This is a genomic window from Billgrantia bachuensis (assembly GCF_011742165.1).
In the GTDB taxonomy this organism is placed as follows: domain Bacteria; phylum Pseudomonadota; class Gammaproteobacteria; order Pseudomonadales; family Halomonadaceae; genus Halomonas; species Halomonas bachuensis.
In genome coordinates this window covers 1-51,869 of the sequence record NZ_JAAQTO010000022.1, presented here as the reverse complement: position 1 = coordinate 51,869, position 51,869 = coordinate 1, and the positions used below count along the sequence as shown (strand labels likewise).

At 63.6% G+C, this 51,869-nt stretch carries 47 protein-coding genes; 33 read left to right on the top strand and 14 right to left on the bottom strand.

Features of this window, described 5'->3' with window-relative positions; all coding sequences use genetic code 11:
* A partial coding sequence (locus HBJ55_RS08925; protein ID WP_167113191.1) for an FCD domain-containing protein occupies window positions 1-492 on the top strand: 492 nt, incomplete at its 5' end.
* A gap of 3 nt (window positions 493-495) precedes the next feature.
* On the opposite strand, the gene HBJ55_RS08920 is transcribed toward HBJ55_RS08925, so the two are convergent.
* Complete coding sequence (locus tag HBJ55_RS08920) at window positions 496-1,179, bottom strand: GntR family transcriptional regulator (protein ID WP_167113189.1); 684 nt, start codon at window positions 1,177-1,179, stop codon at window positions 496-498.
* A 177-nt stretch (window positions 1,180-1,356) separates the two neighbouring features.
* Here HBJ55_RS08920 and HBJ55_RS08915 point away from each other — a divergent pair, with 177 nt between their 5' ends.
* The 9 genes from HBJ55_RS08915 (at window position 1,357) to HBJ55_RS08875 (ending at window position 11,892) form a co-directional block, all read left to right on the top strand.
* Window positions 1,357-1,818: a GlcG/HbpS family heme-binding protein gene (locus tag HBJ55_RS08915; protein WP_167113186.1), complete on the top strand. Its 462-nt coding sequence runs from the start codon at window positions 1,357-1,359 to the stop codon at window positions 1,816-1,818.
* Between the two features lie 244 nt (window positions 1,819-2,062).
* Window positions 2,063-3,049, top strand: coding sequence for a TRAP transporter substrate-binding protein (locus tag HBJ55_RS08910; RefSeq protein WP_167113184.1), 987 nt, complete (start codon window positions 2,063-2,065; stop codon window positions 3,047-3,049).
* 69 nt (window positions 3,050-3,118) lie between these two features.
* Complete coding sequence (locus tag HBJ55_RS08905) at window positions 3,119-3,637, top strand: TRAP transporter small permease (protein ID WP_206022423.1); 519 nt, start codon at window positions 3,119-3,121, stop codon at window positions 3,635-3,637.
* Window positions 3,634-4,914: a TRAP transporter large permease gene (locus tag HBJ55_RS08900; RefSeq protein ID WP_167113182.1), complete on the top strand. Its 1,281-nt coding sequence runs from the start codon at window positions 3,634-3,636 to the stop codon at window positions 4,912-4,914. The genes HBJ55_RS08905 and HBJ55_RS08900 overlap by 4 nt, the downstream gene beginning before the upstream one ends.
* A 37-nt stretch (window positions 4,915-4,951) precedes the next feature.
* Window positions 4,952-5,734, top strand: a complete 783-nt coding sequence (locus tag HBJ55_RS08895) for an enoyl-CoA hydratase (protein WP_167113180.1) — start codon at window positions 4,952-4,954, stop codon at window positions 5,732-5,734.
* Window positions 5,735-5,784: 50 nt separating this feature from the next.
* Window positions 5,785-6,972, top strand: a complete 1,188-nt coding sequence (locus HBJ55_RS08890; RefSeq protein WP_167113178.1) for a CaiB/BaiF CoA transferase family protein — start codon at window positions 5,785-5,787, stop codon at window positions 6,970-6,972.
* 56 nt (window positions 6,973-7,028) lie between these two features.
* Window positions 7,029-8,237, top strand: a complete 1,209-nt coding sequence (locus HBJ55_RS08885; protein ID WP_167113176.1) for a pyridoxal-phosphate-dependent aminotransferase family protein — start codon at window positions 7,029-7,031, stop codon at window positions 8,235-8,237.
* A gap of 35 nt (window positions 8,238-8,272) precedes the next feature.
* Window positions 8,273-11,269, top strand: coding sequence for an FAD-binding and (Fe-S)-binding domain-containing protein (locus tag HBJ55_RS08880; protein ID WP_167113174.1), 2,997 nt, complete (start codon window positions 8,273-8,275; stop codon window positions 11,267-11,269).
* A 98-nt stretch (window positions 11,270-11,367) separates the two neighbouring features.
* Window positions 11,368-11,892: a gamma carbonic anhydrase family protein gene (locus HBJ55_RS08875; RefSeq protein ID WP_167113172.1), complete on the top strand. Its 525-nt coding sequence runs from the start codon at window positions 11,368-11,370 to the stop codon at window positions 11,890-11,892.
* A gap of 66 nt (window positions 11,893-11,958) precedes the next feature.
* Here the strand turns inward: HBJ55_RS08875 and HBJ55_RS08870 are convergent, their stop codons facing one another.
* Window positions 11,959-13,662: an L-lactate permease gene (locus HBJ55_RS08870; protein ID WP_167113170.1), complete on the bottom strand. Its 1,704-nt coding sequence runs from the start codon at window positions 13,660-13,662 to the stop codon at window positions 11,959-11,961.
* Between the two features lie 357 nt (window positions 13,663-14,019).
* Between HBJ55_RS08870 and HBJ55_RS08865 the strand changes: the two genes are divergently transcribed.
* Together HBJ55_RS08865 and HBJ55_RS08860 are read left to right on the top strand one after the other, a co-directional pair.
* The gene (locus tag HBJ55_RS08865; RefSeq protein ID WP_167113168.1) at window positions 14,020-14,727 is read left to right on the top strand and encodes a glutathione S-transferase N-terminal domain-containing protein; all 708 of its coding nucleotides are present in this window, start codon (window positions 14,020-14,022) and stop codon (window positions 14,725-14,727) included.
* A gap of 140 nt (window positions 14,728-14,867) precedes the next feature.
* Window positions 14,868-15,221, top strand: a complete 354-nt coding sequence (locus tag HBJ55_RS08860) for a phasin family protein (protein ID WP_167113166.1) — start codon at window positions 14,868-14,870, stop codon at window positions 15,219-15,221.
* Window positions 15,222-15,295: 74 nt separating this feature from the next.
* Here the strand turns inward: HBJ55_RS08860 and HBJ55_RS08855 are convergent, their stop codons facing one another.
* Window positions 15,296-15,907: a phosphoribosyltransferase gene (locus HBJ55_RS08855; protein WP_167113164.1), complete on the bottom strand. Its 612-nt coding sequence runs from the start codon at window positions 15,905-15,907 to the stop codon at window positions 15,296-15,298.
* A 316-nt stretch (window positions 15,908-16,223) separates the two neighbouring features.
* Between HBJ55_RS08855 and HBJ55_RS08850 the strand changes: the two genes are divergently transcribed.
* Window positions 16,224-17,675 (top strand): uracil-xanthine permease family protein, encoded by a 1,452-nt coding sequence (locus tag HBJ55_RS08850; RefSeq protein ID WP_167113162.1) that lies wholly within the window; start codon window positions 16,224-16,226, stop codon window positions 17,673-17,675.
* A gap of 109 nt (window positions 17,676-17,784) precedes the next feature.
* Window positions 17,785-18,636: an outer membrane protein OmpK gene (locus tag HBJ55_RS08845; protein ID WP_167113160.1), complete on the top strand. Its 852-nt coding sequence runs from the start codon at window positions 17,785-17,787 to the stop codon at window positions 18,634-18,636.
* 175 nt (window positions 18,637-18,811) lie between these two features.
* On the opposite strand, the gene HBJ55_RS08840 is transcribed toward HBJ55_RS08845, so the two are convergent.
* Window positions 18,812-20,203 (bottom strand): uracil-xanthine permease family protein, encoded by a 1,392-nt coding sequence (locus HBJ55_RS08840; RefSeq protein ID WP_167113157.1) that lies wholly within the window; start codon window positions 20,201-20,203, stop codon window positions 18,812-18,814.
* Between the two features lie 423 nt (window positions 20,204-20,626).
* On the opposite strand from HBJ55_RS08840, the gene HBJ55_RS08835 reads away from it, so the two are divergent.
* Entirely contained in the window at window positions 20,627-22,291 is a 1,665-nt protein-coding gene (locus HBJ55_RS08835) for a methyl-accepting chemotaxis protein (RefSeq protein WP_167113155.1), read from the top strand.
* Between the two features lie 147 nt (window positions 22,292-22,438).
* On the opposite strand, the gene uraD is transcribed toward HBJ55_RS08835, so the two are convergent.
* A complete protein-coding gene (gene uraD / locus HBJ55_RS08830) occupies window positions 22,439-22,966 on the bottom strand; it encodes a 2-oxo-4-hydroxy-4-carboxy-5-ureidoimidazoline decarboxylase (protein ID WP_167113153.1) in 528 nt (175 codons plus the stop codon).
* 192 nt (window positions 22,967-23,158) lie between these two features.
* Between uraD and uraH the strand changes: the two genes are divergently transcribed.
* The 3 genes from uraH to HBJ55_RS08815 all read left to right on the top strand — a co-directional run bounded on the left by uraH (window position 23,159) and on the right by HBJ55_RS08815 (window position 25,807).
* Entirely contained in the window at window positions 23,159-23,512 is a 354-nt protein-coding gene (gene uraH, locus HBJ55_RS08825; protein WP_167113151.1) for a hydroxyisourate hydrolase, read from the top strand.
* Window positions 23,513-23,735: 223 nt separating this feature from the next.
* Entirely contained in the window at window positions 23,736-24,938 is a 1,203-nt protein-coding gene (locus HBJ55_RS08820) for a urate hydroxylase PuuD (protein WP_167113149.1), read from the top strand.
* A gap of 122 nt (window positions 24,939-25,060) precedes the next feature.
* A complete protein-coding gene (locus tag HBJ55_RS08815) occupies window positions 25,061-25,807 on the top strand; it encodes a GntR family transcriptional regulator (RefSeq protein ID WP_206022420.1) in 747 nt (248 codons plus the stop codon).
* A 68-nt stretch (window positions 25,808-25,875) separates the two neighbouring features.
* Here HBJ55_RS08815 and HBJ55_RS08810 read toward each other — a convergent pair whose 3' ends face one another.
* From HBJ55_RS08810 to HBJ55_RS08800, 3 genes are all read right to left on the bottom strand, one after another.
* Complete coding sequence (locus HBJ55_RS08810) at window positions 25,876-27,333, bottom strand: NCS1 family nucleobase:cation symporter-1 (protein WP_167113147.1); 1,458 nt, start codon at window positions 27,331-27,333, stop codon at window positions 25,876-25,878.
* A gap of 75 nt (window positions 27,334-27,408) precedes the next feature.
* Window positions 27,409-28,785 (bottom strand): NCS1 family transporter, encoded by a 1,377-nt coding sequence (locus HBJ55_RS08805; RefSeq protein WP_206022418.1) that lies wholly within the window; start codon window positions 28,783-28,785, stop codon window positions 27,409-27,411.
* A 119-nt stretch (window positions 28,786-28,904) separates the two neighbouring features.
* The gene (locus HBJ55_RS08800; protein WP_167113145.1) at window positions 28,905-29,651 is read right to left on the bottom strand and encodes an aspartate/glutamate racemase family protein; all 747 of its coding nucleotides are present in this window, start codon (window positions 29,649-29,651) and stop codon (window positions 28,905-28,907) included.
* A gap of 577 nt (window positions 29,652-30,228) precedes the next feature.
* Between HBJ55_RS08800 and puuE the strand changes: the two genes are divergently transcribed.
* The gene (puuE, locus tag HBJ55_RS08795; RefSeq protein ID WP_167113143.1) at window positions 30,229-31,161 is read left to right on the top strand and encodes an allantoinase PuuE; all 933 of its coding nucleotides are present in this window, start codon (window positions 30,229-30,231) and stop codon (window positions 31,159-31,161) included.
* Between the two features lie 94 nt (window positions 31,162-31,255).
* Here puuE and HBJ55_RS08790 read toward each other — a convergent pair whose 3' ends face one another.
* The gene (locus tag HBJ55_RS08790) at window positions 31,256-32,704 is read right to left on the bottom strand and encodes a YfcC family protein (protein ID WP_167113141.1); all 1,449 of its coding nucleotides are present in this window, start codon (window positions 32,702-32,704) and stop codon (window positions 31,256-31,258) included.
* A gap of 227 nt (window positions 32,705-32,931) precedes the next feature.
* Between HBJ55_RS08790 and HBJ55_RS08785 the strand changes: the two genes are divergently transcribed.
* From HBJ55_RS08785 to HBJ55_RS08775, 3 genes are all read left to right on the top strand, one after another.
* A complete protein-coding gene (locus tag HBJ55_RS08785) occupies window positions 32,932-33,795 on the top strand; it encodes a MurR/RpiR family transcriptional regulator (RefSeq protein WP_277345619.1) in 864 nt (287 codons plus the stop codon).
* Between the two features lie 194 nt (window positions 33,796-33,989).
* Entirely contained in the window at window positions 33,990-34,823 is an 834-nt protein-coding gene (locus HBJ55_RS08780) for a bifunctional allantoicase/(S)-ureidoglycine aminohydrolase (protein ID WP_167113139.1), read from the top strand.
* A gap of 184 nt (window positions 34,824-35,007) precedes the next feature.
* Window positions 35,008-35,496, top strand: a complete 489-nt coding sequence (locus HBJ55_RS08775; RefSeq protein WP_167113137.1) for an ureidoglycolate lyase — start codon at window positions 35,008-35,010, stop codon at window positions 35,494-35,496.
* A gap of 68 nt (window positions 35,497-35,564) precedes the next feature.
* Here the strand turns inward: HBJ55_RS08775 and HBJ55_RS08770 are convergent, their stop codons facing one another.
* The 5 genes from HBJ55_RS08770 to HBJ55_RS08750 all read right to left on the bottom strand — a co-directional run bounded on the left by HBJ55_RS08770 (window position 35,565) and on the right by HBJ55_RS08750 (window position 39,951).
* Window positions 35,565-36,251: a GntR family transcriptional regulator gene (locus HBJ55_RS08770; RefSeq protein ID WP_240936042.1), complete on the bottom strand. Its 687-nt coding sequence runs from the start codon at window positions 36,249-36,251 to the stop codon at window positions 35,565-35,567.
* Between the two features lie 64 nt (window positions 36,252-36,315).
* Complete coding sequence (locus HBJ55_RS08765) at window positions 36,316-37,086, bottom strand: aspartate/glutamate racemase family protein (protein ID WP_167113135.1); 771 nt, start codon at window positions 37,084-37,086, stop codon at window positions 36,316-36,318.
* A gap of 38 nt (window positions 37,087-37,124) precedes the next feature.
* A complete protein-coding gene (locus tag HBJ55_RS08760; protein WP_149327750.1) occupies window positions 37,125-38,405 on the bottom strand; it encodes a TRAP transporter large permease in 1,281 nt (426 codons plus the stop codon).
* Window positions 38,402-38,956, bottom strand: a complete 555-nt coding sequence (locus HBJ55_RS08755) for a TRAP transporter small permease (protein ID WP_167113133.1) — start codon at window positions 38,954-38,956, stop codon at window positions 38,402-38,404. The genes HBJ55_RS08760 and HBJ55_RS08755 overlap by 4 nt, the downstream gene beginning before the upstream one ends.
* Complete coding sequence (locus HBJ55_RS08750) at window positions 38,953-39,951, bottom strand: TRAP transporter substrate-binding protein (protein WP_167113131.1); 999 nt, start codon at window positions 39,949-39,951, stop codon at window positions 38,953-38,955. The genes HBJ55_RS08755 and HBJ55_RS08750 overlap by 4 nt, the downstream gene beginning before the upstream one ends.
* Before the next feature lie 266 nt (window positions 39,952-40,217).
* Here HBJ55_RS08750 and HBJ55_RS08745 point away from each other — a divergent pair, with 266 nt between their 5' ends.
* The 11 genes from HBJ55_RS08745 to HBJ55_RS08695 all read left to right on the top strand — a co-directional run.
* On the top strand, window positions 40,218-40,955 hold the full coding sequence (locus HBJ55_RS08745) for a maleate cis-trans isomerase family protein (protein WP_167113129.1): 738 nt from the start codon (window positions 40,218-40,220) through the stop codon (window positions 40,953-40,955).
* A 102-nt stretch (window positions 40,956-41,057) separates the two neighbouring features.
* Window positions 41,058-42,113 (top strand): TRAP transporter substrate-binding protein, encoded by a 1,056-nt coding sequence (locus HBJ55_RS08740; RefSeq protein WP_167113127.1) that lies wholly within the window; start codon window positions 41,058-41,060, stop codon window positions 42,111-42,113.
* A gap of 55 nt (window positions 42,114-42,168) precedes the next feature.
* Window positions 42,169-42,780, top strand: a complete 612-nt coding sequence (locus HBJ55_RS08735) for a TRAP transporter small permease subunit (RefSeq protein ID WP_149327745.1) — start codon at window positions 42,169-42,171, stop codon at window positions 42,778-42,780.
* Window positions 42,777-44,078 carry a TRAP transporter large permease gene (locus HBJ55_RS08730; protein ID WP_149327744.1) on the top strand — a complete coding sequence of 434 codons (1,302 nt, stop codon included), beginning with the start codon at window positions 42,777-42,779 and terminating at the stop codon, window positions 44,076-44,078. Before HBJ55_RS08735 ends, HBJ55_RS08730 begins: the two co-directional genes overlap by 4 nt.
* Window positions 44,079-44,106: 28 nt before the next feature.
* On the top strand, window positions 44,107-45,537 hold the full coding sequence (gene hydA, locus HBJ55_RS08725; protein WP_167113125.1) for a dihydropyrimidinase: 1,431 nt from the start codon (window positions 44,107-44,109) through the stop codon (window positions 45,535-45,537).
* A gap of 3 nt (window positions 45,538-45,540) precedes the next feature.
* A complete protein-coding gene (locus HBJ55_RS08720) occupies window positions 45,541-46,296 on the top strand; it encodes a 2-keto-4-pentenoate hydratase (RefSeq protein WP_167113122.1) in 756 nt (251 codons plus the stop codon).
* Window positions 46,297-46,485: 189 nt separating this feature from the next.
* The gene (gene gcl, locus HBJ55_RS08715) at window positions 46,486-48,261 is read left to right on the top strand and encodes a glyoxylate carboligase (RefSeq protein WP_167113120.1); all 1,776 of its coding nucleotides are present in this window, start codon (window positions 46,486-46,488) and stop codon (window positions 48,259-48,261) included.
* A 77-nt stretch (window positions 48,262-48,338) separates the two neighbouring features.
* A complete protein-coding gene (gene hyi / locus HBJ55_RS08710) occupies window positions 48,339-49,109 on the top strand; it encodes a hydroxypyruvate isomerase (protein WP_167113118.1) in 771 nt (256 codons plus the stop codon).
* A gap of 171 nt (window positions 49,110-49,280) precedes the next feature.
* Complete coding sequence (locus HBJ55_RS08705) at window positions 49,281-50,165, top strand: 2-hydroxy-3-oxopropionate reductase (protein ID WP_167113116.1); 885 nt, start codon at window positions 49,281-49,283, stop codon at window positions 50,163-50,165.
* A 225-nt stretch (window positions 50,166-50,390) separates the two neighbouring features.
* The gene (locus HBJ55_RS08700) at window positions 50,391-51,695 is read left to right on the top strand and encodes a glycerate kinase type-2 family protein (RefSeq protein ID WP_167113114.1); all 1,305 of its coding nucleotides are present in this window, start codon (window positions 50,391-50,393) and stop codon (window positions 51,693-51,695) included.
* Window positions 51,692-51,869, top strand: a 178-nt coding sequence (locus tag HBJ55_RS08695; protein WP_240936043.1) for a pyruvate kinase, incomplete at its 3' end; no start/stop codon positions are given. The genes HBJ55_RS08700 and HBJ55_RS08695, both read left to right, overlap by 4 nt.

Genomic DNA, 51,869 nt, shown 5'->3' with positions numbered 1-51,869 from the left:
CATCCCCGAACCCTGTTCGATCTGCTCGAGGTACGCTCGCTGCTCGAGGGCGAATCGGCCAGCCTGGCTGCGGAGCGCGCCACGCCGGCCGATCGCGTGCTGATTCAGCGTCGTTACGAAGCCATGGCCGAGTACGTCGAGCGAGGCGAGATCGAGGTGGAGCAGTTGGCGCACCTCGATCACGCCTTCCACCTGGCGATCTGCCAGGCTTCGCACAACCCGGTGCTGGTTCATACGCTGCAGTCGCTGACCGATCTGCTGCTGAGCTCGGTGTTCGCCTCGGTGAAGAACCTCTATCACCGCGAGGCGCCGAGGCAGATGATCAACCGCCAGCATGCCCGGCTCTACCGGGCGGTGATGGAGGGCAAGCCGCAGGCCGCACGGCGTGCGGCGGTGGAGCACCTCAGCGGTATCGGCGAGCAGTTGCGCGAGATCGAGGCGGAGGATCAGCGCCTGGAGCGCTCGGCAATGCGGCTGAAGGAGTGGGAGTGAGACTCAGGCGTTGGCGGCATTGAGAGTTCGTTCTTCTTCAATCACGCCTGCGAGTGAGGCGACTTCGAGTTTATTGCAAAGGTGATCGCGTAGTATCTGCCCCAGGCGTTTTCCATCCCGCGCCTCGAGGGCAATGATCAAGTGCTCGTGGTCCTGCACGGCCCTGCGCCAGAAATCGTCGGTCATTTTCTTGGAGTAGCGGACCCGCTTCACACGTTGGCTGAGGTTACTGTACATCTCCTGCAGTACCTCGTTCGCCGAGGCGGCCAGGATCCCCTCGTGAATCTTCTGGTTGACCTGGAAGTAGTCCGGCAGGTTGCGGTCGTGGTAGTGCCGAAGCATCTCGTCATGCAACGCACGAATGGCCTTGATGCCCTCGTCGCTGATGTTCTGGCAGGCGAGTTCGCCGGACAGCCCCTCGAGAGCCCCCATTAGATCGTAGGTATCCTTCACCATCTTCAGCGTCAGGCGCATGACCCTGGCGCCGCGATTGGGCAGCAGCTCGATCAGGCCCTCGGAGGCAAGAACCTTCAGCGCTTCTCGTAGCGGCGTGCGGGACACTCCGAAGCGCTCGCAGAGCTGCTTTTCCGATATTCGCTCGCCAGGAGCGAGATCCCCCTGCTCGATGAGTTCCCGGACGCGGTCGGCCACTTCCAGATAAAGGCTGCGATGCTGGATTTTACTCATGGCATGAATTCCTAGAGGCGATAGCGTCCCGATAGTCCCAGTCGGCGTTCCCGTCGTGTCGCCGGGCCTGTCGATGCATCTCGGCGGAAACGGTCCGGCTGGCATTCTTTCACAGAAGATATTATGAATTCAAAATTCAACTAATATCTACTACCTGACCATCATAAGGAGTCTCCCATGACCGGCAAAGTCTTCCGCAGTCAGTTTCAGCTTGGCCGTTCCCGGGCCAGAGCCATCCTCGACGGGGCTTTCGCCAAGGCGCGCGATGCCTCGATGGAGCCTCTTACCGTAGTGGTGATCGATGGTGGCGGTCACGTCGTCGCTGCCGAGCGCGAGGACGGCTGTGCCCCGCTGCGCTTCCCCGTGGCTCAGGGCAAGGCTTTCGCCGCTCTGGGCAATGGCGCCTCGAGCGGCGTGGTCGGTGCCCGCAATGCGGAGCGACCGGCCTTCCTCGCCAGCGTAGCTGCCGTCTCGAATGGCCACTTCGTTCCGGTCCCGGGAGGCGTGCTGATCCTGGACGGCGATTCCCGTGTCATCGGCGCCGTGGGAGCCAGCGGCGCATCCTCGGCTGAGGACGAGGCCGCCGCCATCGCCGGTATCGAGGCGGCGGGACTGGTCTGGGGATTGGAGCCCGCTTGAGCCGGCGAAGTCAGTGGTCGGCAGCTATCGGTCGACCAAAGTTTAATACCGAATAATGAATTTTGAATTCAAATTGAATTCGTAACGGTCGGGCTCACCGAGCCGTTGGATGGCCGAGGATGCTCGGACCGTGGGTATGCTTCCCGCGGTTCTGCGAGAGCCGCCATGGCCTGGAGACTGCCCTCGAGAGGATGCCACGCCCGGGCAGCACGCCTACAACAACAAGTCAGCACTGGAGTATCCGATGAAGACGATCAAGACGGCATTCGTGACCACCGCCCTGGCGCTGAGCCTTACCCCAGGGTTGGGTATGGCTCAAACCGAATTGCAGTTCGGTCACGTGGGAAATCCCGGTTCGCTGTTCGATGCTTCCGCCAATGAGTTCGCCGAGCGGGCCAATGAGCGGCTGGGCGATGACTATAGGGTAGAGGTCTATGGATCGAGCCAGCTCGGTGGCGACGACTCCATGATGCAGAAGCTCAAGCTCGGCCAGCTCACCTTCACACTGCCTTCCACCGTAATGTCCTCGGTGGTCGATGAATTTGGCCTGTTCGAGATGCCCTACCTGATCAAGGATCGGGAGCACATGAAGCGGGTCATCGAGGAGGTCATCGAACCCGATCTCTATCCGCTGGTGGAGGAGGAGGGCTACAAGATTCTCGCCGTGTGGGAGAACGGTTTTCGCCAGATCACCAACAACGAGCGACCCATCGAGACGCCCGAGGACCTGAAGGGCCTGAAACTGCGCACGCCGAAGGGCGCCTGGCGGGTGCGCATGTTCGAGGAGTACGGCGCCAACCCCTCGCCCATGGCGCTCTCAGAGGTCTTCACGGCGTTGCAGACCGGCACCATGGACGGCCAGGAGAATCCTCTGGTGCAGATTCATTCCCAGAAGTTTCAGGAAGTCCAGGACTACCTGTCCATGACCAACCACGTCTACACGCCCGCGTATGTGGTGGTTTCCAAGCGCCATTGGGAGGATCTCCCGGAGGACGTTCGCAATATCCTCGAGGAGACGGCGCGTGAGGTTCAGGATTTCGTTTATGAGACGGCCGCCGAACAGGACGAGCAACTCCTCGGCGAAATGGAAGAGGCCGGCATGGAGGTCAACGAGGCCGACCAGCAGGCCTTCATCGACGCCAGTGGCCCCATCTACGAGCGTTTCGACGAGGAAGTGGAAGGCGGCGGCGAACTGGTCGACCGCGTCCTGGCGCTCGGTGAGCAAGACTGAGCCTCACTGAGTGAATCCACGGCCGCCCCATTCGGGGCGGTCCTTCTCCTGCTCGACGGAGTGGTTTGCATGTCCCTCGTGAAACTGCGATCCGGCTTCGAGTGGCTGCTCGAAGTTATCACCATGCTGTTGGTGGTTTCCCTGACTGTGGTCGTGCTGCTCGGCGTCACCTTCCGCTTCAGCGGCAACTCGCTGGGGTGGTATGACGAGGTTGCCGCCGTGATGTTGGCCTGGGTGACCTATTACGGCGCCGCTCTGGCTGCCCTCAAGCGCGCCCATATCAGCGTCCCGGGATTCGTCTACTCGCAACCCCGTGCCGTTCGCGTGACGCTGGTGGCGCTGGGTGAAGCCATCATCATCGCCTTCTTCGTGCTGCTCGCCGTCTATGGCGTCTACGTCATCGGCGTCCTCAGCGGCTCGACCCTGGTCAGCGTACCGATTCCGATCGCTGTCACCCAGTCGACCATTCCGATCGGTGCGGCACTCTATGTCATCGCCGAGCTGCTCAACCTCCCGGCCATCCTGCGTGAGGCCTGGGAAGGCAAGCGGCCGCCCTCGGAGCAGGACATCGTGGAGGAGCTGCAATGACGACGGCACTGATCCTGCTGGCCGGGCTGGCCATGATTTTCATCAATATCCCCATCGCCGTGGCCCTGGGCGCGATATCCATCGTTGCCATGCTGTGGATTCAAGGCACCAACAGCCTGCTCGGCTTCCCGCTGGTGATGTTCGAGGGCTCGACCAAGTTTCCGCTGATCGCCATCCCGCTGTTCATCCTGGCTGGCGCCATCATGAACACCGGCGGTATCTCTCGGCGGCTGATCGACTTCGCTTCGGCGCTGCTCGGTTTCATCCGCGGCGGGCTGGCCATGGTCAACGTCGGCACCTCGCTGTTCTTCGCCGAGATTTCCGGTTCTGCCGTGGCCGACGTGGCCGCCCTCGGTTCCATCCTGATGCCGGAGATGAAGCGCAAGGGCTATCCTGCCCCGTTCGCCGCCGCCATTACCTCCTCTTCGGCTTCGCTGGCGATCATCATTCCGCCCTCCATTCCCATGATTCTGTATGCCGCCATGGCCGACACCTCGGTGGTGCAGCTGTTCGTCGCCGGCATCGTGCCCGGTCTGGTCGGTGGGGTCTTGATGATGGTGCTCGCCTGGTATTTCGCGGTCCGCTACAACTGGCCCGTGGAGCATACTTTTCAACTGAAGCGAGTGTGGACCACCTTCAAGGCGGCGGGCCTGGCCTTCCTGCTGCCGCTGGTCATCCTTGGCGGAATCTTCGGCGGCTTCATGACCGCTACCGAAGGGGCAGCCCTGGCGGTGCTGGCTGCGCTGCTGATCAGCTTCCGCTACGGCGAGCTGCGCTGGGCGAAGCTGCGCGCAGCCATGGTCGAAGGCGGCGTGCAGACCGCCGTGGTCATGCTGCTGGTGGCGAGCTCGGCCTTGCTCGGGGATTTCCTCACCCGCGCCCAGCTGCCGCAGATGCTGGCGATGATGATCAGCGACTTCACCGACAACAAATTCGCCGTCCTGGCGCTGCTGAACATCTTCCTGCTGCTGATCGGCATGATCCTGCATTCGGCCGCGGCGATCATCCTCACCGTACCCATCGTCATGCCGCTGGTGATGATGGTCGGCATCGACCCCGTCCACTTCGGCATGATCGTCACCCTCAACCTGGCGATCGGCCAGCAGACCCCCCCGGTGGCCAGCGTGCTGATGACGGCCTGCTCTGTGGCCAAGGCGGACATCTGGCAGGTGTCGAAGGCCAACGTACCGTTCGTCGTTCTCTTGTTCATCCTGCTGATGCTGGTGACTTACGTGCCGATCTTCCCGATGGGGCTGGTGGAGCTGTTCTACCGGTGAGCGCGAAACCACTGACGACCCCGAAAGGAGAATCCAGATGTCTGACGCCTTGATCTTCCGGCGCGAGGGCAACCTCGCCTGGATCGGCTTCAACCGACCCGAGAGCCGCAACGCCATGACCTGGGAGATGTATGACGCGCTCGAGGCCTGCTGCGACCGGCTGAACGAGGACGACGACGTCCAGGCGGTGGTGCTGCATGGTGTCGGCGGCGAGGCCTTCGTCGCCGGCACCGATATCTCCCAATTTGCCCACTTCAACACCCCCGACGACGCCATCGGCTATGAGCGGCGAATCGACCGGGTGGTGGGCAAGCTTGAGCGCTTGGCCAAGCCCACCATCGCCCTGATCGAGGGCGCCTGCGTGGGCGGCGGGGCAGCCCTGGCGCTGGTTTGCGACTTCCGCTACTGCACGCCTTCGATGAAGTTCGGCGTACCCATCGCCAGGACGCTGGGCAACACACTATCGATGACCAACGTCTCGCGAATGGTCGACATGATCGGCGTGGCTCGCACCAAGGAGGCGCTGATGATGGCCAAGCTGTTCGATGCCGAGGAGGCGCGGCAGACGGGGCTGGTCAACGGCGTCTTCGCTCCCGAAACGATCGTCGAGGAGGTGACCGCCATCGCGGCCGAATTCGGCCGGCGCGCGCCGCTCACCGTCCAGGCCAGCAAGGCGCTGGTGGGGCGGGTCCTGGAAGCGCGCAGGGCTGCTGCGGACGCCGGTGACGACTGGGTCACCACCTGCTACATGAGCGACGATTTCCAGGCGGCGGTGAACAAGTTCCTGCACAAGACACCCTTCGAGTGGACCGGCCGCTGACATTGGCGCGTTGCGGCAACCACGCGAACCACACAAGCGAGGTGAAGCCCATGCTTCCCCTGGAAAGACTCAAGGTACTGGACGTCTCCCAGATCATGGCCGGCCCCTACTGCACCATGGTGCTGGCCGACATGGGGGCCGAGGTGATCAAGGTCGAGAAGCTCAACGGCGGCGACGACAGCCGCCAGATGGGGCCCTACGTCAACGACGAGTCGACCTGCTTCTCGCAGATCAACCGCAACAAGAAGAGCATCTCGCTCAATCTCAAGGATGAGCGTGCCCGGGAGATATTCTACCGCCTGGCCAGGGACGCCGACGTCATCGTCGAGAACTATCGCACCGGGGTGACACGGTCGCTTGCCATCGACTACGACACCATCAAGGCGATCAATCCCGGCATCATCTACTGCTCGATTTCCGGCTACGGCCAGACCGGGCCTTATAGTCACCGCGGCGGCTTCGATCTGGTGGCCCAGGGCATGACCGGCCTGATGTCGATGACCGGCGAACCGGGGCGACGTCCGCTGAAGACCGGCATCGCGGTCTACGACATCGGAGCGGGGATAACGGCCGTCTACTCGATCCTGGCCGCGTACATTCACAGGATCAACACCGGCGAGGGGCAGCACATCGATATCGCCATCACCGAATGTGGCCTGCCCTGGTTCACCTGGGAGGCGGCCGCCTATTTTGCCGAGGGCAGAGTTCCCGAGCCCACCGGCTGGCGGCATCGTGTGTCGGCGCCCTATCAGGCGATCAAGGCCAGCGACGGCTACATCATGCTGGGCTGCGCCAATCAGCGTACCTGGGAGCGCTTCTGCCGGGACGTGCTGGGGCGCGAGGATCTGATGGCCGAGCCGCGCTTCCTGACCAACCACGATCGTGGCCAGCACGTCGAGGAGCTCGAAGCGGTGCTGGAGGAGATCATGGTCGAGCGGGAAATGCACCACTGGCTGGATCTCTGCGACAAGGCCGGTGTGCCGGCCGGGCCGATCAATGACTTCGCCCAGGCCATGCAGGACGAACACTATCAGGCCCGCGGCATGGTGCAGGAGATGGAACACCCCGTCATCGGCAAGATGAAGACCATCGGCTTTCCCAGCAAGTTCTCACGCACGCCGTCACAGATCAGAAGCCCGGCGCCGCTGTTCGGCCAGCATACCGACGAGGTATTGGCGGAGCTTGGCCTCTCTGCGGAGCAACTCGAGGCGCTGCGTAAGGAGGGCTGCATCAAGTAGCTTTTTTGTTCTACAGAATTGCATTCATTATCAAAAATACAAACGGAGATAGACGCATGTTGAATCTCGATTTCCATCCATCCGGTCGTCACTTCCTGCAGATCCCCGGCCCCTCGCCGGTGCCGGACCGCATCCTGCGCGCCATGAGCCTGCCGACCATCGACCACCGCGGCCCGGAATTCGGTGCCCTGGGGCTCACGCTGCTGGACAAGATCAAGAAAGTCTTCAAGACCGAGAACCCGGTGATCATCTACCCCGCCTCGGGTACCGGTGCCTGGGAAGCGGCGCTCTCCAACGCCCTGTCCCCGGGGGACCGGGTGTTGATGTTCGAGACCGGCCATTTCGCCACTCTATGGCAGAAAATGGCCCTGCGACTGGGGCTGGAGCCCGAGTTCATCGGTCTGCCCGGTTACGATGGCTGGCGCCAAGGAGTCCAGGCCGACATGATCGAGACGCGTCTGAGAGAGGATCACGATCAGCGTATCAAGGCCGTCTGCGTGGTCCATAACGAGACCTCCACCGGGGTCACCAGCGACATCGCCGCGGTGCGTCGCGCCATCGATGCCGCGAGCCACCCGGCGCTGCTGCTGGTCGATACCATTTCGGGCCTGGCCTGCGCCGACTATCGCCACGACGAATGGGGCGTGGACGTGACCATCTCCGGCTCCCAGAAAGGCCTGATGCTGCCGCCGGGGATAAGCTTCAACGCGCTTTCCGACAAGGCGATCGAGGCGAGTCGTCACAGCACCATGCCAAAGAGCTTCTGGGCCTGGGACGAGATCCTTGAGGCCAACCAGAACGGCTACTGGCCCTATACCCCCAGCACCAATCTGCTCTATGGCCTCAACGAGGCGCTGGACATGCTGCTTGAGGAAGGCCTGGACCATGTGCTGGCGCGACACGAACGCTGGGCCGCGGGCGTGCGCCGGGCGGTCGAGGCCTGGGGTCTTGAGATCCAGTGCCAGGATCCTGCCGTTTATTCGCCGGTGCTGACCGGCGTGGTAGTGCCCGAAGGGGTCGACGCCGACGAGGTGCGCAAGCTCATCTACGAGCGCTTCGATCTGTCGCTGGGCACCGGTCTGGGCAAGGCCAAGGGCAAGATGTTCCGTATCGGCCACCTGGGCGACTGCAACGACCTGACGCTGATCGCGACTCTGGGCGGCTGCGAGGCGGGTATGGAGCTCGCCGGTGTGCCGCTGGCGGGCAGCGGCGTGACCGCCGCGCTCGACTACTTCGCCCACCATCCGCTGCATGACTACCGCTGACATCGGCTTCGATCAGCACGGCTAGGAGCGAAAGAATGACGTCCCTGAAGGATAACGCCCGGTCACGGGATGCCAAGGTCAAGCCGGTCAGCGAGCTGGCTTCCCGGCTGTCCCGCGAATTGAAGGGCGAGGTGCTGTTCGACCACGCCTCGCGGGGCCGCTACTCGACGGATGCCTCGATCTACCAGGTAATGCCGATCGGGGTGGTGATCCCATGCGACCAGGAGGACCTCAAGCTGGCGCTCGACATCGCCCGCGATACCCGGGTACCGGTGCTGGCGCGGGGCGCCGGCACCAGCCAGTGCGGCCAGACGGTGGGCGAGGCGGTGGTAGTCGACACTTCCCGCTGGCTCAACCAGATCACCGAGTTCGACGCCGAGGCGCGTACCGTGGTGGTCGAGCCCGGCATCGTCCTGGACCACCTCAACGCCTGGCTCAAGCCTCATGGCCTGTGGTACCCGGTGGACGTTTCCACCAGCGCCCAGTGCACCATCGGCGGCATGGCCGGCAACAACTCCTGCGGGTCGCGCTCGATCCGCTACGGCAACATGGTGCACAACGTACTGGGCATCAATGCCTGGCTCGCCGATGGTGACGAGGCAAACTTCGGCTTCATCGACGAGCTCGACGGCAATCGCAAGGTGCGCCTGTTGGCCGAGCGAATGCAGGCGATCGCCGAGCGCGTCGACCCGGAGATTCGCGAGCGTTTTCCCAAGATGCTGCGACGGGTGGGCGGCTACAACCTCGACCTCTTCAACTGCCAGAACCCCAAGCCCTACGACCCGGACGGGCGCGCCAACCTGGCGCACCTGCTGGTGGGCTCCGAGGGCACCCTGGCGGTCAGCCGTCGCATCAAGCTCAGGCTCTCGCCGCTGCCCGAGCACAAGGTGCTCGGCGTGGTGAACTTCCCGACCTTCTACCAGGCGATGGACTTCACCCAGCACATCGTCACCCTCGATCCCACCGCGGTGGAGCTGGTCGACCGCACGATGATCGAGCTGTCGCTGGAAAACCCGTCATTCCGCCCGGTGATCGAGAGGGCGCTGATCGGCAAGCCGGAGGCGATCCTGTTGGTGGAGTTCGCCGGCGCCGACCGCGACGCCCAACTGGCATCTCTGGCACGCCTCAATGAATTGCTGGCCGACCTGGGGCTGCCGGGGTGCGTGGTCGACATGCCGGAGCCGGTTGAGCAGAAGGCGCTGTGGGACGTGCGCAAGGCGGGGCTCAACATCATGATGAGCATGAAGGGCGACGGCAAGCCGGTCTCCTTCATCGAGGACTGCGCGGTGCCGCTCGAGCATCTGGCCGAGTACACCGACAAGCTGACCGAAGTGTTCCATCGCCACGGCACCGAGGGCACCTGGTACGCCCATGCCAGCGTCGGCACCCTGCATGTGAGGCCGATTCTCGACATGCGTCGCGATGGCGCTGAGAAGATGCGCGAGATCGCCGAGCAGGCCTCGGCACTGGTTCGCGAGTACAAGGGGGCCTATTCCGGTGAGCACGGCGACGGGCTGTGTCGCGGCGAATGGGTCGCCTGGCAGTTCGGTGGCACCGTCAACAACGCTTTCAAGGAGGTGAAGCGACTCTTCGATCCCGACAACCTCTTCAATCCGGGCAAGATCGTCGATACCCCGAGGATGGACGACGAGCGCTACTTCCGCTTCTCGCCCTCCTACCGCTCTATTCCGCTGACCCCGGTATTCGACTGGTCGTCATGGGACGTCAAACGCGACCCGCTGACCGGCGAGCAGAGCGCACCCGGCACCGGCGGCGATGCCACGCACGGCCTCGCCATGGCGGTGGAGATGTGCAACAACAACGGCCACTGCCGCAAGTTCGATGCCGGCACCATGTGCCCCAGTTTTCGCATTACTCGTGACGAGCAACACCTGACGCGTGGACGGGCCAATACCCTGCGCCTGGTGCTGTCCGGCCAGCTCGGTGACGATGGACTGGCCAGCGACGACGTCAAGGAGGCGCTGGACCTGTGCGTGTCGTGCAAGGGCTGCCGGCGCGACTGCCCCACGGGTGTCGACATGGCCAAGTTCAAGATCGAGGCGCGCGCCGCTCGGGCCAAGGTCAGGGGGCTCTCGCTGCGCGATCGTCTTGTCGGCGAGATGCCGCGCTACGCACCCTGGGCGAGCCGAGTCTCGGGCCTGCTGGACGCCGCCGAGCGGATGCCCTTCGTCGCGCGACGCGTCAAGCAGGCGCTGGGGCTGGCCGAGCAGCGTGACTTTCCCCGATTCCGTGGCAATTTCCTGGCCGAAGACCACGGTCGACCGGCGCAGGGAACCCGAGAGGTGCTCTTGTTCGTCGATACCTTCAACAACTACATGGAGAGCGAGAACGCCCGCGCCGCCAAGCGGGTGCTGGAGAAGGCCGGTTATGGCGTGCATCTCAACGTCACCCCGGGCGAACGTCCCCTATGCTGCGGGCGCACCTACCTTTCCTCCGGCCAGTTCGACAAGGCCAGGGCCGAGGCGAAACGCTCCCTCGACCACCTGATGCCCTTCGTCGAGCGCGGCGTGCCGATCGTTGGGCTCGAGCCCTCTTGCCTGCTCAGCATGCGCGACGAGTTCCTGCAGTATGACTTCGGGGACGCGGCGCGACGACTTGCCGAGTCGGCCCTGCTGTTCGAGGAGTTCCTGGTCAGGGCACACGATGCGGGTGAGTTGGCGCTCGAACTCAAGCCGGTCGACTATTCGAAAGCGATGCTGCATGGCCATTGCCACCAGAAGGCCTTCGATGCGCTGCGTCCGATCGAGCGGGTGCTCGCCTGGATACCGGGGCTTGAGGTCGAGACGATCGTATCCTCGTGCTGCGGCATGGCGGGCAGCTTCGGCTACGAGGCGGAGCATTACGAGGCCTCGATGAAAATGGCCGAACTGTCACTGCTGCCGGCGATTCGCCAGGCAGACGTCGATGCCGTGCTGGTTGCCGATGGCACGAGCTGTCGTCACCAGATTCACGACGGTAGCGGGCGAGAAGCGGTACACGTGGCGCGCCTGTTGGAGAAGGCGCTGGCTTGAGAATAGGCCTGGCACGAGGAGAACACTCTTTTGCAGGATTGTTTCGTCATGTGCGCCGTCTAGTATGGCGATAGCACAAACTGGAGTGAGGGAAAGCAATGGCAATCTACCAGTATGGCGAGCATCGGCCGCAGATAGGCGAGGAAGTCTACGTGGCAGAAACCGCCGACGTGATCGGTCAGGTGACGCTCGGGCAGCAGGCCAGCGTCTGGTACCAGGCGGTGCTGCGCGGCGACACCGACCACCTCGAAGTCGGCGAACGCAGCAATATCCAGGACGGCGCGGTGCTTCACGCCGATCCCGGTTTTCCGCTCAAGGTGGGCAATGACGTGACCGTGGGACACCAGGCGATGCTGCACGGTTGCACCGTCGGTGACGGCAGCTTGATCGGCATCCAGGCGGTGATCCTCAACGGCGCCGTCATCGGCAGAAACTGCCTCGTGGCCGCCGGGGCGGTCGTCAAAGAAGGGGCAACCTTTCCCGACAACTCGCTGATCGTCGGTGCGCCGGCCAAAGTGATCCGCGAGCTTTCGGCCGAGGCGGTCGAAGGGCTGGCGAAGAATGCGGCGAGCTACGTCGAGCGCGGTAGCCGGCATGCCCGCGAGCTCAAGCGCATCGATTGAGCCTGGTAGAACACGAAAAAGCCCCGCATCCATGAGGACGCGGGGCTCGTGTTTGTGACGTGTTTGTCAGCCGCCGACCTGCATCAGCGGATCCGATACCCCAAGCACATAGAAGGCGATCAGGCCGATCAGACCGGTGAAGATCAGGTAGTAAAGCGTCGGCAGGATCGTCTTGCGGATGGTCTCGCCTTCGCGGCCGAGCAGGCCGACGGTGGCAGATGCCGCGACCACGTTGTGGATGGCGATCATGTTGCCCGCGGCGGCACCGACGGCTTGAAGCGCCACCATCATCGCCGTGGAGACGCCGAGTGCGCCGGCCACGTTGAACTGGAATTCAGCCAGCATCAGGTTCGACACGGTGTTCGAACCGGCAATGAAGGCACCCAACGCGCCCACGGCGGGAGCGAAGAAGGGGTAGACGTCGCCCACGCTGTTGGCGACGAACTGTGCCATTGCCACCGGCATCGACACCAGGTCGGCGGCATTGACGCCGGAGTTGATCAGGATCCGCACCATGGGAATGGTGAAGATCAGCACGAAGCCCGCCCCGAGCAGGGTGCGCGAGGATTCGCTGAAGGCCGCCTTGAGTTCGCCGACACGCATGCGATGCAGCACGGCAGTCACCAGCACCACCATCAGCAGGATGCCTCCCGGCAGGTAGAGCGGTGCGATGCTGCCGGAGACGCCTGCCTCGCCGAGAATGTTGCTCCAGCCGAAGGCGAAGGCGTTGAGCGCCTCGCGCAGCGGGTCGATCACGCGCGAGGCCACCAGGAATAGTGCCAGCAGCACGTAGGGCAGCCAGCCCATCCAGGTGGAGAGGGGCGTCTTGCCGGCGATGTCGTCGATCTTGATCTCGATCTTGCCGATCCAGCCGGCCGGCCAGGCGCTACGCTCGGGGAAGTCCCAGCTGTCCTTGGGCAGCAGGAAGCCGCGGCGTGCCGCCGGCACGACAATGGCCAGGCCGACCATGGCGCCGATCATCGACGGGAACTCCGGCCCCAGCAGCACGCCGGCCAGCATGTAGGGAACCACGAAGCTGATGCCGGTGAAGATGGCGAAGGGCGCGATGGAGAGACCTTCCTTCCAGGAGCGGTTGGCGCCAAAGAAGCGCACCATGATCACCACCATGATCAGCGGCATCAGGATACCCACGATGCCGTGCACGATGGCGACTTCCGCCGCGATCAGGCGGAAGTACTCGAGCCAGGTGTGGCCGCCGGCCTCAAGCTGCTCGGTGATGGCGCCGGCGTTGACGCCGCCGGTGACGCCGACCACGATCGGCGTGCCCACGGCGCCGAAGGAGACCGGCGTGGACTGGATCATCATGCCCACCACTACGGCGGAGAGAGCCGGAAAGCCGAGTGCGACCATCAGCGGTGCGGCCACGGCGGCGGGCGTGCCGAAGCCCGAGGCACCTTCGATGAAGCAGCCGAAGAGCCAGGCCACGATCAGCGCCTGCACGCGACGATCGGGGCTGATGCCGGAGAAGCCGTTGCGGATGGCCGCGATGCCACCGGAGTGCTTCAACGTATTCAGCAGCAGGATGGCGCCGAAGATGATCCACAGGATCGAGACGGTCAGGATAAGGCCCTGGAGCGTAGAGGCGAGCACCCGATTGACACTCATCTCCCAGGCGAACAGCCCGATCAGGGCGGTTACCACGAAGACGATCGGCATGGCGGTGCGAGCGGCCATGCGAAAACCGATGAGCAGTACGCCGGCCAGTAACAGCGGCGTGAAGGCGAGTAGAGCTAGGGTCGTATCCGACATGGACGTTTCCTCGATTCTCCTTGTTGATTACCCAACGCGACTGTCGCGGCTGGACGTCCCGGCGCGTGCGGTCGGCGGGAAAGCAAAGATACGAAGTGAAAATGTAAGTTGCTATCTTGGATAATTGGTCTGACCAATATTCCTCCAAGGCCATTGTCCGCAAAAATTTCAATTTTTCTTTTCTATTCAAAAGGGTGACTGCCGTCACGAAAGGTTTGACGATGCTGAGTCGCCATTCGTTATTAGACTAATGGACAGTAGGTCGGCCACGTCGTCGCCAGACTCGGCATGGTTGGCATCCTGCCGGCAAGGCTGGCACTATCCACTGACGACAAACGACTTTCGCCAGGAGGCGTCATGACAAGGGTGCTCTACGATCTCTGCGGTTGCGACGAGGGGCTGCGCTTTTCACCCTACTGCTGGCGGGTGCGCTACGCGCTGGCGCACAAGGGGCTCGATTTCAACACGCGCGCCTGGCACTTCACCGACAAGGAGGCGCTGGCCTTTGCCGACTACGACAAGGTTCCAGTGCTGGTCGACGGCGAGACGACCGTGACCGACAGCTACGAGATCCTGCGCTATCTCGACCGTGCCTATCCGGAATCGCCGCTGATCGGCGACGGCCTGGCCGCGGCGCGGGCGCGCTTCTTCAAGCACTACGCCGAGCGCGCGCTGGCGCCGGCGATGATGCGCACCATCGTCATGGATCTCTACAATGCCATCGCTCCCCGCGATCGCGATTACTTCCGCGAGACGCGGGAGAAGCGCTTCGGTCGCACCTTGGAAGAGTTTCACTCACCGGCCAAGGGGCTGGCCCAGTTGGATGCGGCTCTGGCTCCGCTGCGCGGTCAGTTGGAGGATGGCGACTTCATCGACGGCGAAGCGCCCGCCGCAGCCGACTACCTGGTATTCGGCAGTTTCATGTGGGCGCGGGTAGTGTCGACCGCCGATCTGGTCTCCAACGCCGATCCGGTATACGGCTGGCTCGAGCGTATGCTCGACCTGCACGACGGCACGGGACGCAATGCCGTACGCATCACCGACATCGAAGGCGCCTATCGCTGACGCGCTTGAGTCAGTCTTTCCGAAGCGCTGAGCCGAATGCTGCATTGCAACAAAAATGTTGCATCGCACAAGTCGAGCTGCTATGTTGCATTGCAACAAGGCTCCTTCCTGCCTTGGCAACGCAACGATGGAGGTGTCTCATGAGCAAGACTCAAGAGAAAGCGACTCAGCAGTTCGAAACTCTGTTCTTCGGCCCGGCGCGTGCCTATGGCTCGCTGACACTGGAATACTACGAGAAGCTGCTCTCGGCTCAGCTGGAAGCCTTCCGTAGCTACTCCGACCTGAGCCTGGCCCAGGCCCGTGCCTGGACCGACGTCAAGGACTCCGAGGGCCTCAAGCAGGTCTTCGAGACCCAGCAAAAGGCCGCCAAGGAACTTGGCGAGCGCCTGCAGGGCGACACCAAGAAGGTGGTCGACCTGAGCCAGGAGTTCCTGCAGAAGGGCCAGCAGCTGGCCGAGCAGAACGTCAAGGCAGCCAGCGCCGCGACCAAGTAAGTCGCAGAGCGCTTCGGCACCGAAGGCCGCTACCCGCAAGGGGGCGGCCTTTTCTCATGCTTGACGCGCAGGCATCACTCTTCGAGCAGCTCCATCACTTCCTCTTCCTCGACCTGACCGAAGTCGGCGTAGAACTGCCCGACCGCCATGAATCGCTGGGGCGCATCCAGGCAAACGACCTCGTCGGCGATCGCCTCCAGGCGGGCGACGGCGCTGGGCGAGGCCACGCCCAGTGCGGCGACCAGGCGTTCGGCGCGTCCCTGCAGGGTTTTCAGTGCGGCTTCCATGGTGGCGCCGGTGGCGCTGCCGTCGTCGACGATCACTACCACACGCCCCTCGGGGGGGATTGGTGGGCGGACCGGGCTATAACGTTGTCGTCTCTCCTCGAGCAGCTTGCGCTGCTGCTCCGCTTCGCGCTCCACCGCCTCCTGGGGGAAGTGTGAGGCTGCCGCGTCCAGCTTCATGGTGCCGTCCTCGCTGATGGCGCCGATGGCGAACTCGGGGCTCCCCGGGGCGCGTATCTTGCGCACCAGCACCACATCGAGTTCCCCCTCGAGGGCATCGGCCAGATAGCGCCCCATGGGCACTCCACCGCGGGGTATCGCCAGTACCAGCGGATTAGTGTCTTTCAAGTGCTCCAGGCGTTGTGCCAGCTGTTCGGCCGCGTCCAGTCGATCACGAAACATGTCGGTCTCCTTCTCCTCCACTTAAGAGTTTCCTTCCAGTGTAGCTGGGCCTCTTCCACGAGAGAGGCGGTGCCAGACGCCTAGACGGAAGGAGAGCAAGAAAGGGGTGGAAATAATTTCTGTATACAATAAATTAAGATACTGTCGCCTTCTGGTTGGTCTTTTGGAATACATTTATTGACCGATTGGACAGGAAAACGAGTCGCGGCGTGCGCTGTCAGGCTTGGCGTGTGTCCGGAAAGACCTTGCCGCAATTCGAACAATCAGCGGTGGGTGGCTTCCGTATACAGAAACACAACAACGACTGGATGGATCCATGCGAAAGATTCAGAACACTTCGATTTTCGACTTCCATGGCCGGCCCTCGCTGGCAAAGGCTTTGCCCTTGTCGCTACAGCATGTGCTGGCCATGATTACCGGTGTCATAACGCCACCGATCATCATCGCGGGCGTGGTAGGCGCCACGCCGGAAGAAAAGCTTTTACTGATACAAGTCGCCGTGCTGGCCTCGGGGGTTTGTACGCTGTTCCATCTTTATGGGGTCTGGAAATTCGGCGCACGGCTGCCGGCGATTTTCGGCGTGGGATTTGCCTACGTGCCGACGTTGATCGCCGTGGGTGCGCAATATGGCATCGAAGGGATCCTTGGTGCCCAGTTGATCGGCGGTCTCACCATGATGGTGGTGGGCTACTTCATCCAGTACGTTCGCCACCTCTTTCCGCCGGTGGTGGCGGGTACGGTGGTGCTGGTCATCGGCCTGTCGCTCTACGATATCGCGGTGCGCTACATGGCCGGCAGTGGCAACTCCAGCGCCCCCGACTTCGGCGCCCCGCAGAATTGGATCGTGGGCTTGGTGACGCTGGCCACCGTGCTTGTCGCCTCACAGTTCGGCAAGGGCGTCATCAAACTCTCGGCGATCATCGTCGGCATCCTCGTCGGCTACGGGTTGTCGCTGACACTGGGGATGGTCGATTTTGCTTCGGTAGCCCAGGCCAGTTGGGTGGCGGTGCCTCAGGTCATGCCCTTCGCCATGGAGTTCCATGCTTCGGCGATCGCCGCCATGGTGGTTATCTGCGTGATCAATTCGGTACAGACCATCGGCGACCTTTCGGCGACCACCGTGGGCGGCATGAATCGCGAGCTGAGGACGCCGGAGCTGACCGGCGGCCTGTTGGGCAACGGCCTGACCACGACGGCGAGTGCCTTCTTCGGCGCCCTGCCCACCTCCACGTTCAGCCAGAACGTGGGCATCGTGGCGATGACAAAGGTGATCAGCCGCTTCGTGCTGGCGCTCGCTGGCGGCTTCATGCTGCTGGCGGGGTTCAGTCCCAAGTTCGGCGCGATCATGACCACCATCCCCTATCCGGTGCTCGGCGGGGCCACCATCACGGTGTTCGGCATGATCACCATGACCGGCATTAAGCTGCTGATCAAGGACGAGCTTTCCGCCCGCAACATGACCATCGTAGGCCTGGCGCTGGCGCTCAGCCTGGGTATCGCCGAGGTACCGGCGGCGATCGAGCGTTTCCCGGAATGGCTGCAGAACCTGGTCGGCGGTGCGCCCATCGTGGTGGCCGCCATTACCGCCTTCGTGCTCAACCTGCTGCTGCCGAATACCACTCTGGCCGACGAAGCCCGCGAGCGCGAGGCGATGGCAAGCGATGGTAGTGGCGAGTCCGGCTGCTCGGATCGGCAGGCGCCACGCCACTCAGCGCCTTCGCGCTTCGATGATGCACACGTTACCCCTAGCAGAGCGTCGCGCGGCTAGGCTCCCGTTGATTTTTTTGGAAATATTTTCCGAATATATTAATGTATCCAAGTTGATGCGATAAATGTATCCAGTTATCGCATCACAATCACAACAAAAGGATACTCTTATGCATGATCGAACGACTCGGCAATTTGCCACCGGCGTTGCGTTGCTGGCCGGCCTGGCGGCGGGTACGGCTCAGGCCGCTACCTGGAGCGATACATTCCTCGGCTATCGATACGGCACCCAGTTCACCGAACCCGGCAATCCGAACGATGTCGAGAAGCACGTCCTCCAGTTCACCCACGTGAGCGGCTACTCCCTGGGCCAGAACTTCCTGAACCTGGACGTGCTGCAGTCGAACGACGCCGATCCAGCCAGCGGTAGCGAGAGCGGAGCCACCGAGGCCTACCTCACCTACCGCCATCAGCTCCACTTCGGCAAGCTGTTAGACGAGCCACTGGCCTTCGGCCCGGTCAAGGACGTGGGGCTGACCGGTGGGTTCGACCTCAATACCAAGAACACCGAGTTCGCCCCGCGCAAGCGCATGCTGGTGATGGGGCCTACCTTGAAATTCGACGTTCCCCAGGGCTTTCTCGATCTCAGCCTTTTCTATGCCCACGAGTGGAATCACTGCGGTGCCGGGTTTTGTGAGGTGAACGAGATCGAGTTCGACCCCTATTACCAGATCAATCTGGCCTGGGGGCTGCCGTTCGAGTTGGGGCCGCTGCCGATGAAGTTCCAGGGCTTCTACAACTACAACCACGAGAAGGGCGAGGACTACCAGGGCAACGCCACCGAGTCCGAGCAACTGCTGCGCACTGCGCTGATGCTCGACGTGGGACGGCTGGCATGGGGCGAGGAAAACCAGCTATGGGCCGGGGTCGGCTATGAGTACTGGCGCAACAAGTTCGGCAACCATGACAAGCCGGGTGTCGACACCGATGCGCCCACCCTGCAAGTGGAGTGGCATTTCTGAATCACTCTTTCGCCGTCAAGGAACGGGGCCGCCCAAGGGCGGCCCCGTTTTTTCTCGCGGCACCCGGGCACTGTCAGGGATGGATGGCAAGGCGTCGTGCCGGACGGAAGGGAAGGGCAGAGACGGGGACGCGCCGCCGGATAGCCGGCAGCGCGTCGTCATGGCAAAGAGGCGATCAAGCTTTGGCGCTGGTCTTCTCCGCTTCGCCGGCGGAAGGCTCCTCGCCGCCGCGCTGACGGCGAGGTTTGCCGGGCAGCAGCGCATCCAGCAGCAAGGCGGCTACGGCCGCAGGCACCAGGCCTGACTTGAGCAGCAGGCCGACCTGGCCGGGGAGAGTCTCGGAGATCTCCTCAACGGCAGGCAGGCCGATACCGAGGCTCAGCGACACGGCGATGATGAGCATGGCCCGCTGGTCGAGCTCGCACTCCTGAATGATCTTGAGGCCCGCCGACGCGATCATGCCGAACATGACGATACCGGCTCCTCCCAGCACGGCATGGGGCATGGCGGCGACCAGACCGCCCAGCTTGGGAAATAACCCCATGGCGATGAGCAGCAGCCCACCTATGGTCACCACGTGACGGCTGACAACGCCGGTTAGGGTGATCAAGCCGACATTCTGGGCGTAGGCGGTGTTGGGGAGGGTGTTGAACACCGCTGCGAAGGATGTCGCCACCCCGTCGGCCATTACGCCACCCGAAAGTTCGCGGTCCTTGGCCGCGCGTCCCGCACCACCGGCGGTAATGGCGGAGATGTTGCCGATGGTCTCGAGGCCCACCACAAACATGATCAGTGCCATGCCGATGATCGCCGTCAGGGGAAACTCCATACCGTACTCGAGCGGCTTGGGTAGAGCGAACCAGCTGGCCTCGCGCAGGTTGGTGAAATCCACCATGCCCAGCGCAATGGCCGCCAGATAACCGGCCAGCAGGCCGAAGAGGATCGAGGACGCCTTGACGAAGCCGCGTCCCAACTGGTGTACGGCAATACACACGACCAGCACGAACAGTGCCAGCAGCAGGTTCGTCGGCGAGGCGAAGTCCGGGGAGCCTACGCCGCCAGCCGCATATTTGAGGCCGACCGGCATGAGGGTGATACCGATCAGCAGTACCACGATGCCGGTCACCACCGGTGAGAACCAGTGTCGGATTTTCTTGAGGAATGCGCCTAGCACCACCTGCAGCAAGCCGGCGACAAACGAAGCGCCGAGCACCGCGGGCAAGCCGAAAGCCTTCGCCAGCGGCAAGGCGACCGGCAGGAAGCCGAAGCTCGTGCCCTGGACAATGGGCAGGCGAGCGCCAATCGGGCCGATGCCGATGGTTTGGATCAGGGTAGAGATGCCCGCCACGAACAGGGCTACCTGGATCAGGAAGATCTGCTCCCCGGCGTTGGCGCCGATGACCCCGGCAATGATGATCGGCGGGGTCACGTTGCCGGCGAACATGGCCATGATGTGCTGCAGTCCGAGGGGGATGGCCTTGGACAGTGGCGGCATGGCGTCCGGATCTTGGTTGATGGTGCGTGTGGGGTTTCGCTGCGGATGCGGGGAAGAGCGGGTGTCGGACATGTGCAGGCTCACGATTCGTTGTTGTTGGTGGGACGAGTGCTTGGATAAGAAGGCGCTTTGTCGGAAGGGCCTTATCTGAGCATCAAATCTCAAGGTAAATGTACACAATAATGGTGACTTTAAAAGACATCGATCGTGTACAATACAAAATAATTTCCCCTTCTTCTTTAAAAACAATTGCTTAAGAGAAATTTGTTGACCAATTGGTCGAATTATTGCTGCGTAAAAGAGACAGGATTGCTCAAGGCATTCTTCATGCTGGACCTGTCAACGCTAGCTAAAAAACTGCTTCCGTTTGATTTTCCTTGCTTTTCTTTCCCTCCAAGAGACCCTGGGCAGCGTTGACAGCGCTCTCTGGCGAGGCGTGGTACGGTATCTCTCATTACTTGTTGTATACAAAAAATGGATACAAGGGTGAGAGGCATGCGACTACTACACAACCTGACGGTACGGGCCAGTTGGTTCCTGGTGTTGCTTGGTTTCCTGTCCATGCTGGTGGCCTTGAGTGCCATCGGCCTGTGGGCTGTCGCCCATAGCCAGCGAAACTTCGATGCGTTCGAAGCGGTGAACGTGAACCAGCAGGCGACCTTGAATCGCGCCAATTCGATGCTGCAGAGCGTCCGTCTCGATATGGCAAGGCACTACGAGCAGGCCCTGGAGGACCGGCAGGCGGGCGATGCGGAGCAGCTGGCCGACCTGCAGCGGCGCCTGGCCATGGCCGCCGAGGTCTTCGGCGAGTTCACGTCGTTGCCGCGACAGCCCGGGCAGGATGAACTCATCGGGCCTGTCCAGCACCGTTTCGCTCAGTTGCTGGAGGGTGTCGTCGAGCCCCAGTTGCATGCCCTGGCCGAAGGCAAGTTGGACGATTATTCGCGCTCGAGGGATACCGCTTACGTCGCTTACGATGATTTCTATCAGGCTGCGGTAGGGTTTTTCCGCGCGGCGGAAGCAGCTGGGGCTGCAAGGGCCAGCGACTTCGGCTGGGTGGTCGATTTCACGCGCAAGGCCATCGTCGCCGTCTTCATCGGTGCGATCGGCATGATCGTGATCGTCTTCTGGGGCGTGACCCAGCACCTCATCCGTCCGCTCGAGCGTGTCATCGAGCATTTTCAGCAGATGGCTCAGGGCAATCTGGCCGAGGTGGTCGAGCGGCGGGGCCGCAACGAGATAGGCAAGCTGCTCTCCGCGCTCGGTGACATGCAGTCCGCGCTGCGCGAGACCGTGTCGCGCATGCGTGACAGCAGCGGTGAGGTCTATGCCGGTGTCTCCCGCATCGTCAATGCCAACCGCGACCTCTCGGCGCGCACCGAGCGCCAGGCGGCGGCGCTGACCGAGACCGCCTCGAGCATGGAGGAGATCACGGCGACGGTGAGAAGCAACAGTCAGAATGCCGCCGATGCGAGCCAAGTGGCGGAGCGCGCCGCCGGTCAGGCCGAGGAGGGCGGCCGTATCGTTGTCGGCCTCGTCGACCAGATGCATCAGGTTCGCGAAGGGGCGGAGCGAATCACCGACATCATCGGTCTGATCGATCAGATTGCTTTCCAGACCAATATCCTCGCCCTCAACGCCTCGGTCGAGGCGGCGCGCGCCGGTGAGCACGGGCGTGGCTTCGCCGTCGTTGCCAACGAAGTGAGGAAACTGGCGACCCGCAGCGCGGATGCCTCCGCCGAGATTCGATCGTTGATCGAGCACTCGGTCGAGCAGGTCAGGACGGGGGCGGCGAGCGCCGACAAGGCGGGCGATGCCGTGGAGGCCATTCGCCGGTCGATCCATGAGGTCAATCGGTTGATGGGGGAGATTGCCGATGCCTCGCGCGAGCAAGAAGCGGGAATCGACGAAATCAACCGCGCCGTCTCCGACATGGACGACACGACGCAGCAAAATGCCGCCATGGTACTGCAGGCCAGCGAAGCGGCCGATCAACTGAGCGGTGTGGCCGGCGACCTGCAGGCGGGGGTTTCACGCTTTCGGCTCGATGGGCAGGCCCCAGCAGGGCCGCGCCCGCACGAAGATGCCGTTGCCCATCGTTCATCCGACGGCCTCGCGTTCGCCATGCTGCCGGATCTTTCCTCAATGCCGGCTCGATGACTCGCTGCCTTGGGGGCGGTGCTGCGCTGCGACGAGCCGGCGAGCTCGGAGGGTATCTTGGTTGGAGCTGACGGGCGCCGCCAAGAGGGCTTCATAAACGCAACGACCCGCGGTAGAGCACCGCGGGTCGGTGCGTCCTGGCTTGGGTTAACCCTCGGCGCGCGCTTCCAGACGGAAGCGAGCGATGCGGTTGATCTGCTCGATGGCGGTGCGACGCTCCTCTTCCGGTGAGTTTTCCAGGCGTGTCTCGAAGGCGGCGAGGATGGCGTGCCGGTCGCTGCCCTTCACTGCCATGACGAAAGGAAAGCCGAACCTCTCCTTGTAGGCCCCGTTGAGGCGCTCGAAGCGGGCCATCTCCTCCGGCGTGCACTGGTCTAGCCCGGCGCCGGCCTGTTCGCGGGTGGAGTCGTCAGTCAGTTCGCCGGCGATGGCGGCCTTGCCGGCCAGATCCGGGTGGGCGCGAATCACCTCGAGCTGGCGTTCCGGCGTGGCGCTGCGCAGTGTCTGGCCCATGGCCTCGGCGAGGCCGGCCGGTGTGTCGTGCTCGCTCGTCAGGCCGCGCTCCCAGGTCAGCTCGGCCACCCAGGGCGAATGCTCGTAGATGTCGCCGAAGCTTGCCACGAATTCGTCGCGGTCGAGCGTGCTGGGGCGGGGCGCCAGTATCTTGTCGTTCATCCTGTTCTCCATATTCAGTGCTGCAAGGCAGTGCTCGTAGCGGGTCACAAAGAAAGTGTATACAAAAAATCTTTGAAATGTACCATCAGAAGCGCTAAAACTGTCTTCAGAGGGTTGCCGAAGCGGTAGACTCGCGCAAAATTGAATTCCCGGGGCCAGCCAGCCCCGGCCAACCACGGGGAGACAGACACAATGGGACGACTGACCACGCACGTTCTGGATACCGCCCAGGGCCGCCCCGGCGAAGGTATCCGCATCGAGGTCTTGCGGCTCGAAGGCGACAGGCGAGTGCCACTCAAGACGGTGACGACAAACGACGACGGTCGCTGCGACGGCCCCATCCTGGAGGGAGCTGACTTCACCTCGGGCGAATACGAGCTGGTCTTTCACGCCGGTGACTACCTGCGTCGGCAGGGTATCCAGGCAGGTGAGCCGCGCTTTCTCGACGTGATTCCGCTGCGCTTCGGCGTGGCCGACGACTCGCAGCATTACCATGTGCCGCTGCTGTTGTCGCCCTATGGGTACTCCACCTACCGCGGCAGCTAGGGAAACGCTAATCAATGGCTGCGCGGGCGAATCACTGCGTTGCGCGGTGCCGAAGCGTCGGACCGTCGAAATCCACACCTATACCCCATAGGCTCCGGTTTCTGCGCGCCGCGCGCCTTGTGCTTCATCCGGCTCGCAAATTGATCAGCGCTTCCCTGGCGCATTAGAAAACTGGCTGCGCTCCGCGATGCGGCGTCAACAACAACTAAGCTGAGACCACCTGATGCAAGCTTACCTCCTGGATTTCGTCAACTTCATGCTGCGCTGGCTGCACGTCATCGCGGCCATCGCCTGGATCGGCGAGTCGATCTACTTCGTGATGCTGGATAACGGACTGCGCAAGCCCAAGGCGGCCGAGGACCGTGACAAGGGCGTGTTCGGCGAGATGTGGGCCGTACACGGCGGCGGCTTCTACCACAATCAGAAGTACGCCACGGCGCCCGACAAGCTGCCGGAAGATCTGCACTGGTCGTTCTGGAAGGCCTACACCACCTGGCTTTCCGGTTTCGCCCTGTTCGTCTTGCTGTACATGGCCAATCCGGGCTTCTATCTGGTCAACCCCAACAGCGACTGGGCGTGGGCCGCCGGCATGAGCGGCTGGCAGGCCAATCTCCTGGCGCTGGCGTTCCTGCTCGGGGGCTGGGTGGTCTATAACGAGCTGTGCAAGCGCATCAGCCCCAACATGGATCGCGACGGGATCCTGAGCCTGGCCGTGGCCGTGATGATGGTCGTGGTCTCCTATCTCAGCGTGCAGATGTTCTCGGGGCGTGCCGCGTTCCTGCTCACCGGTGCCGTCATGGCCACCGCCATGTCGGCCAATGTCTTCTTCTGGATCATCCCCGGCCAACGGCGCATGGTGAAGGCCATGAAGGCGGGCGAAACGCCCAATCCGCTGGACGGCAAGCGCGGCAAGCAGCGCTCGGTGCATAACACCTACTTCACCCTGCCGGTTGTGCTGCTGATGATCAGCAACCACTACTCCTTCGTGTACAGCCATGAGTACGCCTGGGTGCTGATGGCGCTGTTCATCTTCGCCGGGGCGCTGATTCGGCAGTTCTTCGTGCTGATGCACGCCGGCAAGATCCAGCCCGCCTACCCGGTAGCCGGAGTGGCGCTGATCGCCGTGGCCTTCTGGGTCGGCATGCCGGGAACTGGAGCTTCGAATGGTGCCGATGGCGGTGAGGGTACGAGCCTGGCCGAGGTCGAGGCCATCATCGAGTCACGCTGCGCCTCCTGCCACTCGGCCAACCCGACTCAGGCGGGCTTTGGCTCGGCCCCGGCGGGAGTGATCTACGACACCACGGCTCAGATCGAAGGGCATCGCGAGAAGATTCAGGAAGTGGTGGCCAGCAAGTACATGCCGCTGGGCAACATGACCGGCATGACCGACGAGGAGCGCGACGCAATCGCTGCCTGGTCGGAGTAAATCGAGTTCGCGGGCCCGTTTGCCCCCAGCCTGCTTGTCGGCGGTGCTGGGGGCGTTTGGTTCGAGTTGGCGGAAGAAACGTATACAATGACTGGCAGTGACGGGATGCGAGGAGGGCGACCATGAACCAGCGGCAGAGCCTGGCCGACGATGGCGATTCGAGCAAGGCCAAGCCTCGGCGCTTGGGCAAGAATGGCGATGGGGCGGAGCGCCACGAGGCGATCTATCGCACCATCAGCGATGCCATCATCGAGCACCGTCTGCGTCCCGGGGCACGCCTGCGCGAGGATGCCCTGGCCGAGGTGTTCGGCATCAGCCGTACCGGCATTCGCAAGATACTTCAGCGCCTGGCCCTGGAACAACTGGTCACGCTGACACCGCGGCGCGGCGCCAGCGTGACGCGGCCCACCGCCGACGAAGCGAAGGATGTCTTCGACGCCCGCCAGATGGTGGAGTGCGGACTGATGCCCGAGGTCGCCCGCCGTATCAAACCTGAGAACGTGAGCGAGCTGCGCGACATGGCTCGGCGTGAGCGCGAGGCGCTCCGTTCGGGTGAGCAGAGCCGTGCGATCAAGCTCTCCGCCGCCTTTCACGAACGACTGGCGCAGCTTTCCGGTAATGCCACGCTGGCGGCATTCGTCGGCCAGCTGTGCTCACGCTCCTCATTGATCCTTGCCGTCTACGGCAGTTCCGGCCATCTGGGCTGCGAGTCCCACGACCACGACGACCTCATCGGCTTTCTCGAAGCCAAGAACGGTGAGCGGGCCACCGCCTTCATGAGTCGTCATCTCAAGGCCATCGAAGCCTCCCTCTCCATCGTCGAGGAAGAAGAAGAAACGCCGGACCTGCAGCGCATCTTCGGCATCTAGGCGTTATCCGGACAAGACAATGGCGCCCCCGGCCAGGCCGGAGGCGCCATTTGCCCTTAGTGCTTTCGTCAGATAGCCGGTGTTGCGGCCGCCGGGCGATAGCTCAGCATCAATCCGTAGTAGAAGGCACCGCCGAGCGCGGCGCCAATCATCCAGCCATAGCCGCCGAGGCTGGCTAGCGCCGGCACCAGCACGGTAGAGATCGAGAACAGCGCCGCGCCGCCGAAGGCCAGCAGTGCCCGATGGTTCCAACCCTTGACGTAGTAGTAGGCACTGCCCGGCTCGGAGGAGAACAGCTGCTGCATGTCGAGGTGCTGCCGCTTCACCAGGTAGTAATCCACCACGATGATGCCGTAGAAGGGCGCGACGATGGCACCGAGTGCGTTGACGAAGCCCGGTACGCCGATCTGACTGATCACAGAGACCCACAGCGCGCCGACGAAGAAGGCCACCACGGCGGTAATCAGCCCACCGACCTTGAAGCTGATCTTGCTGGGGAACAGATTGGCCAGGTCGTAGGCCGGCGGGATGAAATTGGCCACCAGGTTGATGCCGACGGTAGCGGCAAAGAAGGTCAGTGCGGCGACGATGGTCAGCGGCAGGGAGTCGACCCGCTCGACGATGTCGGCCGGGTTGGTCAAGGCCTCGCCGAACAGCACCAGGGTACCGGCGGTAATGATCAGCGCAATGAACGAGAAGAAGGCCACGTTGAGCGGCAGACCCAGCAGATTGCCGAGCTTCATCTGGCGCTCGGTCCTGACGAAGCGGGTGAAGTCACCGAAGTTGATCACCACGGCGGCGAAATAGGCCACCATGGTGCCGACGATCGCCAGGAAGGCAGTCACGGCGCTACCGCTGCGCTCGGCGTCGGCGCTGAAGATGGTGCTGATGGCAGGCAGCAACTCATCGCCGGCCTGGTACCAGACCACGATCATCAGCGCCACCATCACCACGTAGACCAGCGGGCCGGCCCAGTTGAGGAAGTGCTTGATACGCTCGATGCCTTGCCAGAAGATCGCGATCTGGAACAGCCAGACGATCACGAACGACACCCAGGCCACGCCGGAGAGACCGAGAAAGGTTGCGCCATCGCCGGCACCGAACAGCGCGGTGATCAACAGCGCCACCGCGGTGGAGGCGAAGTAGGTCTGCACGCCATACCAGAAGATGCCGATGATCGCGCGCAGCATGGCCGGTAGATTGGCGCCACGCACCCCCATGCTGGCGCGGACCATGACAGGGAAGGGGATGCCGTACTTGACGCTGGGCTTGCCGGTCAGGTTGACCAGGAACATGACGATCACCCCGGCCAGGATGATGGCCGCCATGACCGCCCAGCCGTTGAGTCCATAGGTCAGGAACAGCGAGGCTGCCAGGGTGTAGCCGAACAGGCTCTGGATATCGTTCGACCACACGTTGAAGATCTCGAAGGCGCCCCAGTTGCGATCCTTGTGCTTCAGCGGGGCCAGGTCCTCGTTATATAGCGATGGATCGATGTTCTGGATGTTCAGCTCGTTGTCTTGCATCGTCGTCACCGTTGTCGTTGTAAGAAAACTCGCCCGCCCGGCATGACCGGGAGGGCGAAGCGGGGCCGCACGAGGCTACTGGCGGAAGCGCTGGCAGGGGGCCCAGTACTGCATCAGCAGGTAGTAGGTCAGGCCGGCCGGGATCAGGCTGGCGTACCAGGACACGGCGGAAAAGGTCAGCGCCGCGACGATGCCCACGGCGGTGGCGATCAGCGCCGCCACGTTGACGCCCTGGTACGGGCCGTTTTCGTCATAGAGCTTGCCGAGGTCCAGGGTGCGACGGCGAATCAGGTAGTAGTCGACCACCAGGACGGCGAAGATCGGGCCGAGGAAGGCGGAATATGTCTGCACGAAGAGTTGCAGACCGGCCGCCGAATCGGGCTGCACCAGCTTCCAGGGGAAGGTGGCGAAGGCCAGCAGGCCGACGATCACCGTGGAGGTGGTGAACTTCAGCTTGAACACGTCCATCAGCACGTAGGTCGGCGGCACTACGTTATTGAGTACGTTGGTGGTGACCTGGGCGAAGGCGATGAACAGCAGCGTGGTCATCAGCAGCGGCGTATTGTCCACCGCATTGGCGAAGACCTGGATGGGGTCAGCGGTGCCGGTGGCTTCGGAGACCATGTAGCCGATCAGGCCCATGAACAGCGTGCAGGGCAAGATCGACATGGCATAGATCGTGGTGAGCAGGCTCTGGCCGGTGCCCTCCTTGTGCTCGCGCGAATAATCGCTGACGTTGAGCATCATGGTGCTGTAGATGCCCAGGAATAGCATGGTGGCGCCCCAGAACGGCATGCCCCAGGAGCCCTCCATGGTCAACAGGTTGGCGGAGAGCACATCGCCGTAGCGCACTACCGTGCTGTAGAACATGTAGACCAGCGAGGCGAGGATGAAGGCGCTGCCGATGTTTTCCAGCCACTTGATGCCCTGGAAACCCATCACCGAGAGGCCGATCTGCAGGAACTGGAAGGTAATGAAGTAGAACACCAGATTGTCGAAGCCGAACAGGGTGGCCGAGACCATGTTCAGCGCCCCGGCACCGATCCAGCTCTGAAAGCCATACCACACCACCGCCGGAACGGCCCGGACCAGGCCGGGCAGGCGCGTACCGGCAAAACCGAAGGCGCTGCGTGCCTGCACCATGAACGGGATGCCGTACTTGTAGCCGGCTGCGCCATTGACGGCCAGGGCGATGCCGATCACGAAGCAGCCGATGGCGATGGCCAGGGTTGCCTGGATCAGGTTGAGGGTGCCGACCACGCTGGACCCCATGGTGAAGGTGCCGATCGACACGCAGCCACCGAACCAGGCAAGAAAGTATGAGGTGCGCCCCATGATGCGAGTCTTCTGGGGCGCTAGCGTTTCCTCGCCCAGCGCCTTGGAGGCGTCAGGCGTGGCCGCCGCCAGGGGGGCCGGGTCGGCCGCCGTGCTGTGTGAGTTGGTGTGTTGCATGTCTCTTTCCTCGCAAGTCGTTGCTCTATTATGTTGTGGTTGTGCCCGGTGCTGCTCCGGGGCTCTGTGGCGTGACGTGCTCAAGGCGTGTTGTTATGAGTGTCGTTATGGGTCGGGTGTCAGTGTCCGGGCGTGAGATTCGAGTACCTCTCGAAGCGTCCGTTGAAGGCTTTGGGGCGCGGGAACGCCAGGTCGCCATGCTTGCTGGTGCCGAGCCCCAGGCCGACGAGGGCTTCGGCGAGCTTGACCGCGGCCGTGACGCCCTCGATTACCGGCAGGCCGACCTCGCGGGAAATGGTTTCGGTCAGGTCAGCCATGCCGCCACAGCCCAGCACGATGGCGCCGATACCATCTTCGTCGCGCGCCCGGCGGCACTCCTCGACGATCCGTGAAAGCGCCGCCGAGCCGTTCTCCTCCAGGTCCAGCACGGGAATCTCGGCGGCACGTACCCGGCGGCAGTGATGACGGAAACCGTACTGCTCCAGCAGGTGCTCGGCGATGATGGCGGTGCGTGAGAGGGTGGTGACTACCGAAAACCGGGTGCTGATCAGGGTGGCGGCGTGAAAGGCCGCCTCGGCGATACCGATGACCGGTGCGCGGGTCAGCTCGCGTGCCGCCAGCAGCCCCGGGTCGCCGAAGCAGGCGATGACATAAGCGTCGGTAGCCTCCTTCTCTCCGGCCAGCACTTCCTCCACCACGCCCACCGCGCTGATGGCCTCGTCGAAGTGGCTCTCGATCGAAACCGGGCCGTCCACCGGCTGCGTCGCTACGATGGTCGTGTCGCTAGCCGCCACGCGTCGCGCCGCTTCGCCGATCTTGTAGGTCATCGCGACCGTGGTGTTGGGGTTGATGATGCGTAGGCGCATGCGAGCTCCGAAGTCTTCTTGTGAACAATAAAAAATGTCTTTGTACACAAAATAGGCGTTGCGAGCATTGAGCGCAAGCATTTCACTTCGTCTGGCATTGCCGAGATAAACCTTTTAAAAACAAATATTTATTATTAAAGAAGCAAAAACATAGAACTTTCTTCAGCCTATACTTAAGTCGTATGCAAGATGGAGAAAGCCTTATTGACGACTATTCCTTAATAAAAGTGTATACATTTCCGGTGCCTCTCACTCTCCATCGTCATTCTGAGCTGGAAGGAAACTAGGCAAGAGCTGACCCCTCCCATAAACGTGGTTGCAAGTCGCTGCATTTTTTGTATACAAAGAGGGGTAGGCATCACGCCTCGGCCTGCTCGCTGAGGCAAGAAACGGCACTTGCCTGTCAGGCCTAGTGCCTATGCAGGTCCGCCGTGGTGTGATGTGAAGTTGGCAGCACCGGTTGCAGTCTGGTTGGATACAGATTATCTTTCTTATTGTATACACTTTGTGTTGCGCAAAGCCGGCGAGGCTGAATTGAGTTCCACACAAAGCAGGTTGAGAACAAGAGGAAGTACTCATGAGCGTTGGCCCTGACTACCCCCGTGATCTCGTCGGCTATGGCCGCAATCCGCCCCATGCCAGCTGGCCGGGACGAGCAAAAATCGCCGTACAGTTCGTGCTCAACTACGAAGAGGGTGGAGAGAACTGCGTGCTGCATGGCGATGCCGGCTCCGAGCAGTTCCTCTCCGAGATCATCGGAGCCCCGGCCTTTCCCGATCGTCACCTGAGCATGGAGTCGATCTACGAGTACGGCTCACGGGCCGGTGTCTGGCGCATTCTGCGTGAATTCGAACGCCGCGGCTTGCCACTGACGGTGTTCGGCGTAGCCATGGCACTGGAGCGTCATCCCGAAGTTGCCCAAGCCTTCAAGGAGCTGGGTCACGAGATCGCCTGCCACGGCTATCGCTGGATCCACTACCAGGAGGTGCCGGAGCACGTCGAGCGCGAGCATCTGCAGCGCGCCATGGAGATCTTCCAGCGCCTCTACGGCGAGAAGCCGCAGGGCTGGTACACCGGCCGCGACAGTCCCAACACCCGACGGCTGGTGCTGGACGAGGGCGGCTTCCTCTACGACAGCGACTACTACGGCGACGACCTGCCGTTCTGGACTCGCGCAGCCGACAGCCAGGGCATCGAGCACGATCACCTGATCGTGCCCTATACCCTGGACAGTAACGACATGCGTTTCGCTGCACCCCAAGGCTTCAATACCGCCGAGCACTTCTTCACCTACCTGCGTGACGCCTTCGATGTGCTGTATGCCGAGGGAGATGAAGCGCCGAAGATGCTCTCGGTGGGCATGCACTGCCGACTGCTTGGCCGCCCCGGCCGCTTCCGTGCCCTGCAGCACTTCCTCGATCATATCGAGGCGCACGATCGGGTCTGGGTGACGCGCCGTGTGGATATCGCCAAACACTGGATGGAGCACCATCCGGCGCCGGCTCGCTGAGGCTCAGCTGATGTTGTCGCCCTGGGTGACGAGCAGGCCCCGCCCGGACGAGCCGGGCAGGGCCTGTTGGCTGTGCGGGATGCTGCTCAGCCGATCAGCCGACCCATTGGGTGGCCTGAGCGAAAGCGAGGAAGCCCATGGAGATCAGCACCCAGACGCAGAACAGCGGGAAGAAGAACTTCACCCACTTCTGCCAGGGCACACCGGCGATGGCCAGGGTGGCCATGAAGTAACCGGACGTCGGGAAGAGAATGTTACCGACTCCGTCACCGAGCTGGTAGGCCAGCACTGCGGTCTGGCGAGTCACACCAATGATGTCGGAAAGCGGTGCCATGATCGGCATGGTGACCAACGCTTGGCCGCTGCCGGAGGGCACCACGAAATTGAAGGCCAGTTGGGAGACATACATGCCGATGGCCGACAGCAGGGTGGGCAGTTCACCGACCAGGTTGCCGAGACCGAAGACGAGAGTATCCATGATCTGGCCATCCTCGAGCACTACGGCTACCCCGCGGGCCACGCCGGCGATCATGGCGCCGACCAGCACGTCGCGAAAGCCCTTGTTGAAGGCCTCGCAGATGCTATCGGTGGTAAGTCCGGCGATCAGACCGACGACGATGCCCATGACAATGAAGAGTCCGGCCATCTCCATCATGAACCAGCCCTGGCGCAGCACGCCGTAGACCAGCAGGCCGAAGAAGGCGAAGGTGGCGATGGCGGCCAGCTTCTGGCGGCCATTGGCCATCAGGGCGCCCTCATCGGTGGCATGCTGGTACAGCGAGCGCTTCTCGGCCTCGGTCTCGTCACCGGCCATCAGGCTCTGCTCGGGGCTGGCCTGGACCTTGCGGGCATAGCGCATGACGAAGAAGATACCGGCGCCGAGCACGACCACGAAGGCAGCGGCCCGCAGACCGAAGCCGGAGTAGAGCGGCAGGTTGGAGAGCTGCTGACCGAGCCCGGTATTGATCGGGTTGAGAATGCCGGTCGTGAAGCCCGCGGTGGTGGCGCACAGCGCCACGGCGGCGGCGGTTACCGAGTCGAAGCGCAGGGCGATCATCAGTGGCAGGATGACGGGCACGTAGACCAATGCCAGCTCCTGAGTACCGATGATGGTGGCGACCACGGCGAATACCGTCATCAGCGTCGGGATCATCAGCAGGCTTCGGCCGGCAAACCGTCGGCTGAGCTTGTCGACGCCGATCTCGATGATGCCGGTGCGCCGCAACACCATGAACATGCCGCCGATCATGAAAGTGAAGAACACCACCTCCCCGGCGCTCATCAGGCCATTGGGTATCGCCAGCATGAAGTCGACGATGCCGGTCGGATTGGGCTCGACGAACCGGAAGGATTCGGCATCGATGGTGATGCGCCCATTGGGGCCGGGGATCCGCTCGAATTCACCGGCCGGCACGAAGTGGGTCGCCACCGCAGCGATGGCGATGAAGACGAACAGAATGACGTAGATATGCGGGATCTGCCAGTGGCGTCGTTTGGCGCCGGTGGCCTGGGTAGCCTGGGTGGTTTCGGAGGGGTGGGACATGAGGTGCCTCGCGTTGTTGTTGGCGATATCGCTATAGTGGAGCGGCGCCACAGCGCCCCGGCCGCGGTTGGCGCCGCAGTGTGGATCGAGGCCGGGGGGAAATTGCCTGGGGTGGCCATTCGCCGAGGAGGATTTCGGCAAGGGAGGTCGACGGCTGGCCTAGTGAGACGAAGGGCGCTTGACGGGGCGATGCTCCCTCGGCGCCCGGAACAGTAGGAGACGTTTTCTTGCGCACGCAACAGGGCGGCATGAGGCCGCATATCGGCCAGCGGATCTCGGCGCAGTATGCCGACCTGACCGCCCAGGAACAGCGGGTGGCGGCCTTCATTCTCGACCACTTCGACGATCTTGCGGTCTACAGTGCGGCCGACCTCGCTCGCTTGACGGGCGTTTCCAAGTCCACGGTCAGCCGCCTGTTCAAGCGTCTCGGGTTCGAGAGTTTCCAGGCCGTGAAGCGCCACGCACGCGAGCTGCGCAGCCAGGGCGTGCCGTTGGTCACCGACCCTGAGGCCGTGGCGGGCAACGGCGAGCGTTTCAAGCGCCACCACGAGCGCGAGCGGCAGAACCTGCGCAGCGCCCTGGAGGGCATCGAGCCGCGAACCTTTGAAGCCGTCGTGGCGAGGCTGGACAGTGCGCGCCGAGTGGTCATCGTCGGCTTCCGCAATGGCTATCCGCTGGCCATTCACTTGCGACAGCAGCTGATTCAGGCGCGCAGTGGGGTCAGTCTCGCTCCCGAGCCCAACCAGTCGCTGGCCGAGGAACTGGTGGAGCTGGGCGAAGACGACCTGGTCGTGCTGTTCGGCTTTCGCCGTCGCCCGAGCGGGTTCGATGCCCTGGTGCAGGAACTGACGGTGATGCCGTGCCGTGTCCTGCTGATCGCCGACGCCACGGCCGCTGGCTACGCCGAGCAGGTGGACTGGTGGATGGAGTGTCCGATCGACAGCGTCTCTGCCTTCGACAGCTATGCCAGTGCCATGAGCCTGATCAGCCTGCTGGCCAACGGGGTCCTGCATCACCGGCTCGCCCAGGGGCGCGCCCGTATCGATGCAGTGAGCGATCTCTATCAGCGGCTCGACGAGCTGTCGCCCTGATCGGGCGAGTGTCGTTCCGGGCCACATCGCTACTCGCAGTAGGCGTTCAGGAATCATGGCAGGACTCGTTTTCCGCTCATGTATGAAACGAAAGTTTCTAGACACCGTACTCCTGAGACGTTAGTTTCACAAGCAGGATCATTACGGTTTATTGGCCTGTCGTAAGGCCAGACGTGTATATGAAGGAAGGAATCATGACGACAAGAAACTACTATGCTCCCCACGGCGGGCACCCGCCCCAGACCCAACTGCTCTCCGACCGGGCGGTGTTCACCGAGGCCTACGCCTTCATTCCCAAGGGAGTGATGCGTGACATCGTCACCAGCAACCTGCCGTTCTGGGAGGAGACCCGGCTGTGGGTGCTGGCGCGCCCGCTCTCCGGTTTCGCCGAGACCTTCTCGCAGTACATCATGGAAGTGAGCCCCGGCGGCGGCAGCGAGCGCCCCGAGCTCGACCCCGCTGCCGAAGGCGTGCTGTTCGTGGTGGAAGGCGAGATGACACTGACCATCGCCGGCGAGCGCCACGAGATGACGCCAGGCGGCTATGCCTTCCTGCCTCCGGGTTGTCACTGGCAGCTGCGTAACGAATCCAATGCGCCGGTGCGCTTCCATTGGGTGCGCAAGGCCTATGAATACGTCGAGGGCATTGAGGTGCCGCCGGCGTTCGTGGTCAACGAGAATGATCTCGAGCCCAACCCGATGCCCGGCACCGAGGGGCGCTGGGCCACCACGCGCTTCGTCGACCCGGCCGACGTGCGCCACGACATGCACGTCAACATCGTCACCTTCCAGCCGGGGGCGGTGATCCCCTTCGACGAGACCCACGTCATGGAGCACGGTCTCTACGTGCTCGAGGGCAAGGCGGTCTATCACCTCAATCAGGATTGGGTCGAGGTCGAGGCGGGCGATTTCATGTGGCTGCGCGCCTTCTGCCCGCAGGCTTGCTACGCCGGCGGCCCGGGGCCGTTCCGCTATTTGCTCTATAAAGACGTAAACCGCCACGCGGCGCTTCGTTTGGGTGCTCGTTGAAAGGGGCTGACCCGTTGCTGTAGCGACGCCGCTCGAGGCTGATCCGGCGACAGGGTTTCGAGGGGGCGCTGTGACCCCCTGGGCGCTACCTACGCCATCCCTGGCGTCGGACCCCCTCTCCACCCTGTCCCCGGCGCCTCTCGCTCGGATGGGCTTTAATAAAGGCCTGGGAAATGGAGTCTATATGCTTGAACTCAAAGCCGAGCCGTTGACGCCTGAGGCCTTCGCGCCGTTCGGCGACGTCATCGACACGCGTACGGCGGATTACTTTCACATCAACGCCGGACGCACCCGGCGCTACCACGACCTGGCCAGGGTCGAGACCCTGGGCGAGCAGGCGAGGGCGCTGATCAGCATCTTCGTCAGCCAGCCGATTACACTGCCGCTGGAGCTCGATTTCCTCGAGCGTCATCCCCAGGGCAGCCAGGCCTTCATGCCGCTGCACGAGGAGCGCTTCGTGATCGTCGTGGCGCCGCCGGGAGATAGCATCGACCCGGCCGAGGTGCGTGCCTTCGTCACCGACGGCCGCCAAGGTGTGAACTACCGCGCCGGCACTTGGCACGCCATCCAGTCGGTGCTGGAGCGTGAAGGGGAGTTCCTGGTCGTCGATCGTGGCGGCGAGGGCAACAACTGCGACGAGTACCCGCTGGCGCTACGGGTCGTTCTGGCATAAGGGGCCTGGGCTGACGATACGCCCATGGGAACTCGGCGAGCCTTCCGGCCGGAGGCTCGCCGGGAAGGTCAATGGCGGGGCCGGTTGATGGCGGCGATGGCATCGCCGGTATGCTGGACGTGGTCCGCCAGCAGGCGTCGGGCGAGATCGCTGTCCCGGGCCTTGAGGGCCTCCAGGATGTCGCGGTGCTCACGCGTGGACTCCTCCCAGCGGCCGATATGATCCAGCGCCAGGTAGCGTGCCCGTTCCAGCCGCCCCAGCAGGCTACGATGAGTCTCCTCGAGGACAGGGTTCTTGGCCCCGGCCACGATCAATCCGTGAATCCGCTGGTTGAGTTCGAAGTAAGCGTTCCGGTCGCCCTTCTCCAGCAGCCGCTCCAGGCGTTCCTGAAGACTCTCCAGTCGCTTGAGTTCGGTGTTGGTTATGCGGCGGGCAGCCAGGCTGGCGGCCAGGCTCTCGAGCCCGGCCTCCACCTCGAAGAGATGCTCCAGCTCCTGCGGCTCGATCAGCGAGACCTGGGCATTGCGGTTGCGCCGCAGTGTCACCAGGCCGTCGGCGGCCAGCATCTTCAGGGCCTCGCGCAGCGGCGTGCGGGAAATGCCGAGCTGCTCGCACAGCTCCGGCTCGATCAGCCGCTGGCCAGGTGCGAGGCGGCCGTGGACGATCAAGTCGTGCAGCGCCTCATAGGCTTCCTCTGCCAGCGAGGGAGTCGTGATGCGTCGTCGCCCGAGCAAGGCGGCACCTTCCATTGTCATGTCATCCATTCCTCTCTGCTGAGGAGACGAGCCGATTGTCTCCGAATTATCGATCGCGACACAATCAGCCGACCGTTGACACGGGCTCGGCCGTGCGCCGTCCCACGAGCCTGGCAAGCGCCTCGGGAAGTCCCTGGCAGGGTTTCTCGGGAGGCGGTGCGAAGCTGCCGGCGGTGGGGGCGGAGGCGCCAAGATCGACCATCGCCTGGGCCTGTCGCAGGGCGCAGGTGACGCCGTCCAGGGCCGGCACCGGCAAGCGGGCGGCGACGCTGCGGGCCAGGCCAGCCAAGGGGGCACCGGCAAGAATCAGCACGTCGGCCCCATCGTCCTGCACCGCCCGTTCCGCCAGGGCGATCAAGCGTTGGCCCTGATCCTCCTGCACGCGGCCGATATGCGCCAAGGGCTCATCGAGGGCACGAATGCTGGCCAACCGCTCGCTGAAGCCGTAGGCGGCGATGGTTTCCCGGTACCAGGCCTGGATGCGTTGAGAGATGGCAATGACGGAGAAACGGTTGCCTCGCTGGCAGGCGCTGACCAGCGCCGACTCGGTCATGCCCACCACCGGGATCGGCAGTATCTCACGCAACGCTGCCAGGCCGGGATCGCCGAAGGCCGCCACCACGACTGCATCATGCTCTGCATAGTGCTCGGCCGCCACTTGCATGGCGGCATAGCCGCCGATCTGCGCCTCGGCGCGCGTTTCGATGTAGGCCACTCCGAACGGAGCGGTGGCCATGGTCAGCTCGGTCCCCGGTCGAATGCTGCGGCGCGCCTCGGACTCGATCAGGCGGGTCACGTCGCCTGAAATATTGGGGTTGATGACCAGGAGTTTCATGGCGTGTTCCTTCAATCGTTATGGTTATGGTGCGATGGCTAGTAGCCCAGGACGCGGGGCAGCCAGGTGACGAGGCCCGGGAAGGCGATGCAGGCGATCAGCACCGCGTACTGAAAGACGATGAAAGGCCATGCACTCTTCATCAGTTCGTTGAGGCTGATCTTGGAAATGCCGCACATCACGAACAGCAGCACGCCCACCGGCGGCGTCATCATGCCCACCACCAGGTTCATCACGAACAGGAAGCCGAACAGCAGCGGGTCGATGCCGTAAGCCAGGGCGATCGGTGCCAGCAGCGGCACCAGCATGATGTAGGCGGCGTTGGACTCGATGAACATTCCCACGCCGATCAGCAGCGCCATCACCAGCAGCAGGAACACCAGCGGATCCTGGGTGAAATTTTGCAGCCAATCGGTCAACTGCATGGGAATCAGGTCGAGAGTGAAGGCGAAGGTCATGGTGGAGGCGAAGGCGATCAGGGCGCCCACCATGGCGGCGGTGACGGCGGCGTTGAACATCGCCCGGGGAAGGTCGGCGAGGCGCAGCTGGCGAGTCACGAAGAAGCCGATGACCAGGGCGTAGACCACGGCGATGGCGGCTCCTTCGGTGGGGGTGAAGGCACCCGCCACGATGCCGCCGACGACCACGATCGGCATCAACAGGATGGGTAGGGCACGCCAGGTCTGCACCAGCACGTGCTTGAGCCCGATGGCTCCGCCGGCCAGCGGGTAGCGGCGGCGCAGGGAGATGAAGCTGGCCAGCCCCATGAAACCGAGCGCAAGGATGATCCCCGGGATTACGCCGGCCATGAACAGACCGCCTACCGAGACCGAGGAACCGGCCATCAGGGCATAGACGATCATGGCATTGCTGGGCGGGATGATGGCGCCGAGGTTGGCTGCCGAAGCGACGACGGCGCTGCTGTAGCCGGTACCGTACTGCTGGCGCATGGACGGCACCAGGGAGCTGCCGAGGGCGCTGGCGCTGGCAACGGCGGCGCCGCTCACGGCGGCCAGCACCATGCCGGCGACGATGGCCACATGAGCCAGGCCGCCGTGCACGCGGCCGACCAGAGAATTGGCGAAATCCACCAGTCGCTGCAGGATGCCGGCAGCCACCATCAGTTCGCCCGCCAGCATGAACAGCGGAATGGCCATGAGGGGGAAGCTATTGACCGAGTGCATCATGCGTTGGGGCAGGACCGTGAAATCCAGGCCTCCCACATACAGACCCAACAATGAGGCGACACCCAGGGCGAAGGCCAGCGGCATGCGCAGCAGGGCGAGCCCCAGGAAGGAGAAGACGATGGCCGGGGTCATGAGGACGCTCCTTCATATCGTTCGGGCGCGCTGGGAAGTGGCTCCAGCCCCAGGGCCTGGGCAACTAGATGCAGGCAGCTGTGGCCGGCGCAGACCACCACGGCGAGGTAGAAGACGGCGGCGGTGATCGGTAGCGTCGGCATCAGCTCCTGCCATTTGCTGATCGCGGCGGCGAGGCTGATCCAGAACAGCGCGGCCATCAGGGCGGCGCCCAGCCAGGCCATCAGCCGTGCGAGTAGCCGTTGCAGCGAATCGGGGAAGTGGGACATCAGGGCATCGATGCCCACGTGAATGCCGACCTTGATGCCGTGGGGAATGGCCAGGAAGATCGCCCACACGAAGCACAGCCGGGAGAGTTCATCGGCGGAGTCGATGGAGCTCGACAGCACGTAGCGGCTGAATACCTGGGCCGAGACCAGCAGCGTCATCATGCCCATGGCGACCAGGATGGCGTAGTAGGACGTCCGGTCGAGAAGCGCCAGCCCCTGCAGGAAGTGGCGCTTGACCGGGCTGGAGGCACTCGCCTCCAGCCGTTGCCAGGCGGGTGTCATGCGTCGAGCTCCGCGAGGACCTGGTCGACGATCTCGGCGCCGATCTTCTCGCGCAGGTCGCCGATGACGTCATGGCTGGCCTCACGCAGGGCGGCGCGGGTCTCGTCGCTGATGGGGGTGAACTCCATGCCGCGTTCGATCAGCGTCTGACGCGCCGCATCGTCCTCTTCGGCGGCGGTCTGGCGCTGCCAGGCGACCGCCTCTTCCATCGCCGCGCGTACCGCCTGCCGGTGCTCCTCGCTCAGGCTCATGAACGTATCGCGGTTGGTCACGACCACGATGAAGTCGTAGAAGTGCCCGCTGTCGGAGAGATACTGCTGCACCTCGTCCATGCGCTTGGTGCTGATGATGCTGTAGGGATTCTCCTGCCCATCCAGTACGCCCTGTTGCAGCGCCCCATAGACTTCGTTGATATCCATCGACACCGGGCTCGCGCCGATGGCACGGAAGGTGTCCAGGTGGGTCTCGTTGGGCTGCAGGCGGATCTTGAGCCCCTCGAAGTCCTCGATGGTTTCGAGCGGGCGCTCACTATTGGTGACATGGCGGAAACCCAGCTCCATGTAGCCCAGCGCGGTAAAGCCCTTTTCAGCCAGCTTCTCGTCGAGCATTTCCCCCACCTCGCCGTCGATCAGCGCGAAGGCTTCTTCACGGCTGTCGAAGGCAAACGGCAGACTCAGCGCTTCCAGCTCGGGCACGGTGCGCGAGAGGTAGGAGATGCCGATCCAGGTGCCGGCAATGGATCCTGTACTGACCTGATCGACGTTCTCGCTGGCACCGCCCAATTGCATGTTGGGAAACAGCTGGGCGTTCAGATCGCCGTCGGTGCGTTCGGCGAGGGCGTCACGAAAGACCTCCATGGCGCGGCTGCTGGAGTGATCGTCGGTGAAGTTACCGCTGAATCGCAGGGTTTCGGCGCTGGCCAGTAGCGGGGCTCCAAGGCCCAGCGCCAGCAAGACCGTAGCGGAGCGACGGGCAAGGCGGGTTGTTGTTGTCATCCGAGCTTCTCTCTCTTCACGTTTGGGTGGACGTCGCCCGTCGATCCGGGGCGACTCTTATGAACCTTAGGTCAAAATCTAACAGAATACAAAATACCGGATACCAGATTTTTTATTTACAAATAAAATCAGAAAGTTAGTTATTGAAATTACCTGTTTTTCGACAGTTCTTCGGTTTTCTGACTTGCAATCCTTGGCGGCTGTGCAAGGCTATGGTCGTGCCTGGATACAGTATACCGAATACCAAAAACAACCCGGAGTTCACCATGGAACGCACGCTGCTCGGCATGCTGACGCCGTCTTCCAATACCGTGCTGGAGCCCTTCACCGCCGCCCTCCTGCGCGACCTTTTCCCCGACGTCACGGCTCACTTCCAACGCTTTACCGTCCGCGAGATTTCCATGCGCGACGAAGCCCTGTCCCAGTTCGACCCCTCGGCACTGCTGGAGGCGGCAGGGCTGCTCAACGATGCGCACATGGATGTCATCGCCTGGAGCGGCACCTCGGCCAGCTGGCTGGGGTTCGAGTCCGACCGCAGGCTGTGTGCTGCCATCACCGAAGCCACCGGGGTACCGGCCACCACCAGCGTACTGGCCCTCAACGAGGCCTTGGCGCGTACCGGCGTGACGCGGCTGGGCCTGGTGACGCCCTACCTGGACGACATCCAGTCGGCGATCGTCGCCAACTATGCCGCCGAGGGTGTCGAGGTGATCGCCGAGCGTCATCTGAATGACCGCGGCAACTTTTCCTTCTCCGAATACGACGAGACGACGCTGGCCGGGCTCGTGCGTGAAGTGGCCAGGGCCGAGCCCGAGGCCATCGCCATTCTTTGCACCAACCTGCGCGGGGCGGGAATCGTCCCGGCGCTGGAGCAGGAGATCGGCATTCCCATCTACGACTCGGTGAGCGTGACGGTGTGGAAGTCGTTGGCGCTGGCCGGGGTGGATCCCGCGCGAATCTCCTGCTGGGGCCAGCTGTTCCAGGATCCGCGCCTAGGCGTGTGAGGACTCAGGATTCGCGCCTCGGCGCGCATGGACAGGGACGACCGCATCGCAATGCAACGCATCGGCAACACCCACCAACAACAGCAATCACGAGGTGACACCATGCCCCGCAAGGCAACCATCAAGACCCTGGTGCTGGGGGTTTCCCTGGCCAGCGTTCTGGCCGGCGGTCTGGCCCAGGCCGAAACGACCCTGCGCGTGGTCGGCAATTTTTCCGGCAACAAGCTGCACGTGGACGAAGTGGAGCGTCCCTTCTTCGAGGAACTCGGCGGGCGCGACGACATGACGGTGGTCTACAACACCATGGATGCCATCGGCGTGGAGGCGGCGGATGCGCTGCGTAACCTCCGCTCAGGGGCCTTCGACGTGATGTCGGTGCAGATCGGCATGGCGTCCCGCGACGAGCCCTTCTTCGAGGGCATCGATCTGGCCGGCGTCTCGCCGGACCTGGACGCCCAGCGCGAGGCCGTCGACGCGGTGCGCGAGGCTTTCGATGCCCGGTTGCAATCCCGTTTCAACGCCAAGCTGATGACGCTGTGGCCCTTCGGGCCGCAGATGATGTTCTGCAACGGCGACATCGACGACGTCGGCGATCTCTCGGGTAAGAAGGTGCGCGTCTTCACTCCGTCCATGTCGCGGCTGGTGGAAGGGCTCGGCGCCACTCCAGTCACGCTGCAGTTCAGCGAGGTCTACCTGGCGCTGCAACGCGGCGTGGCCGACTGCGGGGTCACGGCGCCTTCCGCCGGCAACAACGGCAAGTGGCCCGAGGTGACCGATACCTTCGTGCCGCTGCCGCTCTCCTACTCGGTGCAGGGCCATTTCATGAACCTGGACACCTGGAACCGCTTCGACGAAGCGCAGCAACAGGCCTTGACGGAGGCCTTCGCGCGGCTGGAGGAGCAGATGTGGGAGCTGGCCTACGAGGTCAATGACGATGCCATCGCCTGCAACACCGGCCAGGCGGAGTGTTCACGGCACGAGGCCTATGACATGGCGCTAGTGGATATCGATTCCGATTCGCGCGCGCTGGTGGAGTCGATCACCCAGGAAGCCGTCCTGCCCGTATGGGCCGAGAGCTGCAGCGCTCAGTACGACGGCTGCGTCGAGGTCTGGAACGAGACGGTGGGGCAGGCCGCGGGCATGTCCGTTTCCCAGTAAGCCACTGCCTTGCCCCGGCCGCCTGGGGGTGGCCGGGGCGACATGGAGAAATGCGATGGTTACACCGCATCCTTATCGGCTGGCCCGCGGGCTGGCCCATGGCGCCGCGATTGCCGCCGGCTATGCCGCGCTCGGATTGTCGCTGCTGATCACCTTCGAGGTGATCGCCCGCAAGCTGTTCCACTTTTCCCTGCAGGGTGTCGATGAGATCGGCGGCTACGTGCTGGCCATCGGCGTCTCGTTCAGCTTCGCCTACGCGCTGTTGCACCGTGCGCATACCCGCGTCGATGTGCTGTTGACCCGCCTGCCTCGGCTGCTGCAGGCGCCGCTCAACGTCGTCGCGATGGTAATGCTGGCGGCTTTCTCGTCCTTCATGCTGTGGCGCGCCATCGAGACGCTCGAGGAGACACTGGAATTCGGCAGTCTTGCCAGCACGCCGCTGCAGACGCCGCTGTGGATTCCGCAGAGCCTGTGGGTAGTGGGGCTCGGGGTGTTCTGTGTGCTGACCCTGCTGCTGGCGGCTCACGCCCTGGGGCTTCTGGTCACCGGCCGGCTGGTCGCACTGGATCGCGAGTACGGCCCGCGCTCTACCGACGACGAACTGAGCGAGGCGCGCAAGGATTACGGCAGCGATATCACCACCGAGCCAGGGAGGGCCACGTCATGATCGGCGCCTTCGAGGTCATGATCGGCTTTATCGCCATGCTGGGCATGATGGCGGCCGGCATCCACGTTGCCGTGGCGATCTTCACCGTCGCCACCCTGGGCACCCTGATGTACCTGAGTGTCCCGTTGCTCTTCTCCTTCGGCGACACGCTGTGGGGAACGCTCAACGACTTCATCCTGACGGCCATTCCGCTGTTCATCCTGCTTGGCGAGCTGCTCCTGCGCAGCGGCATCACGGAGCGCATGTACAGCGCCTTGTCGGTATGGCTCGATCGCCTGCCCGGTGGCCTGTTGCACACCAACATCGGCGCCTCTTCGGTGTTCGCCGCCATGTCCGGCTCCTCGGTGGCGACGGCCGCCACCATCGGCACGGTGGCGCTACCGGCCTTCGCCGAGCGCGGCTACAGCGAGCGGCTGGCGCTGGGTACCCTGGCCGCCGGGGCGACGCTGGGCATCCTGATACCGCCGAGCATCAACATGATCATCTACGGCGCGATCACCAATACCTCGATCGGCAAGCTGTTCATCGCCGGGATCCTGCCGGGGCTGGCGCTGGCGGGCGCCTTCATGCTCACCATCATGGCCTTCGCCTTGATGAGGCCAGGAGTGGTGGGCAAGGCCTCCGAGCGGGCGTCGCTGCGTGATCGCCTGGCTTCGCTGGTGGACCTGCTGCCGCCGGCATTCGTCTTTGCGATCGTCATCGGCAGCATCTACAGCGGCTGGGCCACTCCCACCGAGGCGGCTGCTCTGGGGGTGATCGCCGCACTGGGCCTGGCGGTCTGGAATCGCAAGCTGACCTTTCGAATGTTGCACGAGTGCTTTCTCTCCATGGCTCGCACCACGGCCATGATCATGCTGATCATCGTGGCGGCCTTCTTCCTCAACTACGTCGTCGGCATCCTGGGCATACCCACCACCCTGACCCGCTGGGTGGCCGACCTGGGTCTCACGCCCTTCGGGCTGATCCTGGCGCTGGTGGTCTTCTACCTGGTGCTGGGCTGTTTCCTCGAGACCCTGTCGATGATGATCGCCACCGTGCCGATCGTGGTGCCCATGGTCGTCCAGTTCGGCTTCGACCCGGTGTGGTTCGGCATCTTCCTCGTGGTGATGATGGAAATCTCGCTGATCACCCCGCCCATCGGCATGAACCTCTACGTGGTGCAAGGCGTGCGCGGGCGCGGCTCCATCACCGACGTGATGGTCGGCAGCCTGCCGTTCCTGGCCATCATGCTGCTGTTCGTGCTGTTGATCATTCTCTGGCCCGGCCTGGTGCTCTGGCTTCCCGACGCCATGGGCTGACCCCGGCGACAACCACAAGGTATGTGACATGACACGCTTCGATACCCTGATCAAGAACGGCCGCATCATCACCGCGGCCGACAGCTACGACGCCGATATCGGCATCAAGGACGGGCGCATCGTCGCCCTGGGGCAGGGCCTGGAGGGGGCCGACGAGGTCATCGATGCCCAGGGGCTATGGGTGATGCCGGGCGGCATCGATGCCCATTGCCACCTGGACCAGCCCCTCGGCGACGGCGCAGTGATGGCCGACGACTTCCTGACCGGCACCCGCTCGGCGGCCTGCGGCGGCACCACCACGGTGATTCCCTTCGCTGCCCAGCAGAAGGGCCAGAGCCTGCGCGCTGCGGTGGAGGATTACCACCGGCGCAGCGAAGGCAAGGCGCTGGTGGACTACGCCTTCCACATGATCGTGACCGACCCTACCGAGACGGTGCTCAAGGAGGAACTGCCGGCCCTGATCCAGGAGGGCTACAGCTCGTTCAAGATCTACCTGACCTACGACGACCTAAAGCTCAACGATCGCGAGGTGCTCGAGGTGCTGGCCATGGCGCGCCGTGAGGGCGGCATGGTGATGGTGCATGCCGAGAATGCCGACTGCATCGCTTACCTGACCGAGCTGCTGGAGTCGCAGGGCAAGACGGCGCCGTACTTTCATAGCGAGGCCCACTCGGCGATCGCCGAACGGGAGGCGACCCACCGCGCCATTTCCCTGGCCGAACTGATCGACGTGCCGATCCTGATCGTGCACGTCTCCGGTCCCGAGGCCATCGAACAGATCCGCTGGGCTCAGGGGCGAGGTCTTCGGGTCTATGGCGAGACGTGCCCTCAGTATCTGATGCTGACCGCCGAGGACCTGGACCAGGAGGGCTTCGAGGGAGCCAAGTGCGTGTGCAGCCCTCCGCCCCGAGATCCCAAGGCCCAGGAGGCGGTCTGGCAGGCGCTGGAGAATGGCGTCTTCCAGGTCTTCTCCTCGGATCACGCCCCGTTTCGCTACGATGATCCGCAGGGCAAGAAGCTGCACGGGGAGGACGCCGCCTTCCACCATGTTCCCAACGGCATACCGGGGCTGGAAACGCGCCTTGCGATCCTGTTCTCGGAAGGCGTCGTCAAGCAGCGCATCGACGCCACCCGCTTCGTGGCGCTCACCGCCACCAATCCGGCCAAGATCTACGGCCTCTACCCGCGCAAGGGCACCATCGCCATCGGCAGCGACGCCGACCTGACCCTATGGGACAGCGAAGCGAAGATGACGGTGCGCAATGAAGCCTTGCATCACGCGGTGGACTACACCCCTTATGAGGGACTGGAGCTCACCGGCCGCCCGATGCTGACCCTGTGCCGAGGTCGGGTGGTATCACGTGGCGGCGAACCCATGGTCGACGCGGGTCACGGCCGCTTCCTCAAGTGCGACAAGCCGCAGCCCGCCAGGCCCCGCGGCTCGGCCAAAGGGTTCTAGGTCATGATCGACACGATAAAGGCCGCGACCGAACGCTTGCTGAGCGCCTATCCGCCGGGGCGCATGGTCCCGGTTCCCGATGACTTGCCTCTCACCGATGAGGGTGAGGCCTATGCCATCCAGGCCAGGGTGGCGGCCTCGCTGGGTACGCCTTGCGGCTGGAAGCTGGGAGGCATTGTCCGCGGCGAGGCGCCACGCTACTCGCGGCTATTCAGCGAGCTGTGTCGGCCATCGCCGGCTTGCTTCTCCCATGACGAGTTTCACCGGGTCTATCTCGAACCGGAGCTGGCCGTGGTGCTGGCCGAGCCGATCCCGGCCCGCGATGCGCCGTACGGCCTGGAGGAGGTGGCCGCCTGCATCGCCAGCCTGCATGCCGCCATCGAACTGGTCGACAGTCGCTTCGATGCTTGGCCCGTGGTGCCGCCGCTGTGGCAGCTCGCTGACGGGCTGAGCCACGGTGCCTTCGTGCTCGGCAGCGGTACGTCGCCGAATGGTCTTGGCCGGATGCGTGACGCCGCTTACCGGCTCTGCCTCGACGACGAGGAAGTACTGGCAGGCGAGGGAGACCATCCCGGAGGCGATCCGGCCGAGCTGCTGACGAGCATGATCAACGCACGGATCCGTGCCAGCGGCGAGGGTTTCGCCGCCGGTGAGGTCTTTACCACCGGCACCTTCGCGGGTGTGATCCCGATGTTACCGGGGCAGCGAGCCTCTCTGAGCTTCATGGGAATCGGCGAGGTGGTCCTGGACCTGATCTGAATCTTCCTTAGCCGACTAGTGAGTTTTCGTTAGGCCAAGCTGTTAATTCGGCTTGGTTTTTTTGCCTTTGGGAATTTATATGAAAATATTTTTCAGAAAATATTGACGCAACGCGTGCCGACTTCTAATCTCGGTATACAGAAATATTTTCCAAAAATAATCTGGTCGCCACTCACGGGAGGAACCGTCATGGCTCGAATGACCGCAGCAGAGGCCGCCGTTCACGTGCTTCGCAAGGAAGGCATCGATATCGCCTTCGGCGTGCCCGGCGCCGCCATCAATCCGTTCTATGCCGCCCTGCGCAAGGTCGGCGGTGTCGATCACGTGCTGGCCCGCCATGTCGAAGGGGCGTCGCACATGGCCGAGGGCTATACCCGTACCAAGGCCGGCAATATCGGCGTCTGCATCGGCACCTCCGGTCCCGCCGGCACCGATATGATCACCGGGCTCTACTCGGCCAGCGCGGATTCCATCCCGATCCTGTGCATCACCGGCCAGGCGCCGCGCGCCAAGCTGCACAAGGAGGATTTCCAGGCGGTCGATATCCAGGCCATCGCCGGGCCGGTGACCAAGTGGGCGGTCACCGTGCTGGAGCCGGCCCAGGTGCCGCGCGCTTTCCAGCAGGCTTTCCAGCTGATGCGCTCTTCGCGCCCCGGCCCGGTGCTGATCGACCTGCCGATCGACGTGCAGTTGAGCGAGATCGAATTCGACCCGGACACCTACGAGCCGCTGCCGGCCTACAAGCCCAGCGCCTCACGGGCCCAGGTCGAGAAGGCCATGGCCATGCTCGACGAGGCCGAGCGCCCGTTGCTGGTTGCCGGCGGAGGCATCATTAACGCCGATGCCAGCGAGCTGCTGGTCGAGTTCGCCGAACTCACCGGTGTGCCGGTCATCCCCACGCTGATGGGCTGGGGCAGTATCGCCGACGACCATCCGCTGATGGCCGGCATGGTGGGGCTGCAAACCTCGCATCGCTACGGCAACGCCACGCTGCTCGAATCCGACTTCGTGATGGGCATCGGTAATCGCTGGGCCAACCGCCACACCGGCAACCTCGAGACCTATACCAAGGGGCGCAAGTTCGTCCACGTCGACATCGAGCCGACCCAGATCGGGCGCATCTTCGGCCCCGATTACGGCATCGTCTCCGACGCCAAGGCGGCGCTCGAGCTGTTCGTCGAGATCGCTCGCGAGCGGAAGGCAGCGGGCACGCTCAAGGATCGCAGCGCTTGGGCCGAGTCCTGCCAGGAGCGCAAGCGTACCCTGCTGCGCAAGACCCACTTCGACGAGGTGCCGGTCAAGCCGCAGCGGGTCTACGAGGAGATGAACAAGGTCTTCGGCAAGAACACCCGCTACGTCAGCACCATCGGCCTGTCGCAGATCGCCGGCGCCCAGTTCCTGCACGTCTACAAGCCGCGCCACTGGATCAACTGCGGCCAGGCGGGCCCGTTGGGCTGGACCATTCCCGCCGCGCTCGGCGTGTGCAAGGCCGACCCGGAGGCCGAAGTGGTCGCGCTCTCGGGCGACTACGACTTCCAGTTCATGGTCGAAGAGCTCGCTGCCGGCGCCCAGTTCAAGCTGCCCTACATCCACGTGCTGGTGAACAACTCCTACCTGGGGCTGATTCGCCAGGCCCAGCGCGGCTTCGACATGGACTACTGCGTGCAGCTCTCGTTCGAGAACGTCAACTGCCCCGAGATCAACGACTACGGCGTCGATCACGTCTCGGTGGTGGAGGGGCTCGGCTGCAAGGCGCTGCGCGTGACCCAGCCCGACCAAATCGCACCGGCGCTTGAGGAGGCGAAAGCCCTGATGCGCGAACATCGTGTGCCGGTGGTGGTGGAAATCATCCTCGAGCGGGTGACCAATATCGCCATGGGTACCGACCTCGACGGCATCAACGAGTTCGAGGCCCTGGCCGAGAACAGCGCGGATGCCCCGACCTCGATCGCGGCTCTCACCTGACACACTGCGCCGCATCATCGTGGGGACGATGGCGCGGCGTCGTCATATATCGACAATACATATAGAGGGAGACCCAAATGCCCAAGTTTGCCGCCAACCTCAGCATGCTGTTCACCGAGGAGGATTTCCTCGACCGCTTCAAGGCCGCCGCCGAGGCCGGCTTCAAGGGGGTTGAGTATCTCTTTCCTTATGACTACACGGCTGTCGAACTCAAAGCGCTTCTCGACGAGCACGGCTTGACCCAGGTGCTGCACAACCTGCCGGCGGGCGACTGGGGCGCCGGTGAGCGAGGCATCGCCTGTCATCCGGATCGCGTCGAGGAGTTCCGCGCCGGGGTCGTCAAGGCCATCGACTACGCCACCGTGCTCGGCTGCAAGCAGGTCAACTGCCTGGCCGGCATCCAGCCCCAAGGCGTGAGCCTGGAGCAGGCGCGCCGCACCCTGGTCGACAACCTGCGTTTCGCCGCCGACAAGCTCGAGGCCGCCGGGATCCTGCTGCTGGCCGAGCCGATCAACACTCGCGACATTCCGGGGTTCTTCCTCAACCGCACGGAACAGGCCCTGGCGATCTTCGACGAGGTCGGCAGTGACAACCTCAAGTTGCAGTACGACATTTACCATATGCAGATCATGGAGGGCGATCTCGCCCCGACCATCGAGAAGCACCTGGGCCGTATCGCTCACGTTCAACTGGCCGACAACCCGGGGCGCCACGAGCCGGGAACCGGCGAGATCAATTACCCGTTCCTGTTCGCCCACCTCGACCGGCTGGGCTACGACGGCTGGATCGGCTGCGAGTACAAGCCGGCCACGACAACCCAAGAAGGTCTGGGCTGGCTGGATCGGTGAAACGCTGTTGCGCTCGGCATCTCGGCCGCCGGCGGTGCTCGCAATCCTCATTGAGCACCCAGTCAACTCCGGTTGCTGCGCGCCGGCGGCGGCCGACCTGCCTTCGCTCACGACGCGTTTCAGAACGTTTGCCTACGATCACCACAAAGACAAGCTGAAAGGAGAACCATCATGAGCAAGATCGGTTTCATTGGCCTTGGCATCATGGGTCGTCCCATGGCGGGGCATCTGCTGGATGCCGGCCACGAACTCGTCACCGTCAAGCGCGGCACCCTGGACGCCACCCTGGCCGAGAAGGGCATGCGCGAGCTCGACAGTCCCCGCGCCGTGGCCGAGCAGGCCGAGGTCGTCATCACCATGGTGCCGGACACTCCCGACGTCGAGCAGGTGCTGTTCGGCGAGGGCGGCGTCATCGAAGGGCTCAAGCCCGGCACCCTGGTCATCGACATGAGCTCCATCGCGCCCATCGCCACCCAGGGCTTCGCCAAGCGCATCCATGAGGCCGGCGGCGAATACGTCGATGCGCCGGTTTCAGGTGGTGAGGGCGGCGCCATCAACGCGGCGCTGACCATCATGGTGGGGGCCACCGAAGAGGGCTTCTCGCGTGCCAAGCCGATCCTCGAGGTGATGGGCAAGACCATCACCCACATCGGCGGTCATGGCGCCGGCCAGACCTGCAAGGTGGCCAACCAGATCGTCGTCGCCCTGACCATCGAGGCGGTGGCTGAAGGGCTGTTGTTCGCCTCGAGGGCGGGCGCCGACGTGGCCAAGGTGCGCGAATCGCTGCTCGGCGGCCTGGCCCAGTCGAAGATCCTCGACGTGCACGGCGAGCGCATGATCAAGCGTACCTTCGACCCGGGCTTCAAGATCAAGCTACACCAGAAGGATCTCAATCTGGCGCTGGAAGGCGCACGCAGCCTCGACCTGGCACTGCCCGGCACCGCCAACGCCCAGCAGCTGTTCCAGGCCTGTGTCGCCCATGGCGGCGAAGACTGGGATCACGCCGGCATCCTGCGCGCGCTGGAGGCGCTGGCCGCTCACGAGGTGGGCAGCTGATTCGCGTTCGATGAGGAGGCACCATTCGGCCTGCCAGTCGCGCAGACGCTGAGCCGATATTTCCCTCCTGGTGGGCGTCGGGTCGTCGCCCACCATCAAGCCGCACCCGGTGTGGCTTTTACCCGGCGTCGGGATCCCCGGCTGGACCCCGCCCGCCGTCGGGCTTTTTTCTCACCTTCCCGGCTGTTACCGTCGAAGCCTATCGCCCTGCGAGGTGTGCCCAAGATGACTCCCCAACTCCCTCCCTTCGATCCCGAGCTGGACGTGGCGGATTGGTTGCGCCGCCTCGCCGATGTTGCCATCGCCGCCGTGCATCCCGACACGCTGGTGGCCGACTTGCTGCCCGACCCGCCGCCAGGGCGCACCGTGGTGGTGGGGGCGGGCAAGGCTGCAGCTGCGATGGCCGCCGCGCTGGAGCGCGCCTGGCAGGAGCGCTGTCCCGATGCGCCGCTCTCCGGCCTGGTAGTCACCCGCTATGGGCATGGGGCCGATTGCGACGTGATCGAAGTGCTCGAGGCCTCCCACCCGATGCCCGACGACCTGGGCGAAAAGGCGGCCCGACGCATGCTCGAGGCGGTGACGGCGCTCGGCGAGGACGATCGCGTGATCGCGCTGATTTCCGGCGGCGGCTCGGCGCTGATGACGCTGCCGGCCGAGGGCATCACACTTGCCGACAAGCAGGCGATCAATCGCGAGCTGCTGCGCTGCGGCGCGCCGATCGGCCAGATGAACACCGTGCGCCGCCACCTCTCGGCGATCAAGGGCGGCCGCCTGGCTGCGGCGGCGCATCCGGCCCAGGTGGTGACCTGGCTGATTTCCGACATTCCCGGCGACGTGGCCACGCAGATCGCCTCGGGGCCGACCCTGCCCGACCGCTCGACCCCGGCCGATGCGCTGGCGGTGCTCGAGCGTTACGCCATCGAAGTACCGGCGCACGTACGCCAGCATCTCGAGCGGGACACCTCGGCCCCCTCGCCCGACGACGAAGCTTTCGAGCGCGACGACAGCGTGACCCTGGCGCGAGCCCACGACGCTCTGGAAGCCGCCAGGAACGCGGTGGAAGAGGCCGGGGTGATAGTACGCGTGCTGGGCGACGACCTGGAGGGCGAGGCTTGCGAGCTGGGCCGTGCCCAGGCACGCATGGCGCTGGAGGCACGCGACGAGATCGCCACGCCGCTGCTGATTCTCTCCGGTGGCGAAACCAGCGTCACCGTGCGCGGAGATGGACGCGGCGGGCGCAACGTGGAGTACTTGCTGGGGCTGTTCGAAGCGCTGGAAGGGGCTGCGGGAATTCACGCCCTGGCCATCGATACCGACGGCATCGATGGCTCCGAGGACAATGCCGGTGCGCTGTTCTCTCCTGACGACTGGGTCCGTGCCCGTGAGCAGGGCCTCGACCCCGCCGATTACCTGTCACGCAACGACGCGTATACTTTCTTCCAGGCGTTGGATCGGCTCATCGTGACCGGGCCGACCCGCACCAACGTCAACGACTTCCGTGCCATCCTGGTCTTGCCGAGGACACCATGACGCTACCGCCCCACGCTCCCATCCACGAACCCATCCGCCGCACCAAGATCGTCGCCACCCTGGGCCCGGCCAGCGACCGCGAGGGCGTGCTGGAGGCAATGCTGCGTACCGGCGTCGACGTGGTGCGGCTCAACTTCTCCCACGGCAGCGCCGCCGACCACCGCCGCCGGCTGA

Coding starts and splice junctions, on each gene's coding strand:
- HBJ55_RS08920 (WP_167113189.1), bottom strand. CDS start 1,179: ATGAGTAAAATCCAGCATCGCAGCCTTTATCTGGAAGTGGCCGACCGC.
- HBJ55_RS08915 (WP_167113186.1), top strand. CDS start 1,357: ATGACCGGCAAAGTCTTCCGCAGTCAGTTTCAGCTTGGCCGTTCCCGG.
- HBJ55_RS08910 (WP_167113184.1), top strand. CDS start 2,063: ATGAAGACGATCAAGACGGCATTCGTGACCACCGCCCTGGCGCTGAGC.
- HBJ55_RS08905 (WP_206022423.1), top strand. CDS start 3,119: ATGTCCCTCGTGAAACTGCGATCCGGCTTCGAGTGGCTGCTCGAAGTT.
- HBJ55_RS08900 (WP_167113182.1), top strand. CDS start 3,634: ATGACGACGGCACTGATCCTGCTGGCCGGGCTGGCCATGATTTTCATC.
- HBJ55_RS08895 (WP_167113180.1), top strand. CDS start 4,952: ATGTCTGACGCCTTGATCTTCCGGCGCGAGGGCAACCTCGCCTGGATC.
- HBJ55_RS08890 (WP_167113178.1), top strand. CDS start 5,785: ATGCTTCCCCTGGAAAGACTCAAGGTACTGGACGTCTCCCAGATCATG.
- HBJ55_RS08885 (WP_167113176.1), top strand. CDS start 7,029: ATGTTGAATCTCGATTTCCATCCATCCGGTCGTCACTTCCTGCAGATC.
- HBJ55_RS08880 (WP_167113174.1), top strand. CDS start 8,273: ATGACGTCCCTGAAGGATAACGCCCGGTCACGGGATGCCAAGGTCAAG.
- HBJ55_RS08875 (WP_167113172.1), top strand. CDS start 11,368: ATGGCAATCTACCAGTATGGCGAGCATCGGCCGCAGATAGGCGAGGAA.
- HBJ55_RS08870 (WP_167113170.1), bottom strand. CDS start 13,662: ATGTCGGATACGACCCTAGCTCTACTCGCCTTCACGCCGCTGTTACTG.
- HBJ55_RS08865 (WP_167113168.1), top strand. CDS start 14,020: ATGACAAGGGTGCTCTACGATCTCTGCGGTTGCGACGAGGGGCTGCGC.
- HBJ55_RS08860 (WP_167113166.1), top strand. CDS start 14,868: ATGAGCAAGACTCAAGAGAAAGCGACTCAGCAGTTCGAAACTCTGTTC.
- HBJ55_RS08855 (WP_167113164.1), bottom strand. CDS start 15,907: ATGTTTCGTGATCGACTGGACGCGGCCGAACAGCTGGCACAACGCCTG.
- HBJ55_RS08850 (WP_167113162.1), top strand. CDS start 16,224: ATGCGAAAGATTCAGAACACTTCGATTTTCGACTTCCATGGCCGGCCC.
- HBJ55_RS08845 (WP_167113160.1), top strand. CDS start 17,785: ATGCATGATCGAACGACTCGGCAATTTGCCACCGGCGTTGCGTTGCTG.
- HBJ55_RS08840 (WP_167113157.1), bottom strand. CDS start 20,203: ATGTCCGACACCCGCTCTTCCCCGCATCCGCAGCGAAACCCCACACGC.
- HBJ55_RS08835 (WP_167113155.1), top strand. CDS start 20,627: ATGCGACTACTACACAACCTGACGGTACGGGCCAGTTGGTTCCTGGTG.
- uraD (WP_167113153.1), bottom strand. CDS start 22,966: ATGAACGACAAGATACTGGCGCCCCGCCCCAGCACGCTCGACCGCGAC.
- uraH (WP_167113151.1), top strand. CDS start 23,159: ATGGGACGACTGACCACGCACGTTCTGGATACCGCCCAGGGCCGCCCC.
- HBJ55_RS08820 (WP_167113149.1), top strand. CDS start 23,736: ATGCAAGCTTACCTCCTGGATTTCGTCAACTTCATGCTGCGCTGGCTG.
- HBJ55_RS08815 (WP_206022420.1), top strand. CDS start 25,061: ATGAACCAGCGGCAGAGCCTGGCCGACGATGGCGATTCGAGCAAGGCC.
- HBJ55_RS08810 (WP_167113147.1), bottom strand. CDS start 27,333: ATGCAAGACAACGAGCTGAACATCCAGAACATCGATCCATCGCTATAT.
- HBJ55_RS08805 (WP_206022418.1), bottom strand. CDS start 28,785: ATGCAACACACCAACTCACACAGCACGGCGGCCGACCCGGCCCCCCTG.
- HBJ55_RS08800 (WP_167113145.1), bottom strand. CDS start 29,651: ATGCGCCTACGCATCATCAACCCCAACACCACGGTCGCGATGACCTAC.
- puuE (WP_167113143.1), top strand. CDS start 30,229: ATGAGCGTTGGCCCTGACTACCCCCGTGATCTCGTCGGCTATGGCCGC.
- HBJ55_RS08790 (WP_167113141.1), bottom strand. CDS start 32,704: ATGTCCCACCCCTCCGAAACCACCCAGGCTACCCAGGCCACCGGCGCC.
- HBJ55_RS08780 (WP_167113139.1), top strand. CDS start 33,990: ATGACGACAAGAAACTACTATGCTCCCCACGGCGGGCACCCGCCCCAG.
- HBJ55_RS08775 (WP_167113137.1), top strand. CDS start 35,008: ATGCTTGAACTCAAAGCCGAGCCGTTGACGCCTGAGGCCTTCGCGCCG.
- HBJ55_RS08770 (WP_240936042.1), bottom strand. CDS start 36,251: ATGACAATGGAAGGTGCCGCCTTGCTCGGGCGACGACGCATCACGACT.
- HBJ55_RS08765 (WP_167113135.1), bottom strand. CDS start 37,086: ATGAAACTCCTGGTCATCAACCCCAATATTTCAGGCGACGTGACCCGC.
- HBJ55_RS08760 (WP_149327750.1), bottom strand. CDS start 38,405: ATGACCCCGGCCATCGTCTTCTCCTTCCTGGGGCTCGCCCTGCTGCGC.
- HBJ55_RS08755 (WP_167113133.1), bottom strand. CDS start 38,956: ATGACACCCGCCTGGCAACGGCTGGAGGCGAGTGCCTCCAGCCCGGTC.
- HBJ55_RS08750 (WP_167113131.1), bottom strand. CDS start 39,951: ATGACAACAACAACCCGCCTTGCCCGTCGCTCCGCTACGGTCTTGCTG.
- HBJ55_RS08745 (WP_167113129.1), top strand. CDS start 40,218: ATGGAACGCACGCTGCTCGGCATGCTGACGCCGTCTTCCAATACCGTG.
- HBJ55_RS08740 (WP_167113127.1), top strand. CDS start 41,058: ATGCCCCGCAAGGCAACCATCAAGACCCTGGTGCTGGGGGTTTCCCTG.
- HBJ55_RS08735 (WP_149327745.1), top strand. CDS start 42,169: ATGGTTACACCGCATCCTTATCGGCTGGCCCGCGGGCTGGCCCATGGC.
- HBJ55_RS08730 (WP_149327744.1), top strand. CDS start 42,777: ATGATCGGCGCCTTCGAGGTCATGATCGGCTTTATCGCCATGCTGGGC.
- hydA (WP_167113125.1), top strand. CDS start 44,107: ATGACACGCTTCGATACCCTGATCAAGAACGGCCGCATCATCACCGCG.
- HBJ55_RS08720 (WP_167113122.1), top strand. CDS start 45,541: ATGATCGACACGATAAAGGCCGCGACCGAACGCTTGCTGAGCGCCTAT.
- gcl (WP_167113120.1), top strand. CDS start 46,486: ATGGCTCGAATGACCGCAGCAGAGGCCGCCGTTCACGTGCTTCGCAAG.
- hyi (WP_167113118.1), top strand. CDS start 48,339: ATGCCCAAGTTTGCCGCCAACCTCAGCATGCTGTTCACCGAGGAGGAT.
- HBJ55_RS08705 (WP_167113116.1), top strand. CDS start 49,281: ATGAGCAAGATCGGTTTCATTGGCCTTGGCATCATGGGTCGTCCCATG.
- HBJ55_RS08700 (WP_167113114.1), top strand. CDS start 50,391: ATGACTCCCCAACTCCCTCCCTTCGATCCCGAGCTGGACGTGGCGGAT.